This window comes from Pseudoalteromonas sp. T1lg10, from assembly GCF_002964545.1.
Taxonomy (GTDB): Bacteria; Pseudomonadota; Gammaproteobacteria; order Enterobacterales; family Alteromonadaceae; genus Pseudoalteromonas.
The window spans coordinates 172669-230339 of sequence record NZ_PQBV01000037.1; the positions used below are offsets into that span (position 1 = coordinate 172669).

The following is a 57671-nucleotide window of genomic DNA, read 5'->3' on the forward strand; positions in this document are numbered from 1 at the left end:
GTATTCTAACCAACTGAACTACCACTCCACAGAGTAAGCAAACTGGGATAATTGGCGGAGTGGACGGGACTCGAACCCGCGACCCCCGGCGTGACAGGCCGGTATTCTAACCAACTGAACTACCACTCCGCTTTATCCAAACTGTTCAGGACTCTGCCCTGACAGCGGCGTGAATGATACGAATCACCCCTTGGTGAGTCAACAGTTTTTTTGAAATTTTAAGGCTTTTTTAGTCATCTGGCATCGAAAGGTTTAAAATTTCACCTGATTTATCACTTTTTGAGCCATTTTTACCTAAGTTTGCTTGTAAAGCACTGATATAGCCTTGTTGTTTTTTCCACCAAAACAGCAAATTAGCACCTGACATTAGTGGCTTTTTCAGAGCGAAAACACGACGAAACAGGTACCGATCAACAAATAATCAACTTGCCCGGCACCCGCTAGCGCAACTCATTGCCTGCGGATAACAAAGAAGGCACGTTATCCTGCACATCCTTGTTGTAAAAGCCTGGTATTTATTCACCACGCCATAAACAGCTGCCACCCTCTTTGGCGACCAAGTCCAAACGCTCTTCATGCTCAGCCAGCTCAGCTTCGCTGGCGCGTATCACACTAAGCGGGGCTCGATCGCTCGATAGGCGGATAATACCGCCGCTGTTGGCACTGTCTTGTTGTTCGTTATTTTGCGCTAGATTCAGTTTTTTCTGGCCCCCGGTCATGGCCAGGTAAACATCGGCCAAGATCTCGGCATCCAGTAAGGCGCCGTGCAAGGTTCGCTTTGAGTTATCTATATCATAGCGACGACATAAGGCATCCAAACTGTTCTTTTGACCCGGGTGCATATTTCGGGCCATAACCAGGGTGTCGAGAACCTCACAGACGTCCGCGGTTTTTGGCAGGCCGCGATTAAGCAGGGCAAATTCGTGATCCATAAAGCCGACGTCGAACGGCGCATTATGAATGACAAGCTCAGCACCGCGAATATAGTCAAGAAACTCATCGGCTACCTGATGATACAAGGGCTTACCCTTTAGAAATTCGGTGGTGATACCGTGTACATCTATGGCTTCGTCTTCGATACCCCGTTGCGGATTGATATAAACATGAAAGTTATTGCCGGTCAGGCGGCGATTAACCAATTCCACACAGCCTATTTCTATAATGCGATGGCCGTCTTTGGGGTTGATGCCCGTGGTTTCGGTATCTAGGACTATTTGTCTTTGCGCCATATCAGTTTACGCTCATATTTGCTATCTTTGCTGCTTCGGACATTGTACATAATAACAAGGTAAAGCGTGCAAAAAAGCGTAGAAATTTATACCGACGGCTCCTGTTTAGGTAATCCCGGACCGGGCGGCTACGGCGTGTTATTACGCTACGGAGAACATCAAAAGACGCTCAGCCAGGGCTATAAGAACACCACCAATAATCGTATGGAGCTACTTGCGGCCATTGTCGCCCTGGAATCCCTTAAACGCCCCTGTCATGTCGATATCACCACCGACAGCCAATACGTAAAACAAGGCATTGAAAGTTGGATAGACAATTGGAAGAAGCGCAACTGGCGCACCGCCAATAAACAGCCGGTAAAGAATGTCGACCTATGGCAACGTCTTGATGCAGCTCGTACTGCACACCAGGTAAGCTGGCACTGGGTAAAGGGTCACAGCGGCCATGATGAAAATGAAATCGTTGATGATTTAGCCCGTGATGCGGCCATGAGCCATAATTTATTGGTGGATGAGGGCTACCAAGGTTAGTCCCAAAGATGCCGCCGCCGTTAGCCGAGGCTAACTTTACTCAAGGGTGTGAATGTTATATAACGAATGGATATAACTTATAACTAATTTTGGAATAGCTATGTCACTCAAGGTCATTCCCTTTTTCCATGATGACAGTAACACCCTGAGTTACATTCTTTATTGCGCCCATACTAAGGTCGCGGCGGTGATAGACGCCGTCGCCGACTATAACAGCGAGTCGCATACCCTCAGCTATAGCAGCGCCGACAAGCTGCTGGCCTATATCAATAAGCATCAGTTACAGCTGCAGTGGATCATTGAAACCCATGTTCATGCCGATCACCTCAGCGCCTGCGCCTATCTGCGCCAGCACAGTCACGGGAAAATCGTGGTCAGCGAGCATATCACCGAAGTGCAACAAACCCTGAAACCCATCTATCAACTGGACTGCGCCACCGATGGCTCGCAATTCGATGTGCATGTTAAAGACGGCGATATTTTAGCTCTGGGTGACCTGAATATTGAGATTATTGCCACCCCGGGCCACACGCCCGATGGCATTAGCCTCTATTGCAATAATCAGGTGTTTATTGGCGACACCCTGTTTATGCCGGACTCCGGCAGCGCCCGTTGCGATTTTCCCAATGGCAGTGCAGCACAGCTGTATGACTCCATCACTCGCCTGCTGGCCCTACCCGGGCACACCAAGGTGTGGGTTTGTCATGATTATCAGCCCAATGACCGCGCCCTGGATTGCCACAGTACTATCTTGGAGCAACGCCAGGCAAATGTGCATTTGCAACAGCACAAAGAGGATTTTATCGCCCAACGTCAATTGCGAGATGCCAGCCTGAACAAGCCAAGACTGATGGATATCGCCGTGCCCTTTAATCTACAGGGGGCGCTGGTCCTTTAAGGTTTTGTTGGTGCGTCCTCGGCGACTCACCTCCACACCCTTGATGGCGGGCTTAAAGGTTGGACGAGCCTGCCACTTGGGTTTGATTGGCGTCAAAGGTGTCACTCTTTTGCGCGCCACCAGCATATAGACACTGCCCATGGGTTTTAGATAATGACGGCAAAAGCTGCGCCAGCGAGCAAAGCTGGATAACCGTGAGCCACGCGCTAAAGAGGCGTGCAAAAAACGCTCCTCGGCAACCAATTCAAACCCCAGTAAATCCAGCCAGTCTTTAACCCTTGAGGGGGTAAAGAAACGACCGCTCCAAGGTAATTTTTTTCGGCTAAATGGCATCAAACTGGCTAAGCCACAAAAACTAAGAGGATTAAAACCGGTAATAACTATATAGCCACCGGCTATCAGGGTGCGATGGGCTTCCCTGAGTATATGGTGGGGATCTGTGTTGTATTCCAGGCACAGGCTTAAAACACAGGCATCAACACTGCCCTCGGCAAAGGGCAACTCATCCACCTCGGCAATCACCCCGGCCTTTGGCGTACGCGCCGCCACTCCAACCTGGTGCTTGATGGGACTGGCGGAAGTATCCAGTTGCACGCTGAGATCGCCTATTTTCAACAGGTGATAGCCAAACATGCGCTCCAGCCAAGGCTGCATCTTGCGTTCAATATCGCTTTGCAGATACTCGCCATGAGGAAACTGCCCCCAGGCATGGGGCGGCGGATGTCTTTGCAAACTCAGTGCTGGTTTCACACAATTAGCTCGTTATACTAATGAATATGTTAACGATATAGAGCAATGGCCCATGGTGCAAGTAGAGGCAATAAAAGCCTACAAGGATAATTATATTTGGGCGCTACAAGGTAGCGATAATAAACAGGTAGTAGTCGTCGACCCAGGCCTTGCAGAGCCGGTTTTTGACTACCTTAAGGAGCAAGGCAAAACTCTGGCCGCCATCCTTATTACCCACCATCACTGGGATCACACCACAGGGGTGGAAGCACTCAAACAGGCCTATCCACAAATCACAGTGTACGGGCCTAAAAACAGTCCCTTTACTGATGTCGATGTCGCACTTGGCGACGGCGATACGCTAAGCGTGCTTGGATACGACTTTAAAGTTCGTACCACCCCAGGACACACGCTTGATCATATTTGTTATATCGGAGTCGGCCTGGTTTTCTGTGGTGACACCCTGTTTAGCGGCGGTTGTGGGCGTCTGTTTGAAGGCAGCGCCGAGCAGATGTGGCAATCAATGCAGGTTTTTCGGGCGTTAGATGACAACACACAAGTTTATTGCACCCATGAATATACGCAGGCCAATATGCAGTTTGCTGCTGCCAGTCAGCCCAATAATGCAGATGTCTTAGTCTACAAGCGCCAGGTCGAGGCCAAGCGTGAGCAGGATCTAAACACCTTGCCGAGCACCATAGGCCTGGAAAAACGCATCAATCCATTTTTGCGTGCCGATGAAATAGCCCTGAGCGCCCTTCCCCCGCAATATCGGCCACAACAGGACGATGCGGTGGCCAAGTTTGCCGCCCTGCGCGCCTGGAAGGATAACTTCTAAGGCCATTGCGAGCTCGGCAAACTGTGCAAAATTTGTCTACGCTCATAACTTTTTGCTAGTATGCGCGCAGTTTTTGCAAAAATTAACGGTTCATGAACAAGATTACCTATTCGCTGGCATTGTTGTTGGCACTATTAACGGGCTGTACGGCAACCGAGACCACTCCGGTGGCACAATTACCGGATAATGGCGCCAGCCCGCAAGAAATAAGTGAAGCGCTCACCCTGGACCTGCTCGATGATGGGCAGCAGCTTGAGGCCGACAGCGAAGAGCCGGTACCCGTTTTTGATGATGTATGGGAGCGCATTCGCTTCCAGCTCTCTATCGACATACCACAAAATCGCCCTGTGGTGACCGAGCGTAATTATTATGCCCGTCATCAAGCCTATCTGGATCGCATCTCACAACGCGCCGAACCGTATCTTTACTACATAGTTGAAGAAGTGGAAAAGCGGCAGATGCCCATCGAAATCGCCCTGTTACCCATTGTTGAAAGTGCCTTTGACCCCTATGGCTACTCCCATCGCAGCGCCAGTGGTATCTGGCAATTTATGCCGCAAACAGGCAAGCGTTTCGGCTTAAAGCAAAACTGGTGGTACGACGGTCGTCGCGATATTCCCGAGTCGACGCGCGCGGCTCTAGATTACCTGTCATATTTGCACAAAACCCTTGAGGGCGATTGGCTTAACGCCATCGCCGCCTATAACTCGGGCGAAGGCCGGGTGATGCGCGCCATTAAAAAGAACCGTCGCAAACACTTACCTACCGACTTCTGGTCCTTAGAGCTACCTAAAGAAACCACCGCCTATGTGCCTAAGCTGTTGGCCCTTGCCGACTTGCTAAAGCGTCAGGATGAGTTTGGTGTACGTTGGAATAAAATCGTTAACGCCCAGGTCGTTGACCGCGTCGATGCCGGTACGCAAATCGATCTTGAGATGGCAGCAAAAATGGCGGGCATTTCCTTGTCGGAGCTATACCGCCTGAATCCAGCTTTTAACCGCTGGGCCAGCGACCCTGAAGGGCCACATCATTTATTACTGCCGCTCGACAGCATAGAGCGCTTCGAGAAGCGTCTGGCGACGGCACAACTCAAAGACCGCATGCGCTGGCAACAGTATGCTGTGCGCTCCGGCGACAGCCTGTCCTTGATTGCCCGCAAGCACAACACCAATGTTAAAGCCATTCAAAGCCTTAACTCCTTATCGTCCACCAATATCCGCGTCGGCCAGACCCTGATGATCCCCTTATCGGACCAGGGTGCCGCCCATCTACCCGAGCGTGTACGTTTGGCTGTTAATGGCGGTTCAAGTGTGACCCGAAGCCATACGGTGAAATCCGGCGATACCCTGTGGGATCTCAGTCGCGAATATGATGTGACAGTAGCCCAGCTTAAAGCCTGGAATAACCTTAAAGACAATGCGGTGCTGCGCCTGGGACAAAAGTTAAAAATTCGCCAGGCGGCCAACTCGGGGGGCGTTAAAAGTGTTAACCGCACCATCACCTACAAGGTGCGCCGCGGTGATTCCCTCTCGCGTATCGCCTCGCAGTTTGGTCTGCGCGTCAGCGACATTCAAAAGTGGAATAAACTGGACAGCAAAAAATACCTGCAGCCTGGGCAAAAACTCAAACTGATTGTCGATGTAAAACGCGGGTAATTTATGAACGAAAAAAGCGCTCCTTGAGCGCTTTTTTTTATAATTTAAAGAGTAGTTTATTACCTGCTTAAGATTGCGCTACCAAGCGCTCCACCCAAGGCAGAGCGACAGGCTCGGGCTCAAAATCAACCATGGCATCAATATCCAAGCGTGGTTGGATAATCTTGCCTTGTAGCTCAATAAGGAGCTCTTCAAACTGGCGTCCACCGCCGCAAAAAGTCTCGCCATAACTGCTATCGCCGAGGGCAATCACGGCACAAGGTTTAGCACCCAGTAGCGGAAACTGATCTTGCAAACCTAAATACAGTGGCAAGATGTTATCCGGCAAGTCGCCCTGCCCCGTGGTCGAAGTGACAACCAAAATCTGTTCGGCGGCAATAATATCTTCCACCTGAGGGTTATCTACTAGCTTAGCACTGCCGCCCAACTCGTTAATATGAGCGCTGAGGGTTTCGGCAAGACGTTCGGCGGCGCCATACACACTGCCGTAAAAAATACTTATGGTTGCCATTTATGGTCCTTTACATAATACCAATTCATTTAAATAGCTAATCATTCTAGCGGGCTAAATATCATGCTAACAGCCTTGGTATAATAACTTTCTTCGCTTTGCGGCCAGCCCAAGCGTGCAAAAATTGCCAAAGCCTGCTCGCCAAGGGGCGCACGAATATGAATTCTTGTTTGCGTATAAGGATGCACAAAGTACAGATCCGTTGCAAACAGCATAAGGCGGGTGCAGTCGAAATGGTCAATAAAAAAGTGGTTTTGGGTGTTATCACCATGGTTTACGTCATTAATAATGGGATGGTTAATGCCGTTAAGGTGACGACGGATCTGATGCTTGCGCCCGGTCTTCGGCCAACACTCCACCAGCGAATAACGCACACTGGGGAATTTTCCTAGGCTTACTGGCAGGCTTGCCTGATGCAGGCAATGCACCTGAGTTTGCGCCTCTTGCGGCCCTTTATTGGTGTCGGCAAACTTATCGGCAATTTTATCCAGCTTTTCTTTTAATGGCCGGTCGATAAACCTATCTTCTGGTGCAAAGCCACGTACTAAAGCCAAATAACGTTTACAGATCAGCTTGTCGCTAAACAGAGTTTGCGCATCCCGCGCCGCTTCGCTGCTAAGGGCGAACAACAAGACGCCTGAAGTAGGCCTGTCGAGACGATGCAAAGGGTAAACATGCTGACCTATTTGGTCACGCAGCATTTGCATCGCAAACTGAGTTTCTCTTTTGTCTATGGGCGAGCGATGCACCAGCAAGCCGGACGGCTTATTGATAGCAATAAAATGCTCGTCGCGATAAAGGATCTCCAAGGGCTCAACGGGCAGCACCTCAATCTCATGCGACTGTGTTTGCTCACTCATAAGTGCCACCCGCATCGTGGCTTAAATGCTGATCCAAAGCAGTAAGCACCTTATGCACGTCCAAGTAACGTCCGGGCCACTGTACCTCGGCCATGGGTGTCAGCGCTATGCTACTTGGCAGCACGGCGCGATTTTGTACCAAGACGCGCATTTTTACGATAAAGACAAATTGCAACCACTGCTCAAAACGCAGGGTATCGACGCAAAAGGGCTGCCCAGAGTGCAGCAAATGCGCATCTATGGGTTCGGCTTGCCACAATTTATGTGCCTGTAATTGAGTTTCTAGCTGCTGTAACAGCGACGCGGTTTTATCGTACATACTAGGAATTAAAAAAATTTAGCAGCCGCCATAATAGCATTTCCCTTGGGTTGATGACGCAATATGCCTATAATTTGCGGAATTTTATTTCCAGGAGCAGCCCATGACTGCAAATATTGCCACCCTAGCCGAGCTACTCGACGCCGCAGGTACTACCTGGCGGGTGTACGACATTGGCCGTCGCGTGCAGAAACTAGATAAAGCCACCTTTGCCGACATCGAGTCAACCAAGCAGGCTTATCCTTTCCCTTTGGCACAGCATGCCCTACTCGCCATACAATTCTGGGATGCCAAGGCCTCCGCCGAACCCTATGTGTGGTTTTTAAAGTTGCCACTGGATGAGCAAAGTAAACTGGTTGCCGCCAGTCGCGATCACTTCGCCAACATGGTGCTAGAAGCCGTGGGGACTCAATTACTGGGTGATGAAAAAGAGCAAAGCAAGCTCGACAACAACCCTTATGTGTTTACCCCCAATGCCAATAAGCGCGCAGCCTTTAATGCGCATATTAAGGTAGAGCTACGCCAAAGTGCATCTCAGTATTATGAGCACACGCAGCTGTATTTCAGCGGTAAACTGGGTTGGCAGCAGTGGCAAAGCATAGCGGTGCAAGGGCTGGCGGATTTTGCCGCGCGCTTAAACCAAGGCGATAACGAGCAGCGGTTATGCAGCGCTTGGGAACATCTTCCCGCCGAGGTACGCCAGCCTTTAGCGGCACAACTGGAAAACGCTCAGGTATCGACACAGGTGGCAGAGATGCTACAGCAATCGATACAGCATGCCTTAGGTAAAAATGACAAAGCCTTGTTGATAGACAGCCTGCGTGCTATCAGCTTTGCTCCTGCTTCTGGCATCTGTTGCGCCGCCATCGATGAGGTCCTGGCATCAAACTGGGCTGAAGATGCGGATATTTGTCAGGTGATCGCCGGGCGTTTATGGACTCACCTGCAAGCGCCGGAACGCCTTGCCGCCTTTATGGAGAAAAGTGCGCAAATCAAATCCGAACAGCCTGTTTTTGCCAGCCTTTTTGCCGATCTCGTTGCAATCCCAACGCTGCGCCCCCATGTCTTAGCCATGTTAAGGTGCGAGCAACGCTCTGAAGCGCTGTCGCGGGCAATTGGAGGCTTGTTCTCTTAGTGGCAACTTTATGGATGTTAATGCTGGTCGCGGCGGTGATCGGCTTATTTTGGTATCAGCGCAAGTTAGCTGAACAGGCGCGGATACATGCGCAGCATCAGTGCCAACAGCTGGGTGTTCAGCTTGTCAGTGTGGCCTGTCTAAAATGGCGTATTGGTATATTAACTAACGGTAAGTTGGGAATACGTAGCACTTATCTGTTTGAGTTTTCGAGCGATGGTGAGAGCTTGTATCAAGGAAAGCTGTATATGGACAATGAGCGCCTGCACGGCAAAGACATTCCGCCACACAAAATATAAAGCGCAAATGTAAGACATAAAACTAAGGCGTGACCTTGGTCACGCCCTAATCTAACTCTTCCCTGTGCGATATCCTCTATCGCTGACCACCATGGTCGTCCTTATACCTTCCTGGTTCGATTACCTATCTTAACCGACAGCACTCCGTGCCCTAATTCCTGCTTCGTCCTGAAGTGTCCACTTGCCATCTTGGCTATTCCTAGGCTCCAAGCCTTCCCTGTACTTCCTGTACTCCAGTCCCTGAACGGCTTTCCTAACCGTCTATTCCCTTGCTATTCCTGCAACACCTTGCTTTGTTGGCCTCTATCCCTTCCTTGGCCCAGTACATCCTGCACCCTTGTCTTCCTGACTCTTATAATGATAGAGAAAAATGCCGCCAATACAGCCATTAGGAAGTAATCAAAACCAGTGTCATTAAAATGACATAAAAACAAATACCTTTAAAATCATGGCATTGAAATTTTTTTGATGCTTTTTTAGAAAGTAAAACACAGGAATACCGCACATCAATGTGAGATATTTCCTACAAGCGAATTTCCCTATACGCCATTGCTTTTATGTTTGAAAAGCAGCTCGCCACTGACCTTACTAAATTGCAATGTCTGCAATACTTCAAAACCGTGGCTGATAAAAAAGTCGATATGAGGTTGTTGGGTGACAAACACGGCCATGCCTTTAAGATCATTATCCTCCTGCATCAGGCTATCCAGGCTATTTAACAGATAATGCCCTAAGCCATGACGTTGGCTTTGCGGCGCTACGGCAATAAAGGCCAAAAACAAATAATTACCCATGGTTTGCAAGGCATTGCGTATGGTTTGCTCTTTTTCAATAAGCTGCTGGGTAGTCAGGTAACCGGCGCTCATCATTAATTTCAAACGCCAATGCCAGTAACGCTGGGCCGGCAAGGATGCCGCCGAGGCAAACACGCAGGCGATGGCCTGTAACCTGTCGTCTTCAAATAACCCCACCAAAGGTTGTTTGGCCTGCCAAAAGGTATGCAGCTCTTCTCGAATTAAGGCGCGCAATTTCTTTTCGTAGTGTTGCTCTGACTGTTCATGGCCATGGAGCAATTCCCGCATTAATGGGTCGTTATGATAGGCTTGATAAATCAGGCTGGCGGCTACGTTTAAGTCCTCTGGAGTAAGGTATTTGACCCTGTATTCGACGGTCACTGACATAGAATTTCCTTGTTATCATTGTTGTTCTATATTTAAACATAGTTGCTATCAACAAAATTGAGAAACTCATGGATACCTCAAAGCACAGTATGAATACCCTGTTCGATCAATTGGGTCTGCCGAGCAGCGATAGCCAGATTGAACAGTTTGTTAGTAATCACAAACTAGATAACAGTCTTAAACTTGCAGATGCGCCGTTTTGGTCCAATGCCCAGCGTCATTTTATTAGTGAATCTCTTGCCGAGGATGCAGATTGGGCGGAACTCATTGATATTCTTGATGCTCAGCTTAGACACTAGGCTGTAACCGGGCGAATTTGGCGCCAGCACTGGGCTTGCGGACAGTTTGGGTTCAGCAAAATCGCACTACACTGCGCGGATATTTTTCGCCCCCGAGCGAATCCGCCTTTATAATGCGTCGATTTTCAGTAAGAGGACCTAGCACAATGAACCCTGTGGTGTTTGAAGCGATCAAAGCCCTATTGGCTCAAAACAAAACCCCTACCGTTGCCCTAACCAAATCCATGTTAAGCGAACCTGTGCCCATGCCGATGATCATCGCTGCGGTCAGCCAATACAAAAATAACCCTGAAGCCTTCAAGAACATGGTTATTGAACCTAGTACACAGATCTCGCAACAAAAATCTTCGCAACTGGATCGTATTGAGCAAAAACTTGATAAACTATTGGCTTTATTAGAAGCCAAGAAATAAAGATGTTTGTTGCCGATTTAACCTTTGACTGTTATCAAGATACTCAATTAGCCGACGCCGAGCAGGCAATCAACCAAATGGTGGTGGCGCTGCGCGCGAATGGGCAGATAATCGGTGACGAATTTCCCACGGTATTAAAAGAGGGCTACTTTCTTACCCGGGTCATGTGCCCAGAAGAAGACTCGCTGCACCCCTTGCATCACAGCCCTTTTGTTAAACACGCCATCAACAAACTTAATGAAGCCGGACTGCTGGCGCCCAAGGTTAAGGTGATCGGTCAGGATATTCATGCCAACAGTGCCGACGCCTGCGCCGAGCCGAGCTGTTATATTCTCTATACCACCTATTTGCATACCTGCAGCCCGCTGTATTGTGGCGATGATTTCTTGCCGGTGCCACTTTATAAGCTCCCCGCCATTGCCAATGGCGATTACAAGACCTTAATCAAGTGGCAAGAAGACTGGCAGGCCTGCGACCAACTGCAGATTAACGGTGCCACCCGTGCAGAATTTGCGGCGCTAGATGAAATGAGCCTGCTCGATAGCTCGCTCACCCGCCGAGGTCTGGACTTGAGCAAGCGCATTCGTTTTCTTACCAAAAAGCCGGTGTACTACTATTTGTACCGAGTTGGTGGGGAGAGCCTGCAGCACGAACAACAGCGCCGCTGTCCGGGCTGTGATGGCGAGTGGGCACTCGCCGAACCTTGGTTTGGCTTATTCGATTTCCGTTGTGATAGCTGTGAGCTGGTCTCGAATATTTCCTGGGATCACCAATAGGATCAGATCACCTCAATGGCGTCTAAAAAGGCGCCGATATTCTCAGCTAATACATGATGCGGCTCCTTGCCCACATATTCTAGGCACACGGCGCCGTCGCTTAAGCGCACCGTCAGCAAGAGATCGTCCTGCTCGGTTAAACCGATAAACACAGTATCTTGCTGCTTTAAACGGCGCTTCATCAGCACATGACCGGTAATATTTTGCTGCAAACGCACAAAGTCTTCTTCATTCCAGGGCAATAACAACTCGATACCGTGACCATCGATTTGCGCCGGCAAGTTACCGCCATAGCAGCTGCAAAACAGCTGCTCCAATTGCGCCGGGAATTCAACCTCTAACGCCTTGGCCAAATCGCTTAAGGTCGCCTTATCATCGCGCACATAAGTTTGCCACTGTACTTGTTCGCCCTGCTCGGTGCCGCTGATGGCCGCCGGACTAGGTGACTCGGGGTCGATATAGGCCAAAGGATTAGAATTAAACTGGGCCTGGTGCTTATCGATATGGGTTTGTAGTGCCTGTTGGAGTTGTGTGCTTACACTCATGCATGCTTTCCGTAAATTCGTTATAATGACGTCATTGTAACTAGATTTATAGCATCATGACAGATTACCGTAACGCCCCCGAGCTGCAGGCCAGCATGCTGGGTAAAACCACCGAATACAAAGACTCTTACGATGCGAGTCTGCTCTACCCCATTGCCCGTAAGCTTAACCGCGATGATTTAGGCATAAATGAGCAGGCGCTGCCATTTCAAGGCGAAGACCTGTGGACCGGCTATGAGCTTTCCTGGCTCAATAGCAAGGGCAAACCACAAGTGGCGGTAGCGGAATTTGTGTTTCCCTGCCAAAGCCCAAGCATTATCGAGTCCAAATCGTTTAAGCTGTATTTGAACAGCTTTAATCAGACGCGCTTTGAGAGTATGGACAAGGTACGGAAAGTTCTTGAAGCGGATCTGAGTCAGGCAGTGCAAACTCAGGTTAAGGTAAGCTTGTACGGACCGGACGACACATCTTTGTTTGCCGCCACGCCAATGCCGGGTTTCTGTATCGATGAGCTGGATATAGAAATTGATACCTTCGACCTTGACCCGGCGCTGTTACAACTTGCACCTAATAGCGAACAGGTAGAGCAAACCCTGCATAGCCACCTACTCAAGTCGAACTGTTTGATCACCTCGCAGCCGGACTGGGCCAGTGTGGTGATACGTTATAAAGGACCGCAACTGAGTCATGAGTCCCTGCTGCGCTACCTGGTATCGTTTCGCTCCCACAACGAGTTTCATGAGCAATGCGTAGAGCGTATTTTTAGCGATATTATGGCGCTGGCCAAACCGCAAGAACTAGAGGTCTATGCCCGTTACACCCGTCGCGGCGGCTTGGACATCAACCCCTATCGCTCAACGCATCAGCAACATATTCCCTTTAGTCTGCGTATTAATCGTCAATAACGCTGGGCACCGCCATGGCGCAGGTATCTATGTAGTTCGGGGTGGCCACAAACCAGTCCTCCGGGCGGTTCTTTCGAGCCGCTACCAGCGCCCCAAAGCGTGGCGAGTCGGTACGCATCACGCGAATTTTTGGCTGTTGCGCCACTTCCAATTGACTGGCAAATTGCAAGTCTTGAATAGGATTAAAGGGCATTTGCTTGCTACTAGGACGCTGTAACTGCTGCAGGTGCTCCATGCCACTTAGGACGCGACCAAATACCGTGATGTTTTTATCCAAATAGCGCGGGGCGTGGCCTATTACCACATAAAACTCACTGGTGGCACTGTCTACACCATTGCCTCGGGCCATGCCTAGGGCGCCCATACAATGGAGCTGCCAGGTTTGCGTACCTGCTTCATTTTGACCTACGGCAAAGCCGTTGATAAAGCCACTGCGCGGCGCATAACCGTCATTGTAATTAACTTGGATATCAAGGGGCATGGGCTGCTCACTGTGCCAGACGAACTCCTGCTGCAGCGGCGCAATATCGGTTTTTTGCTCCCCGGCCCCACCTTGGGCGACAAAGCCTTCAACAAAGCGATACATGCTTAGCCCTTGATAGAATCCGGCTTTGGTCAACTCGCGCAGTCTCTGCACATGCTTAGGGGCCAACAGTGGGTTCACCTCAAGATACACGGAGCCGGTTTGCAGGGTGAGGATCATCAGATTATCGCTATCCACCTGACGCCAGTCCGACTCCTGAGCGGCGGCGATAATTTGCCCCGGCGATTGCGCAGCTGGCTTAGCCGGGTTAAAGGCATATGCCCTAGGAGTTAATTGACCGCTCATTTGCGCAGCCAAAAGCCCCGCGCTGAGCAAGGCTAAGGATTTTTTTATCATTATTATTTCCCTATTATTTAATCGATATCGAAGCGATAAAGAATATCCAGCGTATCATACAAGCCGCTGGTCACCTCGATATAAAGCTTTTGCAATACCTGATAGCGCACCGCCACTTCGGAGATAGACTCAAACACGCCAACACTGTATTTAACCTGGATCCCCGGAGCAATATAACCGGCGATTTCCACCTTGGTATCATCGCCGCTGCCGCTGGAGTTAAGGGTCACATCACGCAGACCGATGGACTCACCTATGCGCGATACCAAGCCTTCACCACGATTGGTGCCTTGGGCCAGTAGCATACGCGTTAATAAAGCATCGGTATTAGTATCGCCATCCCCTAAGGGTTGGCCGTTGAGCACATACGACAAGGCTTGAGAGCGGTCCATGGCGGGCTCGGAAAATACATGCAGCTGCGGTTGCTCTACGCTGCCAACCAACTCAATGCCGGCCACCACACCATTGGCGGTATTATCTGGGTTACGAATGGCGCGGACATTAATATGAGGCTTATCCAAGGTACCGCTAAAACCTATTTGTCCGGTGCGGATCAGCAGATCTTGGCCAAAGGCACGGTATTTCCCATCCACCAAATTCAGCTCGCCCACCGCCAGGGGATGACTTTCATTATTGGCGGTGATCATCAGGTCGCCCTTAATATAGGACTTCAAACCAAATGAATCTATATACACATCGTCTTGAATATTAACCTTTAAATCAACATCATACATAAAAGGCACGGTCTGCTCCTGCACCGGAGCATCGACAATGATTTCATCATCACTGACCTTCACCGCCCCCTGCGGCAGCTCTTTTATTTTAATGCGACCATAGGGGACGTCGACAATGCCACCCACCTTCACCTGCTGGGCATTCACTTCAATATTAAGGTCTGGAGAAAGCGCAATCATGATACCCTGATCGGGAATGACGACAAATCGCTGCCCCTGCACCTTAAGTGTCAGGTGCGGTTGCTCGCCTAACCATAGGCCTTCACCGCTCACATTGAAGTCTCCCCCATCTGGGTTGGCCAAGTGACCGGTCACCTGGATTTGCTCACCCGCCAATTGCACATTTAGGCGCGATTCGGCTAAAGATAGGGGTAAGGTTTCCCCCTCTAAAGACAAACCTTCTGCATTAATTTGGCCATGCACCAAAGGCTGACTGATATTGCCGGTAAAACGCAAGTCGGCACTGATATCCCCGGCCAGATTCTTAACCTCGGGAGCTAATGCAGCAAGCTTAGTAAGTTGCACACCATCCATTTGCAGTTGCCCATCGAGCTCCTGCGCCGCCATCACATCGGTAACCTTAAGGTTGGCGTTCAAGTTCCCCAAAATGGATGATTTCAGCTGTAACTTAGCCTGAGCCTGGTTAATATCGCTGTGCAAAGACAGGGCTAAGGTTTCAACGGGGAAGTTATGCAGTTGTTGCTGATAACGATAACTCGCCTGCAATTGTTCACTTTGTAGCTCGACATCTATTTGCGGCGCCGCGCCGCTGCGCCATTTAAACTGGGCATGACCTTTGGCTACTCCCGTCAACCCGGTATGAGGGCCAAGATACGGAGTTAACGCCTGCAAATATAAGTGCGTTAGCGTGGCTTTCGCCTCGCCTTGCATTGGGTCTATGTTTGCAGGCTCAAGGCATAAATCCAGCGCCTCACCGCGCAGACACAAACGCTCCGAGTGCAGCGCCTGCTTGGCCAAATCCAGATGCACCTTGGTCGGTGCAGCCAAAGCCACCTGATGCTCCTGAGATTGGAGCTCAAATTGCTCCAATTGCAGCTTTATTTGCTGATATGACGACGACAATTCACTGGTAAAAGCACTTTGCAACTGTGCCAGTGGCGAGTCCAGACGCAAGGAGGTTTGTTGCACCTTGTCGCTGCCACGGGATTGCAATTCAAGGCTATCAAGGTGTTGCCCGCCGGTTTTAATGCCCAATAGCTGGGCAGAAATATCATACTGAAGCGCGTCTTGATATTCACTTTCAACATCCAGGTTGAGGCTGTCCACACTGATGCCTGCACCTTGTATTTGGGCCAGTTGAGCCTCAAGCTTTATCTTCGGTGCCAAACGCTGGCCACGGATCTGCAATTGGGCCTGCCCCTTGGCGCCATAACCTGGCATCAATGGCGTGTCGGCGGACAAGGCCAAAGCCCCTTCGAGGCGCCACTGCTCGTCTACCTCCCCCTTGAGGTTTAAGATATTGTCGCCCTGGCGCAGCTGCAACTGACGTACCACGCCATGCAGTGAACTATTGAGGTCGAGATCAGCCTGCAATTGCAGCGCCATGTCGTTTACCGTCCCGCTTAAGGTCGAGGGGGCCACCGCCAGTTGCCACTGGCCTTGAGAGTCCATCTCGAAGGAGCCAGATACCTGGCCGGAAATATCACTTTGCACCGTATCGATAAGATATTCGCTATGCAGATTTGCCAGCTCGGCGCTAAATTCAGCACTTAGGCCATCGCGCCAATTAAGCGCAGTTTTTACCTCGGCTTTACTTTCACCTGCCAGTAATTGCAATGACGCCACTTGCAGCGAGCTTAACGTCCCATTGGCGTTTAGTTGGCTGTGCAGCTCTGGGTAATCACCCAACTGCGAGTGCAATGTCAGCTCAACTTGATAGTCGTCGATATTACCCTGTGCTTGGATATCGCTTTGCAGCAATTGCAAAGTCTGAGCGCCCGAGGCCGAACTCAATGGCAGCTGCCATTGCTGTTGCTTGGCATGCAAGGTAAAGGGCCAGTTGCTTTGTCGCAGCTCTGCTGTGGCGTTCAAGGTCAGCGGATATTGCCCCTGATTTGCCAATGTTAATTGCAGCTCGCTAAGGCTGCCACTCACATCCAACTTACTATGCTCGCCCAAGGCTTCCACTTGCAGCGCCAATTGCAGCGCATTATCACCAGAGAAAGCAAGGTTACCGCTTAGGGCGGCATGCAGTAATTCTGCCTGGGTTTGTGTATCAGTCGCCTCAAAAGGTAACTCATAGCTGAGGCTAACTTGGTCGATGGCCAGCTTATTTCCTAGCAAGGCCGCATTTAAGTGCACATTGCTGAGCTTATGTGTGCTTTCCCCTTGCACCAGGGTTGCATTATTTAAGGCAAAATCCTGAATACGAATATCCAGACCGAGATCAAAGGCAATCTCGGCCAGTGGCGGCAATTGCAACAAGGGCTCGCTTTTTGGCTCTGGTGGCGCAGGAGCCAACTCAAGCTGCAGCTCTTTTACCTTAAAGGGCTTAACCTTGATGCGGTTACCCTGGGCGCTCAGGCTGGCACTCAGATCCCGTACCTGGATCTCTTGCCCCGCCACGGCGATGTCCGCCTCGCCAATGGCGAAGCGTTTAACGGCAATATTAGGTAATTGCAGTTGCACCAGAGGCCTGCTCGTTTGCCTCTTATCATCATCGGCATTTACGTTAGAACTTGATACTGAGTCCTCCTGTGGAGCGGCACTGATGCTTTGTACGCTTAAACGCTTTGCGGCGATATTATCTAAACACACGCCGACACAGCCGAAAATTCGCACGTCAATCTGCACTGCCTGGGCATTCAGAGTCAGGCCATCACTTTGGTATTGCAGGTCAAAGGGATCATTGGCAAGCAAACGCCCCTGTTTTAGCTCTATATTAAGTCCGTCGACCAGATTATTGGCTATGGCCACCAGGGTGCGATTGCCATATCCGGTAAAGAGTAACAGGGACAGCAACAAGATCAGGGTAAAAAGAGCTGCGGCGAAAACTTTTAGGCTTAAGGTAATAACGCGCTTCATAGCTCAGGCCCCACGGTAATACTTAATCTTGTGGTATTGCCAGGACTGGCTAGGGCCCAGGCGTGATCAAAACGAATGGGGCCAACGGGCGTAAGGTAACGCACGCCAAAACCCACGCCCACAGAGAGCTTTTCGGAAAAGTCGTTGGTGGCCGTACCGGCATCGACAAACAAGGCGCCGCGCCAGTTGCTGGCAAACTGATAGTTATACTCCAAAGTACCAGTTACCAGGTACTTACCCCCAACCTTGGCGCCATCAACCTCGGGGGAAATAGACTCGTATTTATAGCCGCGGATGCTTTGATCGCCACCGGCGAAAAAGCGCAGCGACACAGGTACATCACGGATGCTATCGACATACATGGCGCCCAAATTGACGCGGCTAAAAAACAAATGACGCTGCCAATAGGTTTCCAACCAGGCATATTGCAACTGTACCCGCACTATATCCGTGGAAGATTCAAGAGAATCAGCACCGACCTCGGTACTTATCAGCCATTGTCGCCCCCAATAGGGAGTTGTGCCCCCTTTCGAACGCTTGCGGGCAAAACTGACACCAGGCAAGAGCATTTTCGTGGTTTTTTCTTCATCGGCAATGCGGAACTCTTCGAACTCACGACGGATAAAGACGGTGCGAATCCAATCATCCTCTATCTTCCATTGTCGCTGTACCAGACCGGTTAAGGTTTTTGAGAAGATATCCGTGTCGATATTGTCTTCCAGCTTATAACCAAGACTAAAGCGCCAAATATCATCTATGGGGTCGTCTACTGGGATAGTATAAGAGAGACTGATATCCTGCTGACGCTCGGACACATTAAGGTTACTTTCTAAATAGTGGCCATCTTCGCCTATCCAGGGGCGCGACCATTTAAAACGCACCTTAGGACCCAGGTCGGTCGAATAGCCACCGCCGACCTCGAAGCTGTCTTGTGGTTTATGCAGCACCTCAACACGAATTGGCACTTCATGGCTGCTGCGTTTGGCGATATCAGCGTAGACGCGCACGCTACTGAAATAAGGGGTTTGCGACAGGGCCAGGTTAAATTCGCTGACCTTATTGGCATTGTAGGCCTGTCCGGCTTTGAACTCCGCCAAAGAATGAATATAACCGCTAGCCGGCGTGTCGGTGGCAATATTTAAGGGGCCAAAGTGATAGCGTATTCCCGTGCTCACCACCAGGCTGATATCCGCCCGATAATGGCTGCGATCTATGGCCAAACGCGCCTGCTGCCATTTAGCGTCAAAATAGCCAAGCTCCAGCAGTTGCTTGTCGATAGCGCTTTTGGCCGCATCATAGTGGCCATGATTAATGATCTCGCCGACTTTAAGTGGCAACTGCGCAAGCACCTGAGTCAGCTCTTTATCCTGCAGTCCAGGCCCCAGCAATTGATAATCCAGGTTTTCGATGCGTGTCGCTTGCCCGGGTTTGATTTTCGCGATCACCTTAGGGTTAGCGGTATCGTCTTCTAAGTGCAGCTCCACCTCGGCATGATAATAACCCAGGGCTCGCATACTCAGTAAAACCTGCTCGGTGGCATAACGCTGCAGTTGACGTGTTGGCTGCTCGCCACTGAGCTGCTGCAAATACAGGGCAACATTTTGCTCCAGCTCACCTTCAATACCGTCAATGCTGTACCCTGATATTACCCGCCCTTGGGGGAATTTCCCGGGCTCAGCGCTCCATGCGCCAAGGACGTCGAATGAGCACAAGGCCAGCACCAATAGCAGGCTTGTTAGTAGGTTTAACCTCAACTTACTGTGTCTCCATTGCAATCACTTTACCACCGCCTGTGTCAGCCTTTTTAATCGCGTGTAATTCCCGGGTCTGTTTAATCTGGGCAATAACCCCAAACGCCAAAAAGATAAACAAACTCTATTAATAGCTTAAGTTTATCACCGCTGCCTGGAGCCATTCACTAATGACGACGAAAAATTTCACCTAAGTGGCTTTTTATTTCCAGCAAAAAATAAGACAATCCCTAGATTCACGCTTATATGAGATAAACGATGCACTTTCCCGACGATGAAACAGGCCAAATTTTGCAACAAATGCATGAGCAAGGCGTCGATTTGACGCAACTGCACAACGTCGATTTCTTTCTGTTGTTTGAGCAGCAAGCACATGCGCAAGGCTTTATCGATGCCCTGGCCCATGCCGAAGTAGCGCCGCAAGCCAGCCTTAGCACCTGCCCGGATACAGGTGTTTTTGAAGTGAAGGCCAGTCTTACCATGGTACCCGAATATGAGCTTATCAATAATATGGAAGCCTACTTGGAAAGCCTGGCGGATAAACACAACGGCTACGGTGACGGCTGGGGTCTGCTGGACGAAAACAGCGCCGAGTAACAGTGAAACGCAGAGCCTATCAACGACTATAGGCTTTGCGGTAACTTCCCTGATAATCGAATATCTTTTCACTCACCTGCCAACCATATTTTTTCGACTTACGGGCAATCACAAAATCCGGCCAGCTCAAATGCTGTTGTAACTCCACTACCTGCTCGCTGCTTCGCCACTTGTCTATGCCTGGGGCGTTATGACGCTTGCCGAACTCGCGGTTAAATAAGGCCAGTACCTTGGCATTAGTCAGATCATACACTTGCGCCACCTCGGCGCCGTCTTCGTCATAATAGGTGATCTTGAGCTTGCCCTGCGCCGTTTGCTCGCAGCTTAAGCCGCTGCAACGCAATACCAAGGCATCTTTTAGGTTGAGCGCCTGGCGTAACTTGTCATCCGGGTCCACCAGCTGATGCGCGCAGCTATGACAACGGCGCGCGGCAATATCATTTTCGCTAAAACACTGGGGACATTCCTTAAACTTAAAGCGATAATCACATTGCTGCTGCTCTTCGCCGTCATCCAATAAGCCTTGGCAACGGCGGCCATAATGCTCGATAACCTGACCCGCGGCATCCTTTTTACCCCAAAACACATTGGCAAAACCACAACCGGGGCACAACACCTGCACCGGCTCACTGTTTGGGTCCGGGCGCTGCATCCCTACCTCGGGGTGATGGATATCAAAACCGTTGCCAGCATAATCTATTACCAGGCATTCATGCTTATCGGCGCATAAGCGTAGTCCGCGGCCAATGATCTGCTGATACAGGCTGACCGATTCCGTCGGTCTTAACAAAGCAATAAAATCAACATGAGGAGCATCAAAACCTGTAGTTAAAACAGAAACATTTACCAGGTACTTAAATTCCTGTCGCTTAAAGCGAGCAATTATGTCGTCGCGCTCGGCGGCAGGTGTGGCGCCAACAATAATATGGGCCTGCCCGGGTGGTAAATAACGATGTATTTCCTCGGCATGGGCAACGGTCGCGGCAAAAATCATCACGCCACGTCGGGTATCGCTTTGCGCCATCACATCCGTAATAATGGCTTTGGTAGCCCGGGTGCTTTGTTGCAACAGCGCATTTAGATCCCCTTCACTGGGCGCCGAGCCGCCATTGAGCAAGGCAGAAAAGTCATAATGCTGCACCGCCGCATCGACTATGCGCGGCGGCGTTAAATAACCCTTGTTAATTAAATAACGCAGCGGTAATTCGTAAATACAATCATCAAATGGCGCATCGCTCGGACCGCGAACAAAACCATGGTAATGACGGTGATATACCCAGCCACTGATAAGCCGATAGGGTGTGGCAGTTAAACCTAGCACCTTAAGGCCTGGGTTAATTTTCTTAAGCTGGGTTATAACCTGCGCATACTGGCTGGTTTGCTCTGTACTAACGCGATGACACTCATCAATAATCACTAAAGAATAGTGCTGCTGCAGCTTATCTATACTACGGGCGAGGGATTGAATACTGGCGAAGGTGACCTGCTCGTTTAAATTTTTATCCTTTAAACCCGCAGAGAAAATCCCCGGTGTTAAACCCATGTCACGAAATTTATTAGCGTTTTGCTCAACCAGCTCTTTTACATGAGTTAATACCAGGATGGGATAACGGGCCAATCGCGCCAGCTCGGCAATAACCAGGCTTTTACCGGCACCGGTAGGCAAAACAATAACGGCCGAGCGCTGTGACTTACGAAAATGCGCCAGGGTATTGTCGACTGCTTGTTGTTGATAGTCTCTGAGTGTATACACTACTGACACCCAAAAAAGTAAAGGTCCATTGCTGGACCTTTGGGTTTATTTATCTTTGCTGTTATTTCGCGAGGTATTTAGCTAGGTCTACATCTTGAAACGCTTTCGGGCGTTTCCCACGGCCTGACCATTCAACCATTTTTCCTTCGAACTCGCGGCGATACTTAGGTTCAACCTTAGTACGCTTGTCCTGGGTCACATCAACAATATCTTCCACACTGAGCCCTTTTTCCTTCATCAGTTGAAGAACTTCCTGTTTCGCTTTTTCTTGCTGTTGCTGATTATCGAGCGCAGTGTTCAGAATATTAATTGCTTTTTCCAACTCATTAATAGATGCCGATTTGGCAAATGCTCTGATTTCTCTCACTGTGATCTCTTATATACTTTAAATGTGGAAATAAAATAATAATTGAAGATCAGTGATATATCAAAGTAATTATATTAATTAGTGACTTAAATGCTGGGAGATAATCTTGGCGTGGCGCCTGGGGGGAAGAGTGAAGCCGAAACGGCTCCACTAATTATTCACTCTAAGAGAGTCAATAAGGAATTAAACCGGAGTTACATTTTCCGCTTCTGGTCCTTTCTGGCCTTGTTTAATGCTGAAAGAAACCTGTTGGCCTTCGCTTAGAGTACGGAAGCCTGAACCATTGATCGCGCTGAAGTGAACGAATACATCTGGGCCATTTTCTTGCTCGATAAAACCAAAGCCTTTTGCTTCATTAAAAAACTTTACTTTACCGTTTACATGTTCTGACATACTAAAGTGTTCCTGTAAGTCAATTTCTATAACTCGCCTATAATTAGGCACTATCCTCCCTGAGCCAGTGTCGCTACCGCTAGGGTCAGGTACAGGACTAACCAGGTTAGTCACACTTACAGCGTAGGCCGCACAAAACCGTCACATTGAACGCATTAACTCAAAGCAGTTCCTAGACTACCATAGAAAATATTAATAAGCTTTAAATTATTTAAAATTCACAGTAATGACATAATCCAGGTATGGCCCCTAAAGCGGTGCATGAGCTGTATATTTCATTTAAGATTATGATATGTTACTGACAAACCTAGATTCTTACAGCCAGATATAAAGGAGCGGTCAATGAAGAATTTACTTGCGGCGGGTGTACTTATGTTACTCAGCGCCTGTGCCTCTGGGCCGGATTTTGATTACGACAAGTCGGTAAACTTTACTCAGTACAAAACCTTTGCCTGGTTTCCTGATGCCAGCCTGACCAATGCCAGCAGTAATTATCAGATCAGCGAATTAATGGAGCGCCGTGTGCGTCAGGCCGTTAATGATGAGCTGAGCGCCAAGGGCATGAGCATGGTGACGGCAGATCAAGCGGATGTGCTGATCAACTACCATGCCTCGGTGGAAAAGAAAGTCGATGTTGATACCTTTACCACAGGCTACAGCGCCCGTTGGGATTACTGGGGTCTGGGCTACAATGTGCAAACCACTACCCGCGAATATGAAGTAGGCACCCTAGTGATTGACGTGGTCGACCGCGCTTCGAACCAGCTGGTATGGCGCGCCGCCAAAGAAGGTCGTTTGAAGAAAAACCAGACGCCAAGCGAGCGCACCGCGGTGATCCGCGAATCGGTCGCTGAAATTTTCAGTAACTACCCGCCAGGATCAAATCAATAATATTTGCATCCTTTCGAGGTGCTTACCGCCTTTAGGTCAGCGCCTCTAATTGGGTAATTCTCCACATCGCTTCGGCATTATTACTGCCACACACATCTTCGCACGCCTTAAATTGTAAACACACAGCCGGTCTGGACGGATCACCAAACAATTTACACAAATTATTTTTGTCTAACTGGACACATCGTTGCCCCGCTTTTTTACCCTCGGGCATACCAGGTATGGGGCTGGAAATACTAGGCGCTATACAGCACGCACCACACCCTAAACGACAATTCATATTCGACCCCTAAAACAAACGCGGCCGCCATTTTAACAGATTACATGCTTTGTTACATATTACACATACCTGTAACATGATTACCGCTACCATATAGCCTGTCATCGAACTATACAGGGAGCTGCATTGTGGCCAGCAAAAAACAAATACTATTACCTATTGGTGTGTTGGGGGTGTCAGTGGCACTGTTCGCCGCCTTTATGGCAATGAAAAAGCCACCGGAGCAAAAACAACAGGAAAACATCGCCCCACTGGTAGAGGTCACCCCGGTCAACCTGACCGATGTAACCATGCAAGTGCATTCCTACGGCGAGGTCATGGCGCAAGAACAAACCGAACTGGTCGCTCAGGTGTCCGGTCAGGTGGTATCCATAGCCGAACAGTTTGTAAAAGGTGGCTTTGTAAAACAAGGGGACGAACTTATTCGCATCGACCCCAATGACTATGAAGCGGCCCTAATTGAAGCCCAGGCCGGCTTGGCGCAGGCACAATCGGCGCTAGAAATAGAACAAGCACAAGCGCATGTGGCCAAAACCGAATGGCAACGCATTAAGGACAATGCCAATGCGGTGATCCCCTCGGAGCTCTATTTGCGCAAACCTCAGCTCGCAGAAAAGCTGGCAAAATTCCGCGCTGCTCAGGCCCAGGTTAAACGCGCCAAGCGCAATTTAGAGCGCACCTCGATTCGCGCCCCCTACGATGCCCTGGTTACGGCAAAAAAAATCAGCCTTGGCAGCGTGGTGAACCCGGGTAATGTTTTGGGTCAAATCGATGCCACCAGCATTGCTAAAGTGCGTTTACCGGTAGCCAACCATGATCTGCAATACCTGGTTGATGGCGGTATCGGTGCTAAAGTCACCCTAACCAGCGAAGTGGCCGGTAAAATGCGTACCTGGCAAGGCACCATAGTGCGTAATGAAGGCGTGGTCGATAAGCGCTCGCGCATGACCTACCTTGTGGCTTATGTAGACGCACCCTATGAGCAGGCACAACCTCTGCGCTTTGGTGCCTACACCAATGCCAGCATAGTGGGTAAGCATGTACGCGATACCGCCATTGTTCCCAGCCACCTGATCAAGGACAACCGCATTGCCCTCATTGATAATGAAATTAAGCTGATGTTTAGCGACCTTGAGGTGATCCGCGAGCAAAACGGCATGGCCTATGTCACCGCCGGTCTAAACAGTGGCCAGCAAGTTATCACCTCAGCGCTGGAATACCCCACGCAAGGCATGCAACTGCGCTTAGACGAACAAGAGCCTAAAACGGCGCACACGCAGCTGGCACTGAAGGAGGACTAAGCTATGGTGCAAAGCACAGAAAAAGGCTTGATCGCCTGGTTTGCCCGCAACCCCGGTTGCCGCCAACCTGCTGATGATAATCATCATAGTCGGTGGTATTCTCAGCGCGCTTTCTATTCGTAAACAGGCATTCCCGCAATTTGAGAGCAACTGGCTCAGTGTGCAGGCCGTGTATCCCGGTGCCGCTCCGCAAGAAGTGGAAGAAGGGATCACCATAAAAATCGAGGAGTCCCTGCAAGGCTTAGAGGGCATTAAACGCCTTATCACCTATTCAAACCGCAGCTTTTCTCAAAGTTGGATCGAAGTCGATGAAAGCTATGACTCTCAAGAAGTGCTCGACGAAGTCAAGATGCAAATCGACTCCATCTCCAGCTTTCCCGCAGAGATGGAACGACCCAATATTCGCCGCGAAAAGTACACTCAAGAGGTGATGATCCTCGCCTTGTATGGCGATATGAGCAATTACGATCTAAAGGAGCTGGGCAATAAGCTGCATGATGAAATGCGCGCTTTGCCTCAGGTCAATCTCGTCAATTTTAATTCGGGTTTGGATTATGAGATAAGCATAGAAGTCAGCCCGGACAAGCTGCGTGAATATGGCCTGACGTTCCGCGATATCGCCACTGCGGTGCGCAACTTCTCGGCTAATATGTCGGCGGGACAAATTCGCTCCGATAATGGCTATATTTCCATGCGCGTGGAAAACCAGGCCTATCGCGGCGGTGAATTTGAACGTCTTCCTCTTTTAACCTTAGAAGATGGCGCCCAGGTATTTCTAGGTGATGTAGCAACCATACAAGACGGCTTTGAAGAAGGCCTGCAATATTCAAAATATAACGGTAAAAACTCGCTGATTTTTGAAGTCCGTGCGTCAAAAGATCAAGATGTCACCCGTGTTGCCGATGTGATGGACGCCTATTTAGAGCGTAAAAAGTCGGAGCTTCCCGAGGGCGTCACCCTGGCCCCTATGATTGACATCACATATTACCTTGAAGGTCGCCTCGACATGATGATCGAGAATATGATCTGGGGTGGTATCTTGGTGATGCTGATGTTGGCCTTGTTCCTGCGTATCCGCCTTGCCTTTTGGGTGATGATGGGTCTGCCCGTATCCTTTCTGGGCGCCTTTTTAATGATGCCGGTGGGCTTTTTAGATGTCACCATTAACCTGGCTTCCCTGTTTGCCTTTATTCTGGTGCTGGGGATAGTGGTGGATGATGCCATAGTGGTGGGTGAGTCGGCTCACGCCGAAATCGAAAAGCATGGTCATAGTCTGGATAACGTGGTGCGTGGCGTAAAACGCGTGGCCATCCCCGCGACCTTCGGGGTACTGACCACTATCGCCGCCTTCTTACCACAAACCTTGGCCAGCGGCCCGGGAGCGGCGTTTTCTAAAGCCATCGGCGGGGTGATTATTCTCTGCCTATTATTCTCACTGGTCGAGTCTAAGCTCATTCTTCCTGCACACCTGGCGGCCATGAAGAGCCGCCCTGTTAACCCGCGCAACCCATTACACCGCTTACGTAATAAGGTAGACAGTGGCTTGCAATATGTTATCGAGCGCATATACCGCCCTGCAGTACAGCGCTGTATTCATTATCGCTATACCGTGATTGTTGGCTTCTTTGGCATCCTTATAGTCAGTGCTGGCTTGTTTGCCGGTGGCCTGATTAAATTTATCGCCAACCCGAAAATTCCTCATGATTTCCCAAGTATTAACATTGAGATGAATTTGGCGTCATCGGAAACAGCAACCCTGGATACGGCCAAAAAGATTGAACGTGTGGTGATGGATGTCGAGCGGGTTATAGAGCAGCAATATGGCATGCCCATGGTTAAGGATATCTCCCTTAATATGCAAGGGCGCACCAACGCCCGCTTAATGATGGTCTTGGTAGAGCCGCACCTGCGCCCTATCGACACCTTCGCACTCAGTGCACTGTGGCGTGATAATATGCCGCCACTGCCGGGAATGAAATCAATGACCATTAACGACAGCGTTATAAATGGCGGTGCTGGCCGTGATGATGGTGATATCAGCTTCCGTCTCGAGGGCAATGATGCCGCTGAGTTGAAAGAAGTTGCCGGTAAATTGAAAGAGAAGCTGTCGACCATCAAGGGCGTAGGCGATATCAATGATTCAATGCAAAGCGCAACCGATGAAGTACAACTTGAACTTAAACCCATTGCCTATAGCCTGGGCTTGACCTTGGCCGATGTTGCCTCGCAGGTGAACTTCAGCTTCTATGGCCTAGAGGCACAGCGTATCCTGCGCGATGGCGAAGAGCTCAAAGTAATGATCCGCTACCCCATTGAAGAGCGTAACTCTATCAGCGAAATCAATGATGTGCGCATTATTACTCCAGCCGGAGCGGAAGTACCTTTAGCTGAAATAGCCAGCGTAAACCTGGTTGACGGGGTAAACCGTATTCGTCGGGAAAACGCTAAGCGCACGGTTAATGTGTGGGCAGCCGTAGACACCAATCAGGCACAGCCGTTTGAAATCGCTAAACAAGTGCGCGATGAATACCTTCCAGCATTATTGAAAAACTACCCTGGTGTACAGAGTAATGTCGCCGGTCGAGTGCAAGAAGAGATGGATAGCGTCGCCGAGCAGCGCCGTGACTTAGTGCTTTCGCTTCTTATCATCTTCGCGCTGTTGGCCATTCCACTGCGCTCTTACTCGCAGCCGCTGCTGATCATGTCGGTGATCCCCTTTGGTGTGGTCGGTGCGGTCTACGGTCACGTGATCTTGGGTATGACCATGAGCAGCCTGTCCTTCTTCGGCATTATCGCCGTGGCCGGGGTGGTGGTGAACGACTCACTGGTGATGGTTGACTATGTGAACAAGGCACGCGCCCGGGGCATTGCTATTAAACAGGCGGTGGTAGAAGCCGGTTGTAAGCGCTTTAGGGCCATTCTACTGACCTCGATCACCACCTTTATTGGTTTGGTACCCATCATTATGGAAACCAGCTTGCAGGCACAAATCGTCATCCCCATGGCGGTATCGCTGGCCTTCGGTGTGCTGTTCGCCACAGTGATCACCCTAGTGCTGATCCCTTGCCAATATGTAGCCCTGGAAGACTGTAAACGCGGCCTGAGTAAACTCTTTGGCAGAGCCCCTAAGGTAGAGCCAACGGCAGAACTAAAACAACCAAGTTAAGTACTTGGTATTTATCCCAACCATAAAAGCCTTACTTAAGTAAGGCTTTTTTATTCCCTATGATTTATTAAATTTTCAATTGGTTCTAGTGCCAGAACAACGCCTTACTAATGGGCGCATAAATGCTTGGCTATAATTGGCGACGAAGGAGCACAAGCCAAGCGTTTTGCGTCCTTTTGAGTAACTTGTTAGTAGTAAATTTACTTGCGCCAAACCTTTTTTAACAGATAGTAACCACACCAAAATACAATGGAATATGCTACAGCAGCAAGGATATGGCCATAAAGCGTTGGATAATACCAACCAGTATCTGATGAATACTTAAAAAATGGTTCACCCAAAGACCAAAAAGGAATGTAATAGCCCCAATAACCAGCTAAGCCAATTAACCCGAGTACGAACATGGAGAGATAAAGAGGTATTGGCAGTAGAACTATAGCTAGCCAAATTTTAATAGGTTTAGTCATGACATCCTTTTACTACTAACGCCGGGCTCACCGAGCAAATTTTGCTGGCGGCTTTTGTGGGATTTTTGCACAAAAGGTGACAGCGGAAATTTGCCCGGTGCAGCCGCTTGTTAACTGTTTTTGCACTGAGCTACAAACTCTGATTTCTTAGTAGTAGCTATTTTTAAGCTTGATAGTAAATTAAAAATCCCAATGCCAATACCAGCAAGATACCATGGTGTAATTGCAGGAACCGATGCGGTGGCAATAATTACAGACCACGACTCTTCAATAAAATCAATATAGTTAATATTTTGGAGATCTGGAAAAGAGAAATCAGGATTAATTGTGTACGCCGCAAAAGCAAGAAATGCGTATACAAAGGCAACGCCTAGTATAGCTGACGGAAGGCCAAGCAAGCCAATACCTGGCCATTGCCATTGGGCTCGAAATTTATGCACAGCTGAAATTAATATCAAAACCACAAACAACGCCAATGCAAATAAAGCTTGAGCGGCGGCGTTATCAATTATGCGAGTACCAAACAAAATCATCATTGCAATGTGATATACAAACATGAGCTTGAAATCAAAAGACATATTCTTGGGGTTATTGTCTTTGTTTTGCTTTTCAATCTTCTTACGAATTGAGTCAAACATCCATGATTGCCTATACAGTTAACAGCGTATTAGTGCGAATTCCCAGTTAAGGAAGTTATCCACAACCCCATATTTTCTCACCAATAGACTTTTTATTTAATGATAGTAATAAGTTAGCAGGTGTTTTTCTCGCGAGCAATGAAGAAGTAATTAAGTAAAACGAGCCGTTACTTATTCGAGCCTTGCTTGGCTCGCTATGTAATTTATTTTCCCAGTGAATATCAGAAACCTATCTCTTATCACCACATAACCGAGCCGGTTTGTGTGTTACATAGCGTGCCAGAACAACCACAATTGACACATTGTTACTTATCTCTCTTTGAAAAAGGCTTACGGCACTAATACGAAATAACAGGTATGGATCTCCCCGTTTAGATTCGCGCAGGAGAAATCAGATTTTGTTGTGGATTGTGCTGTTGATAGCGAGGGCGACGGGTGACCGAAGCCTTGCTTCGCAGCACCCGGAGGTGGAGGCATGGATGCCGACAGGATCACGGCTTCATGGATGAATTGTTCTAAGGTGATTAATACTTAAATCGCCTCAATGACTAAACGGAGCGCTTAACAAAACGCTGAGTTCGCAAGCATAAGCGAATCACGGGTTCGCGGAGTTTCCAAAGAGGGGCGACGAGTGACCGAAGCACCGCTTCGCAGCGCTCGGAGGTGGAGACAGGGACGCCGTAACTTCGTCACAAAAGGAGCCCAGCTTCACGGATGAATTACTTGCACGGTGGTTATGCATTTCCTCTGACTTGCCGTCCCCGGCCTTTCGCTGGCTCAAGGCGTTCGCTTGCTAAAAATAGTTCACCGCGCTATTTTCTTAACGCGCTCGCCCAACACGGCAAAGCCTGACCTACACCCATAAAAAAACCCGCTTTCAGCGGGTTTTTAAACACCTCAACCAAGGTTAGATATATTCAATCTCAGTGATCTCAAATTCTACCGTACCATTTGGTGTTTCGATGTTCACACAGTCGTCCAGCTCTTTACCGATAAGGCCGCGAGCGATGGGTGAGTTTACAGAGATTAAGTTGTTCTTAATGTCCGCTTCATCATCACCAACAATGCGGTAAGTCACCTCAGCATCCGTGTCTAGGTTTACAATGCTCACTGTCGAACCAAAAATTACCTTACCATTGTTAGGCATTTTCGTTACGTCAATGATTTGCACATTAGACAATTTAGCTTCAATTTCTTGAATACGTCCTTCGCAAAAACCTTGCTGCTCGCGAGCGGCATGATACTCGGCATTCTCTTTCAAGTCGCCGTGTTCACGCGCCTCGGCGATATCAGCGATGATTTTTGGCCGAGTAACAGTTTTTAATTCGTTTAACTCTGCACGCAATAACTCGGCACCGCGTGTGGTCATTGGAATCTTTTGCATAATATTCCCACTTACAGCAAGCCGCAGCGCAAGCGCTGCGGCCTATTGCTTAGTTGATTCGTTGGTGTAACTCTTGAACTGACGAGACACTACCACGGTCATCCGCAGAGTTTGCTGTACAGTTAGCAAACGCGGCGTTCAATGTTGTGGTGTAGTTGGTCTTGTGCATCAAGGCGCCACGACGTAATACCTTAGAGTCTTCAATCGCTTGACGACCTTCTGTGGTATTAACGATATAGCTGTATTCACCGTTTTTAATGCGGTCAAGGATATGAGGGCGACCCTCGAATACCTTGTTTACACGGCGAACTTCGATGCCTGCATTTTCAAGCGCCTGAGCGGTGCCTGAGGTTGCGTCTAGTTCAAAACCTAATTCGATCATGGTCTTAGCAAGCTCAACGATGCGAGCTTTATCACCATTGCGAACCGATAGTAACGCGCGACCACCACGTGGTAAAGCATTACCTGCACCTAGCTGGGCTTTAGCGAAGGCTTCGGCGAAAGTATCACCTACACCCATTACCTCACCGGTAGAGCGCATTTCTGGGCCACGAATTGGGTCAACACCTTGGAACTTAGCGAAAGGAAGTACCACTTCTTTCACGCTGTAATAAGGAGGAATGATTTCTTTGGTGATGCCTTGGCTGGCAAGAGACTGACCGGCCATACAACGGGCCGCTACCTTAGCAAGGGCAACACCGGTTGCTTTTGATACGAAAGGCACGGTACGTGCAGCACGCGGGTTCACTTCGATTAGGTAAACCTGACCGTCTTTAACCGCGAACTGTGTATTCATCAGACCCACAACGCCTAGCTCAAGGGCCATAGCACGTACTTGCTCACGCATTACGTCTTGGATTTCCTGGCTTAGGCTGTGCGCTGGCAATGAACAGGCCGAGTCACCTGAGTGAACACCCGCTTGCTCGATGTGCTCCATGATACCGCCGATGATCACTTCGGTGCCGTCACAGATGGCATCAACGTCCACTTCGATGGCGTCGTCCAGGAAGCGGTCTAGCAATACCGGTGCTTCGTTAGAAGCAGATACCGCTTCTGTCATGTAGCGACGTAGGTCGTCTTCATCGTAGACGATTTCCATCGCACGACCACCTAGTACGTACGAAGGACGTACTACCAGTGGGAAGCCGATTTCTTTAGACTTGGCTACCGCTTCTTCAAGTGACGTTACCGTTGCGTTGTCAGGCTGAAGCAGGTTCAAACGCTCAACCATTTGCTGGAAGCGCTCACGGTCTTCGGCACGGTCGATTGCATCCGGTGAAGTACCAATGATTGGCACGCCGTTCGCTTCTAGTTCACGGGCAAGTTTAAGTGGTGTTTGACCACCGTACTGCACGATAACGCCTTTTGGCTTCTCAACGCGGACGATTTCAAGCACGTCTTCTAGCGTGATTGGTTCGAAGAATAAACGGTCTGATGTGTCGTAGTCGGTAGAAACGGTTTCAGGGTTACAGTTAACCATGATGGTTTCGTAGCCGTCTTCACGCATGGCAAGGGCCGCGTGTACACAACAGTAATCGAATTCGATACCCTGGCCGATACGGTTAGGGCCGCCACCGATTACCATGATTTTGTCTTTGTCAGACGGTGCAGCTTCACACTCTTCATCGTAGCTTGAGTACATGTAGGCCGTGTCTGAGCTGAATTCAGCCGCACAGGTATCTACGCGCTTGTACACAGGCAAGATTTCAAGCTGGTGACGCTTCTTACGGATTTCCGCTTCAGATACACCGGCAAGCTCGGCGATACGCGCATCGGCAAAACCTTTACGCTTCAGGCGACGTAGGAAGTCAGCAGTAAGACCGGCAAAGCCTACTTCTTCGATTTGCTGCTCGTCTTTGATGATGTCTTCGATTTGTACCAGGTACCAACGGTCAACCTTGGTTAGGTTGAATACATCTTCAACGCTCATGCCGTGACGCATGGCATCGGCGATGTACCAGATACGCTCAGCGCCTGGCTCACGAAGCTCGCGAGTGATCTTTTCAATTGCGCCCTTCTCGCCCACAGGCAAGATTGGGTTGAAGCCAGTCGCGCCTACTTCAAGACCACGAAGTGCTTTATGCAATGATTCTTGTTGGTTACGGCCAATCGCCATTACCTCACCTACCGACTTCATCTGCGTCGTTAGACGGTCGTTAGCACCGGCAAACTTTTCAAAGTTGAAGCGAGGGATCTTAGTTACAACATAGTCGATTGACGGCTCGAATGACGCAGGGGTTGCACCGCCTGTGATGTCGTTTTGTAGCTCATCCAGAGTGTAACCCACAGCCAGCTTGGCTGCGATTTTCGCGATTGGGAAACCCGTTGCTTTTGAAGCAAGTGCTGATGAACGAGACACACGCGGGTTCATCTCGATGATAACCATACGGCCGGTGTTAGGACACACACCAAACTGTACGTTTGAACCACCGGTTTCAACACCGATTTCACGCAGTACCGCCATAGAGGCATTACGCATGATTTGGTATTCTTTGTCGGTCAAGGTTTGCGCTGGCGCTACCGTGATTGAGTCACCTGTGTGTACACCCATAGGGTCGAAGTTTTCGATTGAACAGACGATGATACAGTTGTCGTTTTTGTCGCGAACAACTTCCATCTCGTACTCTTTCCAACCGAGCAGGCTTTCATCGATTAAAAGCTCGCTCGTTGGTGACAGGTCAAGACCACGGGTACAGATCTCTTCGAACTCTTCCATGTTGTAAGCAACACCACCACCGGTACCACCCATGGTGAAAGAAGGACGAATAATACAAGGGAAACCGATACGCGTTAGTGTATCCAGCGCTTCTTCCATTGAGTGGGCGATTTCTGCACGCGGACACTCAAGGCCGATGTTTTTCATCGCTACGTCGAAACGCTCACGGTTTTCCGCTTTGTCGATGGCATCAGCGGTTGCACCGATTAGCTCAACACCGTGCTTAGCCAGTACACCGTGCTTGTCTAGGTCAAGGGCACAGTTCAATGCAGTTTGACCACCCATGGTAGGCAATACCGCATCCGGCTTTTCTTTTTCGATGATTTTTTCTACCACTTCCCAGTGAATCGGCTCAATATAGGTCGCATCAGCCATTTCCGGGTCGGTCATAATGGTCGCCGGGTTCGAGTTAACCAGGATTACACGGTAACCTTCTTCTTTTAGCGCTTTACAGGCTTGAGCACCTGAGTAGTCAAACTCACAGGCCTGGCCGATCACGATCGGGCCCGCGCCTAAGATAAGAATGCTTTGAATATCATTACGTTTTGGCATTATTACTCCGGTCTCAAATTAGTTAGATTGCGCTTGCATCAGTTCGATAAAGTGATCGAACAAAGGGGCTGCATCGTGTGGGCCTGGGCTGGCTTCAGGGTGACCCTGGAAGCTAAATGCCGGCTTGTCGGTGCGGTGAATACCCTGCAAGGTACCGTCAAACAATGATTTATGCGTTGCACGTAGGTTATCAGGCAAGCTTGCCTCATCCGCAGCAAAGCCGTGGTTCTGCGCGGTGATCATCACAACATCACGGTCTAGGTCTTTAACCGGGTGGTTACCACCGTGGTGGCCGAACTTCATTTTTACTGTTTTCGCGCCTGAGGCCAACGCCAATAGCTGGTGACCAAGGCAGATGCCGAAAATAGGAATATCTTTTTCTAGGAAGGTTTTGATCGCTTCAATAGCGTAAGTACATGGCTCAGGGTCGCCAGGGCCATTTGACAGGAAGATGCCGTCTGGGTTTAGTGCCAGTACTTCTTCAGCGCTGGTTTGCGCCGGCACTACAGTCAGCTTACAGCCACGGTCTACCAACATGCGCAGGATATTGCGCTTAACACCGAAGTCATAGGCAACAACGTGGAATTTCTCGTCTTCTGGAGCAAGCGTTTTAAAACCTTCACCCAGAGTCCAGCTTGTCTCAGACCATTGATATGTTGACTCGGTACATACTACTTTAGCTAAATCCATGCCTTTTAAGCCTGGGAAGGCTTTAGCGGCTTCTAGCGCCTTGCTTTCATCAACCTCATCACCGGCGATGATACAGCCGTTTTGCGCGCCCTTATCACGTAGGATACGAGTAAGCTTACGGGTGTCGATATCGGCAATACCTAAAATGTTGCGCTCTTTTAGGTAATCACTGAGTGATTGTTCATTACGGAAATTACTCGCTAGCAGTGGCAAATCGCGAATAACCAGGCCCTTGGCCCAGATCTTGTTCGCTTCTTCGTCTTCGCTGTTAGTACCCGTGTTACCGATATGCGGGTAAGTCAAAGTTACGATTTGTTCCGCGTAAGACGGGTCGGTCAGAATTTCCTGATACCCAGTCATAGACGTATTGAATACTACTTCACCGACTGACATGCCGTCAGCGCCGATCGCAGTACCGCGAAACACTGTGCCGTCTTCTAGGACTAACAGAGCGGATTTAGTCAAGTTAACCTCCTAACAGTAAAAAACGGGAGTAAAAAATGCGACTGATTTACAACCCGTTTAAAGCGCTTAACTAGGCGCATTATGAAATTTTGGCAAATTGGCGATATTCTACACGAGAGTAGCAAAAAGATCTAATTAAATATCAATAAATATAGAAAACGACACCTTTGACACAAAAAAACACCGAAACACCCAAAAAAGCACGTTTACTTACCCAGTTCCAGCACTTCGCGCATGGAATAAAAGCCAGGGTGTTTATTTTGCACCCACTTTGCAGCCCTCACAGCGCCACGGGCGAAGGTCATTCTTGAGCTAGCTTTATGTGTTAATTCAAGCCTTTCCCCCATTAATGCGAAATAAGCCGTATGTTCGCCAACTATATCGCCCGCTCTGAGCACCGAATAGCCAATTTCCTTTTGTGATTTAGCCTGTTCACTTTGTGAGCGGTCATAAACGGCCACTTGATCATGGTCCCAGCCTTTGGCTTCGGCAATGGCTTCGCCAATGGCCAGGGCGGTGCCCGAAGGCGCATCGATTTTATGACGGTGATGGGCTTCAAATATTTCGATGTCCGCGTCGTCACCGAATTTTGTCGCCGCCGTTTGCACCAAATCCAAAAGCAGATTAACGCCAACACTGAAGTTACGGGCAAAGACGATGGGGATATGTTTGGCGGCCTTATGCAAGCGCTGCATTTGCGCATCATTCAGGCCCGTGGTGCCGATAACCATAGGGATCTTGTTGGCAACGGCAAAGTCTAGGTGAACCAGCATGCCTTCGGGCAGGGTAAAATCGATCAGCACATCCAGCTTGTCGCTGGGCGTTAGAGGGGTAAAGGTAAGGGTCTGCGCGCTCTCTTTAAGTCCTTTGACCAGGGTTTCTACCGCCAGGCCATTTAATGGCGACTGCTCACGTACAAAGGCGCCGCTAATACAGGCTTGTGTATCGTCGTTACCCGCTTCCAACAGCGCCTGACCCATGCGCCCGTTGGCGCCTAAAATGCCTAAACCTACGCTCATTTTCTTCCCCATAATCTTGTTCATTTAACTACCCCGTATGCTAACGCAGATAGGTGTTAGGTGCTAGGCACAAGCACCGTGCAAACTAAAAGCATCCTTAAGCAAAGGCATCAGACAAATATGGGCTTGGCTTAAGGGCTTTGCTTGAGGGCTTAGCTTTAGGTATTACCTATGTGAGTGACACAAATTAGATATCGTTGTTTTTTTGTGCTACAAAAATGAAAAACAATAACAAAAACGTGATCACCATAGACTTTAGCCATCCACACGTTTAAACTTCTCCACTTAGCGCCGATTTGGTCTTTGGCTTGCGGGCGCATGCACAACAGGGCTTAGCTTGTTTTGCAAAATAAATGCAGCTAAAAGAAGGTTTTGGCTGTTGGTGATCGAAATTGAGGTATACATGCAGCCTAACTACAATGCCACTGTGGCAAAACTTTCACTCGTCCCCCTACTGGTCTTTGTCGCTATATTTTTAGGCACAGGTCTGTATTTACAATCGCAAGGCGTTGATTACGCTTTCTATCAATTACCGGCTCCTGTGGCCATTTTGCCTGCCATAGTACTGGCCTTTGTACTCGCTAAGCAGCGCATCAACGAATCGGTAGAAACCTTTATTCGCGGCGCCGGACACAGCAACATCATCACCATGTGTCTTATTTATTTGCTCGCTGGTGCCTTCTCGGCGGTGGCCGGTGCGACCGGTGGTGTGGATGCCATAGTCAATGCCGGTTTATCCTTTATTCCGCCAAGCATGCTGTTGCCCGGCTTGTTCTTGATTTCGGCCGTGGTTTCCACCGCCATGGGCACGTCCATGGGCACAATCGGCGCCATTGGCCCTATTGCCTTGGCGGTATCACTGAAAACCGGCATAGACCCAGCACTGATGGCCGGTACCATAGTGTCTGGCGCCATGTTTGGCGACAACTTATCTATTATTTCCGACACCACAATCGCGGCCACCCGCACCCAAGGCTGTGAAATGAAAGATAAGTTTCGCGAGAACCTGAAAATCGCCCTGCCTGCGGCCGTGCTAACCATAGCGCTATTGGTTTACCTGACCCCTGAGCCTCAACCTGTAGAGGTGGGTGATTTTGACTGGCTTTTGGTACTGCCCTACGTCTTTATTCTTGTACTGGCGGTTATGGGCTTAAACGTTTTTGTGGTGCTCTTTAGCGGCATTATTTTCGCGGCACTGATGGGTTTTACTTCAGGTTATGAAGGTGGCGCCTTTGTTAAAGACATCTACAAGGGCTTTAGCAATATGCAGGAAATCTTCTTGCTGTCGATGTTTATTGGCGGTTTGTCTGAGTTTATTCGTCGCGGCGGCGGCCTTGATTACCTGGCACGAAAAATCCAGGCGGTAACCAAGCTCGTGGCCAGGTTTAATCGCCAGGTGGCGGATCAGCTGGGTATCGCCGTGCTGGTAATGACATCGAACCTGTGTATTGCCAATAATACCGTGTCTATTATCGTTGCCGGTCCAATAGCTAAAAAGCTGGCCCAGGACGGCGAAATTTCCGCAAAGCGCTCTGCCAGCTTGCTCGATATCTTTGCCTGCGTGCTGCAAGGTACACTGCCCTATGGCGCTCAGGCTCTGCTTCTCGGCGCGACCTTTGGCATTAGCCCTTGGCAGGTATCTACCTCGGCCTTCTATTGCTTTATCTTGGCTATCACTGCGGTACTGATCATCATCTTACGCCGCCATAAGGTATAACCCAGCATCCAGCCCTCCTGCTTACAGTGGCGGCCTAATGCCGCCATCTGTTACAATAGCCGCCGACATTTCTTTTATTTATTAATCACCTTGTAGTTATGAAAATTACCACACCCTTGTTATACGGCGCGGTGGCGCTGTCCTTGTGTGCCAGTGTAAGCAATGCACAAGCCGCAACCTGGAGCCAAACTCAGTTACATGTAAACTATGGCGACTTTAAAAACCCCTTCACTAAAAAAGAAGCGGGCACCAGTATCGTCTCTTTGCAACACGCTTCGGGTTACAGCCTGGGCGATAACTTCTTCTTTATCGATATCATCAATGACGACCTAGAAGATGGTTATCAGGACAGCGATTTCTACGGCGAGTGGTACTCCAACTTCAGCTACAGCAAGATCAGCGGTAACCAAATTGACCTAGGTCCGCTAAAAGATGTGGGCTTTGTGATGGGCTTTAACGCCGCCGGCGATGCCAATGTGATGAAGTATCTGCCCGGTGTGAAGCTAGACTGGCAAGTAGAAGGTTTTGATTTCTTCTCAACCCTGGTAACCGCCTATATCGATGACAGCGATGGCGTCAGCTCAGGCGGTGCACCGACTGAAAGCGACAGCTGGATGTTGGACCTGGCCTGGGGCGCACCTTTTAGCATAGGCGAGCAAAAGTTTTACTTTACCGGCCATGTTGAATATATCGATGAGCGCGACAACGAGTTTGGCGACAAGGTGAAGAGCTGGCTTTTAGCTCAGCCGATAGTGCAATGGGATTTGGGTCACGCCCTGCAAATGCCGGAGCAAACCCTGATGCTGGGTGTTGAGTGGCAGTACTGGCATAACAAATTGGGCACCAACACCACAGAATCTGTGCCGCAAATCCACTTGGCTTGGACCTTTTAATCGGGTAACTTATCCCGGTCAATTAAATTAGGAAGTAAGACTATGCCTAAGGCTAGCGAAATTAAAAAACACGCCGCCATTGAATACAATGGTCGCGTTATGATCGTCCGTGATATCGAGCGCTCTGTGCCTCAGGGCCGCGCCGGTGGTAGCCTGTACCGTATGCGCATGTATGACGTGGTTGATGGCGGCAAGGTTGATGAAACCTTCAAAGCCGAAGACATGCTGAACTTTGCCGATCTACAGCGCCGCGCAGCTATGTTCTCGTACGTTGATGGCGACGAGTACATCTTTATGGATGATGAAGATTACACGCCGTACCACCTGAACAAAAACAGCATTGCCGAGCAATTGTTGTTTATCGACGAGTCGACCAAGGGTGTGCAGGTAGTGCTAGTAGAAGGCCGTCCGGTCTCTGTGGACTTGCCGACCAGCGTTGAATTGGTAATTGAAGACACCTCTCCGTCAATTAAAGGTGCCTCTGCCAGTGCGCGTACTAAGCCGGCTACCTTGACCACAGGTCTTGTGGTTCAGGTGCCAGAGCACATCTCAAGCGGCGATAAAATTAAAATCAACACCGCCGAGAGCAAGTTTATTAGCCGCGCCTAATAACTACCTCGTAATTGAAAAAGGTGAGCACTTGCTCACCTTTTTTATTGCTGATTAGCTTGCTAGTCACACTGCCCTGCCGCCAATTCATAACGCTTTTCACCTATGTAATACCACTTGCCATCTTGCTTTTCTATATAGGCACCTGGGTGATAGGGAAGCTGGCGTAGTTCCTCAAGGGAGTAAAAACCAAGCGAGCGCTGGCAACGCCAATAGATCACCTGCCGGCTGGTGCGGGCATCCTGAGATTCTATGGTGTGCACCGTATAGGGACCCTCAGAGGTATAGTGCTCAGCGTCGCTCACCAGGCTTTGTCTGCCGATCAGCAACACCACCGTATGTACCGCACAGATGAGCACCACACATTGCAGCGCAATGGTGATGCCGGGGGAATACTGCCGCCGTGGTACGCCCCACCATAGGTAGGCCGTAAGTACGGCCATACCCAGTAATTTAACCAGGTTAAAGGTCGGCGCTATGCCCGCCATAAACTCGGGGCTGCGCCACTGAATGGCAAAGACAGGCGCCGAGATCAGGCTGTCTAAGGTCAAGGCCGCAGCCAGCAGCAAGGCCAAGCACAGGGCTAGCTTAGGCATGCTACAAACCCAGAATTAACGACACTGAGGACGCTTACCCTGACTTCTAGCCTGCTGATACAAGGCGTTGGCACCTTGCATGCGCTTTTGCAATTCGTTAATACGGCTAGTTGGCGCCGGGTGCGTCGATAAGAACTCAGGAGGAGTCGCACCACCGCTTTGCGCCATATTTTGCCACAGGGCAACGGATTGCTGTGGTTCAAAACCAGCCTTGGCCATCAGCTCCAGACCCACTTCATCCGCTTCGCTTTCATGAGTGCGGCTAAATGGCAATACCACGCCATACTGAGCACCTAAACCAAGCGCCGCCATGATTTCATTACGATAACCTATCTCGCCCATATCCATTGCCACGGCGCCAATTTGCATACCGGTTTGCAACATTTGGCTTTGTGAAGCACGCTCATTGGAGTGCTCGGCGATCACATGGCCCACTTCATGGCCAATCACGGTAGCTAGTTGATCCTGGTTCTGCGCTACCTTAAGTAAGCCGGTGTGTACACCTATATGGCCGCCTGGCAGGGCGAAGGCATTGGCCGAGTCTTCCTCGAATACCACCACTTCCCACTTTTGCTGCGCATACTTTGTCGGTAACACCTGGATCACCGCATCGGCCACACATTGTACATAGGCATTGGTGCGCGAGTCGGTGTTAACCTTTTGTTCTTTTTTCATCTGCTCAAAGCTGGCGCCGCCTAACTGGCTCATTTGCGCATCGGAATACAAGGTCACCTGAGTGCGTCCGGTCGGTGAGGTTTTACAACCGCCGATAACGGCCGCCACACTAAGGGCTAAGATTAGTTTTTTCATTATTAATGCTTCCCATTTTTCTCTTGCGCCAAGCATAGCAAACCACAAAGGCAACGCCTAGCGTCGAATAAAGTGTCTAATTAACATAATGTTAATAATGTTCCCCTATTCTGGCCGAAACCTTGGTGCTATAGTGAACAAACTAGGCACTGGACGCTGCCTGCGCACTTTCCCCTAGTCTCTCCTTCACCAACTTAGAAGATATTGTATCTATGTCCTTAACCGACACAAGAACGCCCAGTCGGCGTGTGCTATTGCCTTTGTTGGCCAGTATTGTGGCTATTACGCCGCTGGCCGTGGATATGTATTTGCCGGCCATGGTGCAAATCGCCAAGGATCTTGGCGCCACCATGCCTCAGGTACAAATTTCCCTGAGCGTATACCTTGCAGGCTATGCCTTGGGCATGCTGTTTTTTGGCCCCATTGCCGATCAAATGGGTCGTCGCCGTTTGGCGCGTATCGGCCTCGCCTTGTTTGGGCTCAGTTCGGTGGCTTTGGCCTTTTGCGAAGACATCTATTTATTCTGGTTACTGCGCAGTGTGCAGGCCTTTACCGGCGCCGCCGCGACCGTGGTGGTGCCCGGCATTATCCGCCATATTTATCAGCAAAATACCGCCAAGGGCATGAGCTATGTGTCGATGATCATGATGGTTGCGCCCCTGGCGGCGCCCAGCATAGGCTCGGCAATTCTAACCCTGGCACAGTGGCAGGTGATATTTCTGGTGCTCGGCGGCTATGCCTTCTCATGTCTTGTCTGGGTGCAGATGCACCTGATAGATATACCCATTTATCGCAGTGAGCACCGTGGTCTGAAGCTGTTTTTTGCCAGCTATGCTGTAGTCCTCAGTGAGGCCAAAGCTCGCGCCGATATACTTAGCTCCATGTTGGCCTCCTTTGCATTTTTCTGCTTTTTAACCTCGGTACCCTTTATCTACCTGGGTTATTTTAAAGTTTCGGAGCAACTTTTTGGCGTACTGTTTGCGTTTAATGTTATTGCCTTGATGCTGGGTAACTTTATTAACACCCGAGTGGTGCCTAAGGTCGGCTCGCGCAAGATGCTGTATTTTGGTCTGGCTCTGGCGCTAGTCAGCGGCAGCGCCTTGTTGGCCTTTAGCCTGATGGAGCAGTCGCTGTACTACATAGTGTGGAGCATAGCGCCGCTGATGATGAGTTTAGGCATTATCGCCTCTAATGCCGATGCCCTTATTCTAATGGAGTTTGAACGTAACTCGGGGACGGCTACGGCTGTCATAGGTACACTGCGCTTTGGCAGCGGTGCTTTAGTGGGACCCTTTTTAGCGCTGATCCACCCGGTTAATGCGGTGCCCTTCTCCAGCATGATGTTTGTGGCTATTATCCTAATCGCCGTGACTCAGCTTTGGCAACGCAAAAAAAATGCCCACTAAAAAGTGGGCATTTTTCTATTAATCAAAAACTTAAGGCGCTTTCGATACCATAACCATGGCCGGGCGTAACAAACGACCGTTCAGGGTGTAACCCTTTTGCATAACCGCTATAACGGTATTAGGTGCGACATCTTCACTCGGTTGCATTGCCATAGCTTGATGAAGTTCCGGGTTAAACGCCTCACCCTGAGGGTTAACCACTTCGACATTGAACTTGGCAACGGCTTCAACAAAGCTTTTGGCCGTCATTTCGATGCCTTCAAGCATAGGAAGCAAGGCTTCATTTTCTTTGTCAGCAAACTCGATGGCACGCTCTAGGTTATCGATCACCGGAAGCAGTTCGTTGGCAAACTTCTCTAGCGCAAACTTATGTGCTTTTTCAACATCTTGTGCAGCACGACGACGAATGTTTTCAACTTCGGCGGCGGCGCGAATCACGCTGTCTTTTTGCTCTTCAACGGTTTGCTTTGCAGCTTCTAATTCCGCATAAAGAGCCGCTAACTCAGCTTCAATGCTTTGCTCTTGTGAGCCCTGCTCTTGTTCTTGCTCTTCTTGAGCCTCAAGGTTTTCCTGTTCGTGTTCGTTAGCCTGTGGTTGCTCAGACATCTTTATATTCTCCAAAAACTGCGTAACTGCGATTCATTATGGGGATGTATTTAGCGGATTCAAGAGTCAAGGTGCTCGATTTGCGCAAATTCTTGAATGATCGCCTCAATCGGCGCCGACTTGGGCAAGATCACGCAAAATCGACTTTGATATTCCTGGTTGGCAAAGTAAGCCAGGCTAAAAACTAAGAAGGGTTCAAAACCCGGTAAGGGCAACTGATCGCCAAACAACACGGACACACCGTTGCGAAACGCCAACTTATCTTCGATGCCATGTAAGAAGCGCGCACCTATGTTGAGTTCCTGCTCGCTATTTGTGTAGGCATAAAGGTTATTTTCGCCGACCACTATACTGTTGTCGCTGCCAAGTTTATTTCCTAACTCGCGCGTCCACTGCGCCAAGGAGCCATGACAATAATGGGGCGCGGTGCGGCTCATGGCCTTCATTCGGTGCAGTCCTTCAAGCAGGTTTTGCTGCGCAAAAACCGAATTCAACCAGGTCGCAAACTGATAGCGAATATCATCATTGGCCTCAAGGGGCTTGGTAATAAGAATATTGTGGCCCTGACCTTGGCGGTCCAACAGCAGCACCAGCCAATGGGTGCGGTCAAAATCCAGCACTTCTACTCGGAACACCCACTGAGTGGTGACCTGAGGCAGACCAACACAGCAACAAACCTTGTAGCGCCGTGCCAGGTGGTGGGCAAATTCAACCAGTTTTTCCAGTGGCGGCTGCCAATATTGACCTAGCTGATCTAGATGAAAATAGGAATCGAACCAAAAATCAAAGCCTTGCTGGGTAGGAATACGTCCGGCCGAGGTATGGGGCGAATAGAGTAAGCCCAGTTTTTCGAGGCGTGCCATGGCGTTGCGTACGGTGGCGCTGCACACCGCCATCCCCTTTTGCTTGGCAATACGAGAAGAGGCAACCGGCAGACCCTGACCGTCGCAGTATAAACTCATTACCGCAGAGAATATCTGCTCATCACGTGGAGATAATTTCATATTGTTATAATTTAGGCTCTTTGCCTCAGTTTCAACCCCACCACTTTTGCGTTACTCTATAAAGAGTTACTTCATTTATGGCACAGATATGAGCGCTTCTTTTAAAACTATTGGCTTAATTGGTAAAGCACATCATGAAGGCGCGGCGCTGACATTACAACGCCTCTATGCCTTTTTGCAAGCTTTAGGTTACCGGGTCTTGGTGGAGCGTCATTATGGCGGGCAATTGGCAAATCCCGAAGATGCCAATCTGGTCGATTTGGTCGAGCTGGGTGAGCAAGCGGACTTGGCCATAGTGGTGGGCGGTGACGGCAATATGCTTGGCGCCGCGCGCGTACTGGCCCGCTTTAATGTTGGCGTGATCGGCGTAAACCGCGGCAACCTGGGGTTTTTAACCGACCTTAACCCGGACGGCTTTGAGCCTGCCTTGGAGCAGGTGCTCAGCGGCCATTACATAGAAGAAAAACGCTTCTTACTGGAAGTGGAAGTATTTCGTCATGCCGAGCTCAAAAGTGCCAACTCGGCGATGAATGAAGCTGTGCTGCACGCCGACAAGGTGGCACACATGATCGAATTCGAATGCTTTATTAACGATGATTTTGTGTTTTCGCAAAAGTCCGATGGCCTGATAGTGTCAACGCCGACCGGCTCCACCGCCTATTCATTGTCTGGCGGCGGCCCTATTCTTACTCCGGGTCTTAATGCCATGGCCCTTGTGCCCATGTTCCCTCATACCCTATCGAGCCGACCCTTGGTGGTCGATGGGGAGAGCGTTATTCGTCTTAAACTGAGCTTGGATAATACCGACAGCCTGCAGGTCAGTTGCGACAGCCATGTGGTGCTAGCCACCCTGCCCGGCGATGAAGTGGTGATCAAAAAAGCAGAAAGGCCGCTGCGCTTAATTCACCCCACGGATTACTCCTACTATAACGTGCTGCGCCAAAAACTAAATTGGGGCTCGCGCCTGTATTAGAGTTACTTTGGAATACATCAGCGACCGGGGGCAAGTTAATTGACGCTGGCAAGAAGATAAATGGCTTAGGGCGCTCCCTAAGTCAGGTATGGAGTACAAGACACCTTCTAGAGTGCCTGGCAACAAATACACCGAGCCAGAGCAAGCGCAAATTGTTTAAAATTTAATTTGCAAAAAAACGGACTACTGTATAGATTAACAGTTAGTATATAACTGGATGGATAAACAGTATGCTTTCGGGATTAACTATTTCTAATTTTGCTATTGTTAGCGAGCTTGAAACCCAATGGCATGCCGGTATGACCGCAATCACAGGGGAAACCGGTGCAGGTAAATCGATTGCCATCGATGCCCTCTCTCTGTGCTTAGGTGAGCGTGCCGACGCTGCCGCCGTGCGCCCCGGCGCCAAACAGGCAGACATTAGCGCCCGTTTCGATATTAGTCGCCTGCCCAAGGCTCAACAGTTTTTGCAAGAGCATATGCTGGAGGCAGATGAGCAAGAATGCCTGCTGCGACGCGTAGTTGCGAAAAATGGCCGCAGCAAAAGCTATATCAACGGCATCAGTGTTACCGCCGCCCAGTTAAAGGAATTGGGGCAGCACTTATTATCCATCCATGGTCAACATGCGCACCAGTTGTTGCTGAAAAACGACCATCAGCTGCAATTACTCGATGGCTATGCCGGCCATAAATCCTTACTTGAAAATACAGCGAAAAGCTTTAGCCAATACCAAAAGTTACAGCTGGAGCTGCGCGAGTTAGAGGCCAAGCACGCCCAACAACAAGCACAAAAGCAACTGCTTGAATATCAGGTCGCCGAGCTCGACGAATTTGCTCTGGAGGACGGCGAATATGAGCAAATCGAGGTGGAGCATAATCGTCTTAGCCATGCCCAGCACTTGCTTGAAGGCTCACAGCAGCAACTTTATGCCTTGTACGAAGGTGATGAGCAAACCATTAACGGTGCCCTACAGCACAGCGCCATTGCCATTAGCGAGCTGGCCGCCATAGACCCAAGCTTAGAAGGCATTGCCGCCATGCTTAACGACGCCTGCGTGCAGGTAGAAGAAGCAAGCCGCGAGCTGCGCGGTTATTGCGATAGCGCTGAGTTGGATCCGGAGCGCTTAGCCCAGCTCGATGAACGCCTGGGCACCGCCATCACCTTGGCGCGCAAGCATATGGTTGAACCTAAGGCTCTGGTGGCACATCACCTGCAAATTAAAACGGATCTGGAAGCAATCTGTGTTGACGATCAACGCCTGGCTCAGCTCGATGATGAGATAGCCGAAGCTCTTAATGAATATCAGCAGTGCTGCGAGCTATTATCCGCCAGCCGTAAAGAGGCGGCGCAAGAATTAAGCGAACTGATCGGCGCCAGTATGCATGAGTTGTCGATGGAAAATGGCCGCTTTGCCATTGCTCTCGATTTTGACTCAGCGCGCACACCCAGCCGCCTTGGTTTAGACCGCATCGAATTTTTGGTAAGCACCAACCCGGGCCAACCCATGCAGGCGCTGTCTAAGGTTGCCTCCGGCGGTGAGCTCTCGCGGATCAGTTTGGCAATCCAGGTGATCATCGCCCAGCGCGTGACCACGCCAACCCTTATTTTCGATGAAGTGGATGTAGGTATCTCCGGGCCAACCGCAGCAGCGGTAGGTAAGTTGCTGCGTCGCCTTGGCCAATCCACTCAGGTTATATGTGTGACCCACCTGCCCCAAGTGGCCTCCAGCGCCATGAACCAGTTCTTCGTGGGCAAACAGGTGGCCAATGATGAAACCTTTACACAAATGCTGGCGCTTAATAAGCAAGGCCGCGTTGATGAAATCGCCCGCCTGCTGGCCGGTGACAATATAAGTAAAACCACCTTGGCCAATGCCAGGGAGCTGATTGCGGCTCACGCTTAACATTATCAATGAGTAAAAACAGCGCATAAAAAAAGCGGGCTAATGCCCGCTTTGCTGCTTCCAAGGTTTATCCAAAATTAAACTTCCAGGTAATCCATAATGCCTTCTGCGGCATTACGGCCTTCAAAGATGGCGGTAACCACCAGATCCGAGCCCCGTACCACATCACCCCCGGCAAAAATTTTCGGGTTAGTGGTTTGGTGCGTAAAGGCGCCTTGCTCTGGGGCATTAATGCCACCCCAGTGATTTATTTCCACACCAAAGGGCTCCAGCCATTCCATCTTATGGGGCTTAAAGCCAAAGGCCATCAGCACAGCATCGGCGGCCACAACATGCTCTGAGTCGGGAACTTCTTCGGCGCGACAACGGCCATTTTCATCGGGCTCGCCCAATTGGGTATGCACCATGCGAACGCCGCTCACCCGACCTTGCTCGTCCACCACTATGCCCTTAGGCTGAACATTAAACATAAACTCGACGCCTTCTTCCTTGGCATTTTTAACCTCGCGTTTAGAACCGGGCATATTCTCTTCGTCACGGCGATAGGCACAGATCACCTGCTGCGCCTGTTGACGCACCGAGGTACGTACACAGTCCATGGCGGTATCACCACCACCGAGTACCACTACCCGCTTACCCTGCATATCAAGATAGGGAGCCTCGCCCTCTTCATAGCCCATCACCCGGTTGGTATTGCCAATTAAAAATGGCAGGGCGTCGTGCACGCCTTCGGCATCCTCGTTTTCAAGGTTGGCACGCATACTTTGATAGGTACCGACGCCGAGGAAGACCGCATCATACTGATCGATGATCTGTTGCAGCTCGATATCCTTGCCCACCTCTGTGTTCAGACGAAACTCGACACCCATCTCGGTAAAGATTTCCCGACGTCGTTGCATCACTTCTTTTTCCAACTTAAACGAAGGAATACCAAAGGTCAGCAGACCGCCAATTTCCGGGTGACGGTCAAACACCACGGGTTTAACTCCATTGCGCACCAGCACATCGGCACAGCCGAGTCCCGCCGGCCCAGCACCGATAATGGCGACCTTTTTATCACTCCATACCACGTGCTTCATATCCGGTTTCCAACCCATGGCAAAGGCGGTATCGGTAATGTATTTTTCGATATTGCCTATGGTGACTGCACCGAATTCCTCATTCAGAGTACAGGCGCCTTCACAAAGCCTGTCCTGCGGGCACACGCGCCCACACACCTCGGGCAGACTGTTGGTGCGGTGAGAAAGCTCCGCCGCTTCGAGAATACGCCCGGTGCGAATAAGCTTTAACCACTGCGGGATATAATTGTGCACCGGACATTGCCATTCACAATAGGGGTTGCCACAGTCAAGACAACGATCCGCCTGAGAGTCGACCTGGTTTTGTGAAAACGGCTCATAGATCTCAACAAACTGCTGCTTGCGCGTAGAAATCGGCTTTTTGCGCGGATCGACACGCTGTACATCGATAAACTGATAAACATTCTGGCTCATACTTCCTCCTATTGCGCCTGCACTCGTAGTTCGGCGCTACTGCGGGCGCGGTGTCCCAACAGGCTATGAACATCACTGGAAATCGGCTTCACCAACTTAAACATGGGCAAGTAAAGATCGAAGCTGGCGAGGATGGCCTCGGCGCGCTGCGAGCCAGTCAGCTCAAGGTGCTCGGCAATCAAACCACGCAGATGCTCCTGATGAGTCGGCAACTGCTCCAGGCTCACTATCTCCACCAGCTCAGGGTTCATGCGCTTGGTAAAGTCATGTGCTTCATCAAGCACATAGGCAAAACCTCCGGTCATGCCAGCACCAAAGTTAATACCTACCTTACCAAGCACACAGACCACTCCGCCGGTCATATATTCACAACCGTTGTCGCCAAGACCTTCAATCACCGCGGTAACTCCGGAGTTACGAACGCCAAAGCGTTCACCAGCGCAGCCCGCGGCATATAATTTGCCGCCAGTGGCACCGTATAAACAGGTATTACCTACAATTGCCGCCTGGTGTGACTGGAAGCAAGAACCCAAAGGCGGACGCACCACCAAACGGCCGCCAGCCATGCCCTTGCCCACATAGTCATTGGCATCACCGACAAGAGTCATTTCCAGACCACCGGCATTAAACACCCCAAACGACTGACCAGCGGTGCCATGCAATTCAATACGCACCGGCTCTGCAGCCATGCCCTGGTTACCATGCTGGGCGGCGATATAACCGGAAAGCATGGCCCCTACCGAGCGGTCGGTGTTACAGATACGCGTCACCAGATTGGCTCCGCTGCGATTATCTATGGCCTGCTTCGTCTTCGCCAACAGCTCTTCATTAAGGGCGCCGCGATAGTGTGAGGTATTAGGCATAGAACAATATAAGGACTGACCGCTTATATTTTTTGGTTGTGCCAGCAAGTGCGATAAATCCAGCTTTTGCTGCTTCGCCGTTTTGCCTTCGAGCGCCTCAAGCAAGTCGGTGCGCCCGATCAAATCAACCAATCGGGTTACGCCCAATGAGGCCATCAATTCGCGCGCTTCCTGAGCGATAAACTTAAAGTAGTTCATCGCCATTTCCGGCAGACCGTGATAGTGCTTGGCACGCAGGGTTTCATCCTGAGTCGCCACACCTGTGGCACAGTTATTCAAATGACAAATTCTGAGGTATTTGCAGCCCAGCGCCACCATGGGGCCAGTACCAAAACCAAAGCTTTCGGCGCCCAAGATAGCCGCTTTAATAATGTCGAGACCGGTTTTTAAGCCACCATCGGTTTGCAAGCGAATACGATGTCGCAAGCCATTTTCAACCAAAGCCTGCTGGGTTTCCGCCAGACCGAGCTCCCATGGGCTGCCGGCGTATTTGACTGAGGTCAGCGGGCTTGCACCTGTGCCGCCATCGTAACCAGCTATAGTGATCAGGTCCGCGTAGGCCTTGGCCACCCCAGTGGCTATAGTGCCAACACCGGGCTCAGACACCAGCTTAACCGAGATCATGGCCTCGGGATTCACCTGTTTAAGATCAAAAATCAGCTGGGCCAGGTCTTCAATGGAGTAAATATCATGGTGCGGTGGCGGTGAAATCAAGGTCACACCGGGCACTGAGTAACGTAACTTGGCGATATAGGGGGTGACCTTTTCCCCTGGTAATTGTCCACCCTCGCCCGGTTTGGCGCCTTGCGCTACCTTGATCTGAATAACATCGGCACTGCGCAAGTAATGCGGCGTAACGCCAAAGCGCCCCGAAGCCACCTGCTTGATGCGGGAGTTTTTCTCTGTGCCATATCGCAACTTATCTTCGCCGCCCTCACCCGAGTTGGAGCAACCGCCGAGGCGGTTCATGGCAATCGCCAGAGCCTCATGCGCTTCCGGTGACAGGGCACCTATACTCATGGCCGCCGAGTCGAAACGCTTATACAGCTCCTCGGGTGCTTCTACCTCATCGATGGCAATGGCCTTAGTGCCGCCCTTAAGCGCCAACATATCGCGAATGTTGGTGATCGGCCGGTTATTAACCAAGTCTGCATAACGCAGATAATCCTGATAATCGCCGGATCGAACTGCTTTTTGCAGCGACTGGATCACATCCGGGTTATAGGCATGGTATTCACCGCCATGAACAAACTTTAATAAACCACCGTGAGTCAAAAGCTTACGCGCGCTAAAGGCAAGCTGTCGCAACTTCAACTGATCCTGCTCGAAATCCTCAAAGCCGGCACCACTAATGCGGTTGGCAACGCCGTTAAAGCACAGATCCACCACCTGCTCGGACAGGCCAACGGCTTCGAACAACATGGAACAGCGATAGGAAGCCACTGTACTAATACCCATCTTAGACATGATTTTAAGCAGGCCCTTGTTGATGGCGTTACGATACGAAAGCGTCACCTCGCGATAGCTCTTGTTAATGACCTTGGCATCGCTCATCGCCACCAAGGATTCATAGGCCAAATAAGGGTAAATAGCGGTGGCACCAAAGCCAAGTAAGACCGCAAATTGATGCGGGTCGCGGGCGCTGCCGGTTTCGATAATGATATTGGTATCACAGCGTAGGCTGTTGTTGACCAAGCGCTGGTGCACAGCTCCCACGGCCATGGCGGCCGGAATAGGCAGGCTGTCCTGACTGATATGTCTGTCGCTAAGCAGCAACATCACCACACCGGATTCGGCCTTGCGCTGCGCTTCATCACAAATGCGCACTAGTGCCTGCTCCAGGGTTTCATCGGCGGTGTAGTTTAAATCGATTGAACTATGGCTGTAGTGCTCATCATTGGCGCTGCGCAGCTGTACCATGTCGGAATACATAAGTATGGGAGTGTCAAACTGCAAGCGCTTGGCATGGCCCGTGGTCTCGTTAAAGACATTTTGTTCGCGGCCAATGCAGGTCGCCAAAGACATAACATGATTTTCCCGCAGTGGATCTATAGGCGGGTTAGTCACCTGAGCAAATTTCTGGCGGAAATAGTCGAACAGAGATCTATGCCCCTCGGAAAGCACGGCAAACGGGGTATCATCACCCATGGAGCCGGTCGCTTCCTGGCCATTTTCACCCATCACTCGGATCACCTGATCCAACTCTTCATTGGTATAGGCGAACATCTTTTGATAGATAAGCAGGGTCTCTTCGTCGAATGAACGGTTACCCGCCTCTTTATCGCTCAGTAACTCAAAAGGCGTCAGGCGCCTAACGTTTTGCTCAAGCCATTGCTTGTAAGGATGCCGGGCTTTTAGATCCTGATCGATTTCATCGGAATGCCACACCTTGCCATGCAAAGTATCTATGACCATCAGCTCACCTGGGCCTACCCTGCCTTTTTCCACCACCTCATCGGCGGCATAATCCCAGATCCCTACTTCTGAGGCCAGGGTAATAAAGCCGTCCTGGGTCAACACATAGCGTGCCGGACGCAGACCGTTTCTATCCAGATTACAAGCGGCGAAGCGACCATCCGACATCACTATGCCGGCTGGGCCGTCCCAGGGCTCCATATGCATGGAGTTAAAATCGTAGAAGGCGCGTAAATCCTCATCCATGGCGCGGTTTTTCTGCCATGCTGGCGGCACTAACATACGCATGGCTCGGAACAAGTCCATGCCGCCGGCCAAAAACAACTCGAGCATATTATCCAGGCTCGATGAATCCGAACCGCTTTCATTCACAAAGGGCGCCGCGGTCTGTAAGTCCGGCAACAGCGGCGAGGCAAATTTGTAGGCGCGAGCTCTGGCCCATTGGCGGTTGCCCGTGATGGTGTTTATCTCGCCATTGTGCGCCAAATATCTAAACGGCTGGGCCAAAGGCCAGCGCGGTTGGGTATTGGTAGAGAAGCGTTGGTGGAACACGCAGATCGCCGTGGTCATGCGCATATCGGCCAAGTCGAGATAAAAATTAGGCAAGTCTTCGGGCATCATCAAGCCCTTGTAGACGGTCACCAAACCAGACAAGCTGGCGATATAAAAATCCTTATCCTGCTGCAACTGCTTTTCGATTCGGCGCCGGGCGATATACAAGCGGCGCTCTAAATCCTTGGGTCGCCAGCCCTCAGGGGCACTGACAAATACCTGCACAAACTGCGGCAATTGCGCCAAGGCAATATCACCCAGATAACTGGTATCCACCGGCACCTCGCGCCAGCCCACCAAGGTCAGGGTTTCCTGCTCTAATTCTTTTGCCACCAGCGCCTTGGCCGCCTGGGCCTGGACGGGATCCTGACTTAAAAAAAGCATGCCGACAGCATAGTTTTTACCCAGCAACCAATCATTTTCTTTGGCAATAGCACGAAAGAAGCTATCGGGCTTTTGCATCAATAAACCACAGCCATCGCCGGTTTTACCATCGGCAGAAATACCGCCACGATGCTCCATACGCGCCAATCCGGTAATGGCGGTGCGAATAAGTTTATGGCTAACCTGACCGTTGACCTGGGCTATTAAGCCAAAGCCGCAATTATCTTTTTCTAAACTTGAGTCATATAACATGTTGGACCCCTCTCCCCATTGCTACTGCGTGCTAGCTTGGCAATTATTGACCCTTGCTGTGGTGCTAGCGGACCGTCAACGCTAACCCTTTGCATCTGGGGTGTCAACGAAATAACGAATACATATTCACAATCTTGAATATTTTTCATTATTTGTGATCACCATAAAAAGTAAACACCTTGTACTATTTATCCGCTTTATATTCGTTATTTTTAACATGACACCAGTGTCAAAATGAAAAAACGCTAAATTACGTTAAGGTAAACCTGCACTTTACGTTAACGTAAACGAGATCTCATAGTGAATAATTATTCAAAAACAGCGGTAGGTATTCACTGGTTTTTTAATTGTATGCAGGGCAGGCTTGTTTGAGTCGGGACATCAGTTGCGTACGCAACGCCTGTTTCTGCATCTGCGCGATCTCACTATTAGTCTCCAACATTAACCTTTGCCACTGAGGCCGCGCCGTTGACAGCGCAAAATACAAGGGCTGCTCGGTGATAGCCGGTTGCAATACTCGGTAGCTATCGCTGGCGACATTCTGACGCTGAGCCAGGGTGTTTATCACTAGGGGATCGGCCACAATCAGGTTGACTCGCCCCGAAAGTAATAATTGCAGGTTCTGGCTGTCGTCTATGGCTTGCTGCACAATCACGCGACCACCGTCGAGCACTTTGTCCACCTCGGGCGCATTTTGGTAGCCACGTACCACGCCCACAGCATAATCGGACAAGGATTGAGGAGCCGGAGCCTGGGTGAGCTCGCTGTTGGCGGCGCTAATATAATGCACGGGAGTGTGGGCGTAAGGTGAGGACAAGGCTAAATGCTGTAAACGAGTATTGCCTAGCACCACATCGGACGGTGCCGAAGCTTCTATTTCATATTCGGGAGCGAGTATATCCACATGACCCAGCTCCGCCATACGCACAGCACGGGCCCAGGGTAAAAAGCGAAATTCGGGATTGTAGCCGGCCTGTATTATCACCGCCGCCATATACTGAAGCAGCCAGCCACCTTGGCATTCTTGCCGGCCTATGTAGGGAGGCCAATCAAGAGTAGCTACCACCGCCTTGCGCTCTCGGCCGCCATCAAAACTCAGAGTCGCACCCTGCCACATACCTGTGTAACTGTAGTTCTGATTATCAAGTCGGTATTCCAGGGTTACTTGTGTCACCTTGTCTGCTGCTACGACCCACTTAAACGGCCAGCTTGTCGCAAGGAGTAACACGAGTATTCCCTGAATTCGCACTGAGAACATCACCCACTTCCATAGTCACCCATTAATGCCTAGATGAAAGTGTAATAGATGCTGGCGAGATGGAAAGAAAAGAAAAAGAAAAGCCGGCGACTGCCGGCTTAAGTATTATTTTTATCGTTTATCAACGACATAGCCCTTGGTTGCGCCCAAGAGCATAGCCTGTTTGCTTACTCGGCGCTGTCCGCTTCTTTATATTTAGCAGCAGTTTCTTGAATAAGTGGCTGTAATTCACCGCGTTGGAACATTTCGATAATAATGTCACAGCCGCCGATCAACTCGCCTTCAACCCAAAGCTGTGGGAAGGTTGGCCAGTTGGCATATTTAGGCAATTCAGCGCGAATATCCGGGTTTTGTAGAATATCCACGTAAGCAAATTGCTCACCACAAGACATCAACGCTTGTGAAGCCTGCGAAGAAAAGCCGCAGCTTGGTAATTTAGGCGAACCCTTCATATAAAGCAGAATCGGGTTTTCGGCAATTTGCTGTTTAATCTTATCAATGGTTTCCATTAACAACCTCTATTTCAATTTTCGATGCTGGTTTGTATTGAAAACCACCACCGCGACCACAATGTTTAGGGTATGTTAAAGCAAACGGCCAACGCTGGATAGTTTCCCAGGGTAAACGCATGAGCTATTTTTCTCGCAAAGTTAACGAAAAATAGTGCCATGCTTGCTAACATTGGTAAAAGCGAGAATAGCTTACACTTCTTAAAGCGTTGCTGTTTGTTTAAACTTGAGTAAAATACTCGGGAATTATAGTACCACTATAAAGGCTTTCAGTACACCGAGCGCAACGTGCACCCGGTTAAAGCCCATTTTCAAATAAAGACAGATGGAGAAAAACATGGCATTTGAACTACCGTCACTACCTTATGAAATCAACGCTCTTGAGCCGCACATTTCTCAAGAAACTCTTGAGTACCACCACGGTAAGCACCACAACACTTACGTAGTAAAGTTAAACGGCTTAATCGAAGGTACTGATTTCGAAGGTAAATCACTAGAAGAGATCGTATGTTCATCAGAAGGCGGTGTTTTCAACAATGCTGCACAAATCTGGAACCACACTTTCTACTGGCACAGCCTATCTCCAAATGGCGGTGGTGTAGCAACTGGCGCAGTTGCCGATGCTATCAACGCTAAATGGGGTTCTTTCGAAGCGTTCCAAGAAGCTTTCAACGATAAAGCAGTTAACAACTTCGGTTCAAGCTGGACTTGGCTAGTTAAAACTGCCGACGGTTCTCTAGATATCGTTAACACTTCAAATGCAGCGACTCCGCTAACTGAAGCTGGCGTAACTCCTATCCTAACTGTGGATCTGTGGGAACACGCTTACTACATCGATTACCGTAACCTGCGTCCTGATTACCTTAAAGGTTTCTGGGCACTAGTTAACTGGGATTTCGCGAACCAAAACTTCGCTGCTTAATCGCCAAACATTCATGTTAAGGTGAATTAATTTCACCTTGACTAAATGACAAAAAAAGCCTTGTTGTCGGTGTACAACTGGGCTTTTTTTATGCCTGAATCCAACGCCAATCCAGAGGACTAAATTCCTAATATATTTCGCAAATTTTTATAACACTGTCTACGCTTTAAGTAACCGAGTTGCATCTTTGCCTTTCATCTTAGCTTCGGGTTCCTTGGAGGTCGCTATGACAATATTTGAGCATTATCAATCTCGCTTTGAAGCATCCCAAGAAGAAGAATATAGCGTTAGCGAGTTTTTAGAGTTGTGCAAACAAGACAAAACGGCCTACGCCACGGCCGCTGAAAGACTACTGACGGCCATAGGCGAGCCGCAGATGATAGATACCTCGCAAGACTCGATACTCAGTCGCCTATTTTCCAACAGGGTGATCGCCCGCTACCCGGCATTCAGTGAGTTTTATGGTATGGAAGATGCCATAGAGCAAATAGTGTCTTACCTTAAACACGCTGCGCAAGGCCTTGAAGAGTATAAACAAGTTCTGTACTTACTTGGCCCAGTTGGTGGCGGTAAGTCATCCATCGCCGAAAAATTGAAATACCTGATGCAACAGGTGCCGATTTATTGTTTAAAAGGCTCGCCGGTTAATGACCATCCATTAAGCCTTTTTAACGCCATGGAAGATGGCGACCTGTTAGAGAACGAATACGGCATCAAAAAACGTTACTTGCGCACTATAATGTCGCCTTGGGCGGCGAAACGCTTAAAAGAATACAATGGCGACATCAGCCAGTTTAGGGTGGTTAAGCGCTACCCCTCTATTTTAAATCAAATCGCCATCGCCAAAACCGAACCCGGCGATGAGAACAACCAGGATATCTCGGCCCTAGTTGGTAAGGTCGATATTCGTAAACTAGAGCATTTTGCCCAAAATGATCCCGATGCCTACGCCTATTCCGGCGCTTTATGCCTGGCCAACCAAGGCTTGATGGAGTTTGTGGAAATGTTTAAGGCGCCAATCAAGGTGCTGCACCCACTGCTTACTGCAACCCAAGAAGGCAACTATAACGGCACCGAAGGCATTTCGGCCCTGCCCTTTAGCGGTATTATTCTCGCTCACTCCAATGAGTCAGAATGGCAAACCTTTAAAAACAACAAAAACAACGAGGCTTTCCTCGACAGGGTTTATATCGTTAAAGTGCCCTATTGCCTGCGCGTTACCGAAGAAGTAAAAATTTACGATAAGCTATTACAAAACAGTGAGCTATCGACGCTCCATGCGCCCCAGGCACACTCGAGACTTTAGCCAAGTTCTCAGTTTTATCCCGCCTTAAAGAGCCGGAAAACTCCAGTATTTATTCAAAAATGCGGGTTTATAACGGCGAAAGCCTCAAAGATACGGATCCCAAGGCCAAATCCTATCAGGAATATCGCGACTACGCTGGCGTCGATGAGGGGATGACCGGGCTGTCGACACGTTTCTCCTTTAAGATACTGTCCCGGGTTTTTAACTTTGATCACAGCGAAGTGGCGGCCAACCCGGTGCATCTGTTTTATGTGCTTGAGCAACAAATCGAGCGTGAACAATACAGTGCCGAGGTACAAGAGCGTTACTTATCGCACCTTAAGGGCTACCTGATCCCGCAATACGTTGAATTTATCGGTAAAGAGCTGCAAACCGCTTATTTAGAGTCCTACTCCGAATATGGTCAGAATATTTTCGACCGCTATGTGACCTATGCAGACTTTTGGATTCAGGATCAGGAGTACCGCGACCCGGATACGGGGCAGCTATTTGACCGTGCCGCTCTGAACGCCGAGTTGGAAAAAATTGAAAAACCTGCGGGCATCTCTAATCCTAAGGACTTCCGCAACGAAATCGTCAACTTTGTCCTGCGGGCACGGGCGCACAACAATGGCAAAAACCCCTTGTGGACCAGCTACGAGAAGCTTCGCACCGTGATAGAGAAGAAGATGTTCTCAAATACCGAGGATTTGTTGCCGGTTATCTCCTTCAATGCCAAAACCTCGGCGGAAGATCAGAAGAAGCACGAAGACTTTGTTAATCGCATGGTAGCTAAGGGCTACACCCAGAAACAAGTAAGGCTGTTATCTGAGTGGTACTTGCGCGTACGCAAATCACAATAACGCCTTTGAAGTAAGTTGAGGGGAATTTTATGGCGCACTTTATCGATAGGCGCCTGAACGGCAAGAATAAAAGTACGCTTAATCGTCAACGCTTTATTCGACGCTATAAAAAGCAAATTAAGGAAGCCGTTTCAGACGCCATAAA

Annotated in this window: 50 protein-coding genes, 1 tRNA gene and 2 pseudogenes (1 of these 53 running past the window's edge); 23 read left to right on the forward strand and 30 right to left on the reverse strand. The window is 49.7% G+C overall.

The window, feature by feature from the left end; translation table 11 throughout:
* Window positions 1-52 precede the first annotated feature (52 nt).
* From C2M17_RS09515 to dnaQ, 3 genes are all read right to left on the reverse strand, one after another.
* Window positions 53-129, reverse strand: a tRNA-Asp gene (locus C2M17_RS09515).
* A 100-nt stretch (window positions 130-229) separates the two neighbouring features.
* Complete coding sequence (locus C2M17_RS15855) at window positions 230-367, reverse strand: hypothetical protein (RefSeq protein ID WP_158677884.1); 138 nt, start codon at window positions 365-367, stop codon at window positions 230-232.
* Between the two features lie 148 nt (window positions 368-515).
* Window positions 516-1229 (reverse strand): DNA polymerase III subunit epsilon, encoded by a 714-nt coding sequence (gene dnaQ / locus C2M17_RS09520; protein ID WP_105200560.1) that lies wholly within the window; start codon window positions 1227-1229, stop codon window positions 516-518.
* Between the two features lie 66 nt (window positions 1230-1295).
* On the opposite strand from dnaQ, the gene rnhA reads away from it, so the two are divergent.
* Together rnhA and C2M17_RS09530 are read left to right on the forward strand one after the other, a co-directional pair.
* Window positions 1296-1760: a ribonuclease HI gene (gene rnhA, locus C2M17_RS09525; protein WP_105200561.1), complete on the forward strand. Its 465-nt coding sequence runs from the start codon at window positions 1296-1298 to the stop codon at window positions 1758-1760.
* Between the two features lie 100 nt (window positions 1761-1860).
* Complete coding sequence (locus C2M17_RS09530) at window positions 1861-2658, forward strand: MBL fold metallo-hydrolase (RefSeq protein WP_105200562.1); 798 nt, start codon at window positions 1861-1863, stop codon at window positions 2656-2658.
* On the opposite strand, the gene C2M17_RS09535 is transcribed toward C2M17_RS09530, so the two are convergent.
* Window positions 2635-3408 (reverse strand): class I SAM-dependent methyltransferase, encoded by a 774-nt coding sequence (locus C2M17_RS09535; protein ID WP_105200563.1) that lies wholly within the window; start codon window positions 3406-3408, stop codon window positions 2635-2637. The two genes, C2M17_RS09530 and C2M17_RS09535, sit on opposite strands and share 24 nt — an antisense overlap.
* Window positions 3409-3460: 52 nt before the next feature.
* Between C2M17_RS09535 and gloB the strand changes: the two genes are divergently transcribed.
* On the forward strand, window positions 3461-4225 hold the full coding sequence (gloB, locus tag C2M17_RS09540) for a hydroxyacylglutathione hydrolase (RefSeq protein ID WP_105200564.1): 765 nt from the start codon (window positions 3461-3463) through the stop codon (window positions 4223-4225).
* Between the two features lie 92 nt (window positions 4226-4317).
* Complete coding sequence (locus C2M17_RS09545) at window positions 4318-5880, forward strand: LysM peptidoglycan-binding domain-containing protein (protein ID WP_105200565.1); 1563 nt, start codon at window positions 4318-4320, stop codon at window positions 5878-5880.
* Window positions 5881-5947: 67 nt separating this feature from the next.
* Here the strand turns inward: C2M17_RS09545 and C2M17_RS09550 are convergent, their stop codons facing one another.
* From C2M17_RS09550 to C2M17_RS09560, 3 genes are read right to left on the reverse strand one after another with little or no spacing between them, the layout of a single operon-like run.
* Entirely contained in the window at window positions 5948-6391 is a 444-nt protein-coding gene (locus C2M17_RS09550) for a flavodoxin (RefSeq protein ID WP_105200566.1), read from the reverse strand.
* 41 nt (window positions 6392-6432) lie between these two features.
* Window positions 6433-7251 (reverse strand): tRNA pseudouridine(65) synthase TruC, encoded by an 819-nt coding sequence (gene truC, locus C2M17_RS09555; RefSeq protein ID WP_105200567.1) that lies wholly within the window; start codon window positions 7249-7251, stop codon window positions 6433-6435.
* Window positions 7244-7570, reverse strand: coding sequence for a YqcC family protein (locus C2M17_RS09560; protein WP_105200568.1), 327 nt, complete (start codon window positions 7568-7570; stop codon window positions 7244-7246). Before C2M17_RS09560 ends, truC begins: the two co-directional genes overlap by 8 nt.
* 103 nt (window positions 7571-7673) lie before the next feature.
* Here C2M17_RS09560 and C2M17_RS09565 point away from each other — a divergent pair, with 103 nt between their 5' ends.
* Window positions 7674-8705, forward strand: coding sequence for a DUF3549 family protein (locus tag C2M17_RS09565; RefSeq protein ID WP_105200569.1), 1032 nt, complete (start codon window positions 7674-7676; stop codon window positions 8703-8705).
* A 14-nt stretch (window positions 8706-8719) separates the two neighbouring features.
* The gene (locus C2M17_RS09570; protein WP_442792519.1) at window positions 8720-9004 is read left to right on the forward strand and encodes a DUF3301 domain-containing protein; all 285 of its coding nucleotides are present in this window, start codon (window positions 8720-8722) and stop codon (window positions 9002-9004) included.
* 539 nt (window positions 9005-9543) lie between these two features.
* Here C2M17_RS09570 and C2M17_RS09575 read toward each other — a convergent pair.
* Window positions 9544-10185 (reverse strand): GNAT family N-acetyltransferase, encoded by a 642-nt coding sequence (locus C2M17_RS09575; protein WP_105200571.1) that lies wholly within the window; start codon window positions 10183-10185, stop codon window positions 9544-9546.
* Window positions 10186-10253: 68 nt separating this feature from the next.
* Here C2M17_RS09575 and C2M17_RS09580 point away from each other — a divergent pair, with 68 nt between their 5' ends.
* The 3 genes from C2M17_RS09580 (at window position 10254) to C2M17_RS09590 (ending at window position 11673) form a co-directional block, all read left to right on the forward strand.
* Window positions 10254-10484: a DUF2789 domain-containing protein gene (locus C2M17_RS09580; RefSeq protein ID WP_105200572.1), complete on the forward strand. Its 231-nt coding sequence runs from the start codon at window positions 10254-10256 to the stop codon at window positions 10482-10484.
* 146 nt (window positions 10485-10630) lie between these two features.
* On the forward strand, window positions 10631-10897 hold the full coding sequence (locus C2M17_RS09585; protein ID WP_105200573.1) for a hypothetical protein: 267 nt from the start codon (window positions 10631-10633) through the stop codon (window positions 10895-10897).
* Between the two features lie 2 nt (window positions 10898-10899).
* Window positions 10900-11673: a Zn-ribbon-containing protein gene (locus C2M17_RS09590; protein ID WP_105200574.1), complete on the forward strand. Its 774-nt coding sequence runs from the start codon at window positions 10900-10902 to the stop codon at window positions 11671-11673.
* 2 nt (window positions 11674-11675) lie between these two features.
* Here the strand turns inward: C2M17_RS09590 and syd are convergent, their stop codons facing one another.
* Window positions 11676-12218, reverse strand: coding sequence for a SecY-interacting protein (gene syd, locus C2M17_RS09595; protein WP_105200575.1), 543 nt, complete (start codon window positions 12216-12218; stop codon window positions 11676-11678).
* Window positions 12219-12274: 56 nt separating this feature from the next.
* On the opposite strand from syd, the gene queF reads away from it, so the two are divergent.
* Complete coding sequence (gene queF / locus C2M17_RS09600) at window positions 12275-13123, forward strand: NADPH-dependent 7-cyano-7-deazaguanine reductase QueF (RefSeq protein WP_105200576.1); 849 nt, start codon at window positions 12275-12277, stop codon at window positions 13121-13123.
* Here queF and C2M17_RS09605 read toward each other — a convergent pair.
* The 3 genes from C2M17_RS09605 to C2M17_RS09615 are packed head-to-tail and all read right to left on the reverse strand — an operon-like array spanning window position 13110 to window position 19536.
* Complete coding sequence (locus C2M17_RS09605) at window positions 13110-14003, reverse strand: peptidylprolyl isomerase (RefSeq protein ID WP_105200577.1); 894 nt, start codon at window positions 14001-14003, stop codon at window positions 13110-13112. The genes queF and C2M17_RS09605 overlap by 14 nt on opposite strands.
* Window positions 14004-14020: 17 nt before the next feature.
* Window positions 14021-17782, reverse strand: coding sequence for an autotransporter assembly complex protein TamB (tamB, locus tag C2M17_RS09610; RefSeq protein WP_105200578.1), 3762 nt, complete (start codon window positions 17780-17782; stop codon window positions 14021-14023).
* Window positions 17779-19536 (reverse strand): autotransporter assembly complex protein TamA, encoded by a 1758-nt coding sequence (locus C2M17_RS09615; RefSeq protein WP_233997956.1) that lies wholly within the window; start codon window positions 19534-19536, stop codon window positions 17779-17781. The genes tamB and C2M17_RS09615 overlap by 4 nt, the downstream gene beginning before the upstream one ends.
* Before the next feature lie 255 nt (window positions 19537-19791).
* Between C2M17_RS09615 and C2M17_RS09620 the strand changes: the two genes are divergently transcribed.
* Window positions 19792-20130: a ribonuclease E inhibitor RraB gene (locus C2M17_RS09620; protein ID WP_105200579.1), complete on the forward strand. Its 339-nt coding sequence runs from the start codon at window positions 19792-19794 to the stop codon at window positions 20128-20130.
* Between the two features lie 19 nt (window positions 20131-20149).
* On the opposite strand, the gene C2M17_RS09625 is transcribed toward C2M17_RS09620, so the two are convergent.
* The 3 genes from C2M17_RS09625 to C2M17_RS09635 form a co-directional block, all read right to left on the reverse strand.
* The gene (locus C2M17_RS09625) at window positions 20150-21883 is read right to left on the reverse strand and encodes a DEAD/DEAH box helicase (protein WP_442792601.1); all 1734 of its coding nucleotides are present in this window, start codon (window positions 21881-21883) and stop codon (window positions 20150-20152) included.
* 61 nt (window positions 21884-21944) lie between these two features.
* Window positions 21945-22250: an H-NS family histone-like protein gene (locus tag C2M17_RS09630; RefSeq protein WP_105200581.1), complete on the reverse strand. Its 306-nt coding sequence runs from the start codon at window positions 22248-22250 to the stop codon at window positions 21945-21947.
* Window positions 22251-22433: 183 nt separating this feature from the next.
* Complete coding sequence (locus tag C2M17_RS09635) at window positions 22434-22643, reverse strand: cold-shock protein (protein WP_105200582.1); 210 nt, start codon at window positions 22641-22643, stop codon at window positions 22434-22436.
* 342 nt (window positions 22644-22985) lie between these two features.
* Between C2M17_RS09635 and C2M17_RS09640 the strand changes: the two genes are divergently transcribed.
* Window positions 22986-23534 (forward strand): DUF4136 domain-containing protein, encoded by a 549-nt coding sequence (locus C2M17_RS09640; protein WP_105200583.1) that lies wholly within the window; start codon window positions 22986-22988, stop codon window positions 23532-23534.
* Between the two features lie 31 nt (window positions 23535-23565).
* Here C2M17_RS09640 and C2M17_RS09645 read toward each other — a convergent pair whose 3' ends face one another.
* Window positions 23566-23814: a YkgJ family cysteine cluster protein gene (locus tag C2M17_RS09645; protein WP_105200584.1), complete on the reverse strand. Its 249-nt coding sequence runs from the start codon at window positions 23812-23814 to the stop codon at window positions 23566-23568.
* A 128-nt stretch (window positions 23815-23942) separates the two neighbouring features.
* Between C2M17_RS09645 and C2M17_RS09650 the strand changes: the two genes are divergently transcribed.
* On the forward strand, window positions 23943-25115 hold the full coding sequence (locus C2M17_RS09650) for an efflux RND transporter periplasmic adaptor subunit (RefSeq protein WP_105200585.1): 1173 nt from the start codon (window positions 23943-23945) through the stop codon (window positions 25113-25115).
* A 3-nt stretch (window positions 25116-25118) separates the two neighbouring features.
* Window positions 25119-28281 (forward strand): annotated as a pseudogene (locus C2M17_RS09655) (efflux RND transporter permease subunit).
* Between the two features lie 200 nt (window positions 28282-28481).
* Here C2M17_RS09655 and C2M17_RS15860 read toward each other — a convergent pair.
* From C2M17_RS15860 to dapB, 6 genes are all read right to left on the reverse strand, one after another.
* On the reverse strand, window positions 28482-28748 hold the full coding sequence (locus C2M17_RS15860) for a hypothetical protein (protein WP_158677885.1): 267 nt from the start codon (window positions 28746-28748) through the stop codon (window positions 28482-28484).
* Between the two features lie 110 nt (window positions 28749-28858).
* Window positions 28859-29386: a hypothetical protein gene (locus tag C2M17_RS09660; protein ID WP_105200586.1), complete on the reverse strand. Its 528-nt coding sequence runs from the start codon at window positions 29384-29386 to the stop codon at window positions 28859-28861.
* A 907-nt stretch (window positions 29387-30293) separates the two neighbouring features.
* The gene (gene greA / locus C2M17_RS09665; RefSeq protein ID WP_105200587.1) at window positions 30294-30770 is read right to left on the reverse strand and encodes a transcription elongation factor GreA; all 477 of its coding nucleotides are present in this window, start codon (window positions 30768-30770) and stop codon (window positions 30294-30296) included.
* Between the two features lie 49 nt (window positions 30771-30819).
* Complete coding sequence (gene carB, locus C2M17_RS09670; protein ID WP_105200588.1) at window positions 30820-34038, reverse strand: carbamoyl-phosphate synthase large subunit; 3219 nt, start codon at window positions 34036-34038, stop codon at window positions 30820-30822.
* 18 nt (window positions 34039-34056) lie between these two features.
* Complete coding sequence (carA, locus tag C2M17_RS09675; protein WP_105200589.1) at window positions 34057-35193, reverse strand: glutamine-hydrolyzing carbamoyl-phosphate synthase small subunit; 1137 nt, start codon at window positions 35191-35193, stop codon at window positions 34057-34059.
* A gap of 206 nt (window positions 35194-35399) precedes the next feature.
* Window positions 35400-36236, reverse strand: coding sequence for a 4-hydroxy-tetrahydrodipicolinate reductase (gene dapB, locus C2M17_RS09680; RefSeq protein ID WP_442792602.1), 837 nt, complete (start codon window positions 36234-36236; stop codon window positions 35400-35402).
* 379 nt (window positions 36237-36615) lie between these two features.
* Between dapB and C2M17_RS09685 the strand changes: the two genes are divergently transcribed.
* The 3 genes from C2M17_RS09685 (at window position 36616) to efpL (ending at window position 39431) form a co-directional block, all read left to right on the forward strand.
* On the forward strand, window positions 36616-37929 hold the full coding sequence (locus tag C2M17_RS09685; protein WP_105200850.1) for a Na+/H+ antiporter NhaC family protein: 1314 nt from the start codon (window positions 36616-36618) through the stop codon (window positions 37927-37929).
* 98 nt (window positions 37930-38027) lie between these two features.
* A complete protein-coding gene (locus C2M17_RS09690) occupies window positions 38028-38822 on the forward strand; it encodes a nucleoside-binding protein (protein ID WP_105200591.1) in 795 nt (264 codons plus the stop codon).
* 42 nt (window positions 38823-38864) lie between these two features.
* Window positions 38865-39431 carry an elongation factor P-like protein EfpL gene (gene efpL / locus C2M17_RS09695; RefSeq protein ID WP_105200592.1) on the forward strand — a complete coding sequence of 189 codons (567 nt, stop codon included), beginning with the start codon at window positions 38865-38867 and terminating at the stop codon, window positions 39429-39431.
* Between the two features lie 62 nt (window positions 39432-39493).
* Here the strand turns inward: efpL and C2M17_RS09700 are convergent, their stop codons facing one another.
* Both C2M17_RS09700 and C2M17_RS09705 read right to left on the reverse strand, forming a co-directional pair.
* Window positions 39494-40027 (reverse strand): hypothetical protein, encoded by a 534-nt coding sequence (locus C2M17_RS09700; protein WP_105200593.1) that lies wholly within the window; start codon window positions 40025-40027, stop codon window positions 39494-39496.
* Window positions 40028-40042: 15 nt separating this feature from the next.
* Complete coding sequence (locus C2M17_RS09705; RefSeq protein WP_105200594.1) at window positions 40043-40837, reverse strand: M48 family metallopeptidase; 795 nt, start codon at window positions 40835-40837, stop codon at window positions 40043-40045.
* Between the two features lie 212 nt (window positions 40838-41049).
* On the opposite strand from C2M17_RS09705, the gene C2M17_RS09710 reads away from it, so the two are divergent.
* Entirely contained in the window at window positions 41050-42243 is a 1194-nt protein-coding gene (locus C2M17_RS09710) for a multidrug effflux MFS transporter (RefSeq protein ID WP_105200595.1), read from the forward strand.
* A gap of 30 nt (window positions 42244-42273) precedes the next feature.
* On the opposite strand, the gene grpE is transcribed toward C2M17_RS09710, so the two are convergent.
* Together grpE and C2M17_RS09720 are read right to left on the reverse strand one after the other, a co-directional pair.
* Window positions 42274-42849: a nucleotide exchange factor GrpE gene (grpE, locus tag C2M17_RS09715; RefSeq protein ID WP_105200596.1), complete on the reverse strand. Its 576-nt coding sequence runs from the start codon at window positions 42847-42849 to the stop codon at window positions 42274-42276.
* A 59-nt stretch (window positions 42850-42908) separates the two neighbouring features.
* Window positions 42909-43853, reverse strand: coding sequence for an HrcA family transcriptional regulator (locus C2M17_RS09720; protein ID WP_105200597.1), 945 nt, complete (start codon window positions 43851-43853; stop codon window positions 42909-42911).
* A gap of 88 nt (window positions 43854-43941) precedes the next feature.
* On the opposite strand from C2M17_RS09720, the gene nadK reads away from it, so the two are divergent.
* Entirely contained in the window at window positions 43942-44826 is an 885-nt protein-coding gene (nadK, locus tag C2M17_RS09725; RefSeq protein WP_105200598.1) for an NAD(+) kinase, read from the forward strand.
* Between the two features lie 230 nt (window positions 44827-45056).
* Window positions 45057-46730: a DNA repair protein RecN gene (gene recN / locus C2M17_RS09730; RefSeq protein WP_105200599.1), complete on the forward strand. Its 1674-nt coding sequence runs from the start codon at window positions 45057-45059 to the stop codon at window positions 46728-46730.
* A gap of 77 nt (window positions 46731-46807) precedes the next feature.
* Here the strand turns inward: recN and C2M17_RS09735 are convergent, their stop codons facing one another.
* From C2M17_RS09735 to C2M17_RS09750, 4 genes are all read right to left on the reverse strand, one after another.
* Entirely contained in the window at window positions 46808-48223 is a 1416-nt protein-coding gene (locus C2M17_RS09735) for an FAD-dependent oxidoreductase (protein ID WP_105200600.1), read from the reverse strand.
* A gap of 8 nt (window positions 48224-48231) precedes the next feature.
* Window positions 48232-52689, reverse strand: coding sequence for a glutamate synthase large subunit (gltB, locus tag C2M17_RS09740; protein WP_105200601.1), 4458 nt, complete (start codon window positions 52687-52689; stop codon window positions 48232-48234).
* A 343-nt stretch (window positions 52690-53032) separates the two neighbouring features.
* Window positions 53033-53863, reverse strand: coding sequence for a substrate-binding periplasmic protein (locus C2M17_RS09745; RefSeq protein ID WP_158684005.1), 831 nt, complete (start codon window positions 53861-53863; stop codon window positions 53033-53035).
* A gap of 251 nt (window positions 53864-54114) precedes the next feature.
* Window positions 54115-54456, reverse strand: coding sequence for a Grx4 family monothiol glutaredoxin (locus tag C2M17_RS09750; RefSeq protein ID WP_105200603.1), 342 nt, complete (start codon window positions 54454-54456; stop codon window positions 54115-54117).
* A gap of 337 nt (window positions 54457-54793) precedes the next feature.
* On the opposite strand from C2M17_RS09750, the gene C2M17_RS09755 reads away from it, so the two are divergent.
* The 3 genes and pseudogenes from C2M17_RS09755 to C2M17_RS09765 form a co-directional block, all read left to right on the forward strand.
* The gene (locus C2M17_RS09755) at window positions 54794-55378 is read left to right on the forward strand and encodes a Fe-Mn family superoxide dismutase (protein WP_105200604.1); all 585 of its coding nucleotides are present in this window, start codon (window positions 54794-54796) and stop codon (window positions 55376-55378) included.
* A gap of 226 nt (window positions 55379-55604) precedes the next feature.
* A pseudogene (locus C2M17_RS09760) lies at window positions 55605-57526 on the forward strand (PrkA family serine protein kinase).
* Between the two features lie 29 nt (window positions 57527-57555).
* Window positions 57556-57671 carry the 5' portion of a YeaH/YhbH family protein gene (locus C2M17_RS09765; RefSeq protein ID WP_105200605.1) on the forward strand. It continues 1171 nt past the right edge of the window, so 116 of the gene's 1287 nt are visible here — the first part of the coding sequence; its start codon is at window positions 57556-57558; its stop codon lies off the right edge, out of view.

What these genes read in the sequence shown, in the direction of transcription:
- C2M17_RS15855 (WP_158677884.1), bottom strand. Translation starts at nt 367, where the DNA reads ATGTCAGGTGCTAATTTGCTGTTTTGGTGGAAAAAACAACAAGGCTAT.
- dnaQ (WP_105200560.1), bottom strand. Translation starts at nt 1,229, where the DNA reads ATGGCGCAAAGACAAATAGTCCTAGATACCGAAACCACGGGCATCAAC.
- C2M17_RS09530 (WP_105200562.1), top strand. Translation starts at nt 1,861, where the DNA reads ATGTCACTCAAGGTCATTCCCTTTTTCCATGATGACAGTAACACCCTG.
- gloB (WP_105200564.1), top strand. Translation starts at nt 3,461, where the DNA reads ATGGTGCAAGTAGAGGCAATAAAAGCCTACAAGGATAATTATATTTGG.
- C2M17_RS09545 (WP_105200565.1), top strand. Translation starts at nt 4,318, where the DNA reads ATGAACAAGATTACCTATTCGCTGGCATTGTTGTTGGCACTATTAACG.
- C2M17_RS09550 (WP_105200566.1), bottom strand. Translation starts at nt 6,391, where the DNA reads ATGGCAACCATAAGTATTTTTTACGGCAGTGTGTATGGCGCCGCCGAA.
- truC (WP_105200567.1), bottom strand. Translation starts at nt 7,251, where the DNA reads ATGAGTGAGCAAACACAGTCGCATGAGATTGAGGTGCTGCCCGTTGAG.
- C2M17_RS09560 (WP_105200568.1), bottom strand. Translation starts at nt 7,570, where the DNA reads ATGTACGATAAAACCGCGTCGCTGTTACAGCAGCTAGAAACTCAATTA.
- C2M17_RS09565 (WP_105200569.1), top strand. Translation starts at nt 7,674, where the DNA reads ATGACTGCAAATATTGCCACCCTAGCCGAGCTACTCGACGCCGCAGGT.
- C2M17_RS09570 (WP_442792519.1), top strand. Translation starts at nt 8,720, where the DNA reads ATGTTAATGCTGGTCGCGGCGGTGATCGGCTTATTTTGGTATCAGCGC.
- C2M17_RS09575 (WP_105200571.1), bottom strand. Translation starts at nt 10,185, where the DNA reads ATGTCAGTGACCGTCGAATACAGGGTCAAATACCTTACTCCAGAGGAC.
- C2M17_RS09580 (WP_105200572.1), top strand. Translation starts at nt 10,254, where the DNA reads ATGGATACCTCAAAGCACAGTATGAATACCCTGTTCGATCAATTGGGT.
- C2M17_RS09585 (WP_105200573.1), top strand. Translation starts at nt 10,631, where the DNA reads ATGAACCCTGTGGTGTTTGAAGCGATCAAAGCCCTATTGGCTCAAAAC.
- C2M17_RS09590 (WP_105200574.1), top strand. Translation starts at nt 10,900, where the DNA reads ATGTTTGTTGCCGATTTAACCTTTGACTGTTATCAAGATACTCAATTA.
- syd (WP_105200575.1), bottom strand. Translation starts at nt 12,218, where the DNA reads ATGAGTGTAAGCACACAACTCCAACAGGCACTACAAACCCATATCGAT.
- queF (WP_105200576.1), top strand. Translation starts at nt 12,275, where the DNA reads ATGACAGATTACCGTAACGCCCCCGAGCTGCAGGCCAGCATGCTGGGT.
- C2M17_RS09605 (WP_105200577.1), bottom strand. Translation starts at nt 14,003, where the DNA reads ATGATAAAAAAATCCTTAGCCTTGCTCAGCGCGGGGCTTTTGGCTGCG.
- tamB (WP_105200578.1), bottom strand. Translation starts at nt 17,782, where the DNA reads ATGAAGCGCGTTATTACCTTAAGCCTAAAAGTTTTCGCCGCAGCTCTT.
- C2M17_RS09620 (WP_105200579.1), top strand. Translation starts at nt 19,792, where the DNA reads ATGCACTTTCCCGACGATGAAACAGGCCAAATTTTGCAACAAATGCAT.
- C2M17_RS09635 (WP_105200582.1), bottom strand. Translation starts at nt 22,643, where the DNA reads ATGTCAGAACATGTAAACGGTAAAGTAAAGTTTTTTAATGAAGCAAAA.
- C2M17_RS09640 (WP_105200583.1), top strand. Translation starts at nt 22,986, where the DNA reads ATGAAGAATTTACTTGCGGCGGGTGTACTTATGTTACTCAGCGCCTGT.
- C2M17_RS09645 (WP_105200584.1), bottom strand. Translation starts at nt 23,814, where the DNA reads ATGAATTGTCGTTTAGGGTGTGGTGCGTGCTGTATAGCGCCTAGTATT.
- C2M17_RS15860 (WP_158677885.1), bottom strand. Translation starts at nt 28,748, where the DNA reads ATGACTAAACCTATTAAAATTTGGCTAGCTATAGTTCTACTGCCAATA.
- C2M17_RS09660 (WP_105200586.1), bottom strand. Translation starts at nt 29,386, where the DNA reads ATGTTTGACTCAATTCGTAAGAAGATTGAAAAGCAAAACAAAGACAAT.
- greA (WP_105200587.1), bottom strand. Translation starts at nt 30,770, where the DNA reads ATGCAAAAGATTCCAATGACCACACGCGGTGCCGAGTTATTGCGTGCA.
- carB (WP_105200588.1), bottom strand. Translation starts at nt 34,038, where the DNA reads ATGCCAAAACGTAATGATATTCAAAGCATTCTTATCTTAGGCGCGGGC.
- dapB (WP_442792602.1), bottom strand. Translation starts at nt 36,236, where the DNA reads ATGAACAAGATTATGGGGAAGAAAATGAGCGTAGGTTTAGGCATTTTA.
- C2M17_RS09685 (WP_105200850.1), top strand. Translation starts at nt 36,616, where the DNA reads ATGCAGCCTAACTACAATGCCACTGTGGCAAAACTTTCACTCGTCCCC.
- C2M17_RS09690 (WP_105200591.1), top strand. Translation starts at nt 38,028, where the DNA reads ATGAAAATTACCACACCCTTGTTATACGGCGCGGTGGCGCTGTCCTTG.
- efpL (WP_105200592.1), top strand. Translation starts at nt 38,865, where the DNA reads ATGCCTAAGGCTAGCGAAATTAAAAAACACGCCGCCATTGAATACAAT.
- C2M17_RS09700 (WP_105200593.1), bottom strand. Translation starts at nt 40,027, where the DNA reads ATGCCTAAGCTAGCCCTGTGCTTGGCCTTGCTGCTGGCTGCGGCCTTG.
- C2M17_RS09705 (WP_105200594.1), bottom strand. Translation starts at nt 40,837, where the DNA reads ATGAAAAAACTAATCTTAGCCCTTAGTGTGGCGGCCGTTATCGGCGGT.
- C2M17_RS09710 (WP_105200595.1), top strand. Translation starts at nt 41,050, where the DNA reads ATGTCCTTAACCGACACAAGAACGCCCAGTCGGCGTGTGCTATTGCCT.
- grpE (WP_105200596.1), bottom strand. Translation starts at nt 42,849, where the DNA reads ATGTCTGAGCAACCACAGGCTAACGAACACGAACAGGAAAACCTTGAG.
- C2M17_RS09720 (WP_105200597.1), bottom strand. Translation starts at nt 43,853, where the DNA reads ATGAAATTATCTCCACGTGATGAGCAGATATTCTCTGCGGTAATGAGT.
- nadK (WP_105200598.1), top strand. Translation starts at nt 43,942, where the DNA reads ATGAGCGCTTCTTTTAAAACTATTGGCTTAATTGGTAAAGCACATCAT.
- recN (WP_105200599.1), top strand. Translation starts at nt 45,057, where the DNA reads ATGCTTTCGGGATTAACTATTTCTAATTTTGCTATTGTTAGCGAGCTT.
- C2M17_RS09735 (WP_105200600.1), bottom strand. Translation starts at nt 48,223, where the DNA reads ATGAGCCAGAATGTTTATCAGTTTATCGATGTACAGCGTGTCGATCCG.
- gltB (WP_105200601.1), bottom strand. Translation starts at nt 52,689, where the DNA reads ATGTTATATGACTCAAGTTTAGAAAAAGATAATTGCGGCTTTGGCTTA.
- C2M17_RS09750 (WP_105200603.1), bottom strand. Translation starts at nt 54,456, where the DNA reads ATGGAAACCATTGATAAGATTAAACAGCAAATTGCCGAAAACCCGATT.
- C2M17_RS09755 (WP_105200604.1), top strand. Translation starts at nt 54,794, where the DNA reads ATGGCATTTGAACTACCGTCACTACCTTATGAAATCAACGCTCTTGAG.